Below are 56,010 nucleotides of genomic sequence, written 5' to 3'. Positions count from 1 at the left end.
CCGGCAGGCAGGCCGTCGTCGTCTTCGACCACGGCTACCACGGGCGCACGCTGCTGACGATGACGCTCACCGCCAAGAACCTGCCCTACAAGCAGGGCTTCGGGCCGTTCGCGCCCGAGGTCTACCGGGTGCCGCTGGCCTACCCGTACCGCTGGCCGACCGGGCCCGAGAACTGCGCCGAGGAAGCCGCCGCCCAGGCCATCGACGCGATCACCAAGCAGATCGGCGCCACCAACGTGGCCGCCGTCGTCATCGAGCCGATCGCCGGCGAGGGCGGCTTCATCGAGCCGGCCAAGGGCTTCCTGCCCCGCATCGCCGAGTTCTGCCGCGAGAACGGGATCGTCTTCATCGCCGACGAGGTGCAGACCGGCTTCGCCCGTACGGGCCACCTGTTCGCCTGCGAGGACGAGGGCGTCGTGCCCGACATCATCGCCACCGCCAAGGGCATCGCCGGCGGCCTGCCGCTGGCCGCGGTGACCGGCCGCGCCGAGCTGCTGGACAAGGTGCACGTGGGCGGCCTCGGCGGCACCTACGGCGGCAACCCGCTGGCCTGCGAGGCCGCGCTCGGCGTCCTGGAGACCATCGAGGCCGAGGACCTGGTCGGCAAGGCCCGCCGCATCGGCGAGATCATGCTGCCCAGGCTGCGCGCCATGCAGGAGCGCCACGACATCATCGGCGACGTCCGCGGCCGCGGCGCGATGATCGCGATCGAGCTGGTCAAGCCCGGCACCAAGGAGCCGAACCCCGAGGCGGTGGCCGAGGTCGTCCGCAGGTGCCACGCCGAGGGCCTGCTCGTGCTGACCGCGGGCACCTACGGCAACGTGCTGCGCTTCCTGCCGCCGCTCGTCATCCCCGAGCACCTGCTGGAAGAGGGCCTCGGCATCCTCGAAAAGGCGCTGTCCGCATAACGACGCGAAAAACGGGCATCCGGCTTGCGCTGGATGCCCGTTTTTGCGTATGGCCATCGCCGAGTTTTCACTCTCGCTTGGCAACGCGCTAAACGATCACCGAGCTATAACGGTTCCGGTGCACCCCCCAGCGGCGAAGCGCGAGGAGCGTGATGGACTGGCCCGGCTTGGTGACCTTCGACGCCGACGGCATGAGTGAGGCGCAACGCGACGGTGAAGCGTGCGTCGTCTGCCACAAGCGCTGGCCGCGCCCCAGGGTGCATGTCGGCCGGCTCCCCGACGACTCCCGCGTGATGGCGTGCGCCGACTGCGCGGAGGCGTTGTTCCCGATCGTTCCGGCCGAGGTGGTGGCCTTCCCGGGCGCCAGGTACAGCTAGGCGGCCCGGTCCTCCGACTGGTCCCTCATGCCCCACGGCGAGCCGTACTCGCTGAGCAGGTCGAGGAACGGCACGGCGTCGAACGCCTCGGGACCGAGCACCCCCTCGCCCTTCCACACGCCCCGCGCGACGAGTTCCAGGGCGACCACGGGGTGGATGGCGGTCTGCCACACCACGGCCTGCGCGCCGTACTCCCGCATCGACCAGGCGTTGTCGACCACGTGGTACAGGTAGACCTCGCGCGGGCGGCCGTCCTTGCCGACGCCCTTGACCCAGGTGCCCGCGCAGGTCTTGCCGCGCATCCTGTCGCCGAGCGTCGCGGGGTCGGGCAGCCTGGCGGCGACCACGTCGCGCGGCGCCACCTCCTTGTCGCCGACCCTGACCTTGTCCGTGCCGTCGAGGCCGAGCTTGTGGAGCGTCTTCAGCACGCCGATGAACTCCTCGCCCAGGCCGTACTTGAACGTCACCCTCCTGGCGTCGATCCACCTCGGGACCAGCAGGACCTCCTCGTGCTCGACGTTCACGCACTCCACCGGGCCGATGCCCTCGGGGAAGTCGAACACCTCCGGCTCGCTGAACGGCTCGGTCGTGCGCCAGTCGCCGTCCTCCCACACCACCGGCGGGTTGAGGCACTCCTCGATCGTCGTCCAGATGGAGAAGGTCGGCGCGAAGTCGTAGCCCTCGACGACGAGGTTGGAGCCGTCCCTGATGCCCACCTCGTCGATGCTGGAGAACAGGTGGTCGGCGGCGTACCTGGCGAACACGTCCGCCAGGCCGGGCTCCACGCCCATCCCGACCAGCGCGAGCCTGCCGTTCGCGCGCCACTCGGAGTCGCGCGCGAACTGCTCGTCGCCGAGCTTCACGCCCGTCAGCTCGTACGGCCTGCGGGGGTGCGGCCTGGACAGGGACATGGCCATGTCGAGGTAGTGGGCGCCGGCCTCGAGCGCGGCCTCGAACAGGGGCATGGTGAAGCGCGGGTCCACGGCGTTGAACAGCACGTCGCAGCGGTGCTCGCGCAGGGCCGCGGCGACCTGGGCACGGTCGGCGGCGTCGAGCTGGATGGCGCTGAACCGGGGGTCGTTCACCTGGGCGACGGCCTCGGCCGCCCGGTTCTGTTTGGAGTCGGCCACCACGATGTGTTCGAAGAATTGTCGGCGGGCGGCGATGGGCACCACGGCGGAGCCGACGCCGCCGGCTCCCACAAGCAGGATTCTCATGCCGCGAACCCTACCCACTGACTGGTCATTCAGCCAAGTATCGAACGAAACCCCTGGTGAACAGAGGTGTGGGGGTGTGGGGTCAGACGCTCTTCTCGAAGCAGACGCTCTCGGCGCACCCGGCGTAGGGGCCGAAGCGGGGGATGGGGCGGTAGCCGCAGGAGGTGTAGAGCCCGATCGCCTCGTCGAACAGGCGGCCGGTCTCCAGGCGGAGCGTGCGCATGCCGTACTCGACCGCGAGCTTCTCGATCTCGGTCAGCAGCAGGCGCGCGTGACCGCGCCCGCGGTGGTCCGGGCGGACGTACATGCGCTTCAGCTCGCCCACCCCCGGCTCCAGCGGCTGGAGCCCCGCGCAGCCCGCCACCTCCTCTCCCTCGTGCAGCAGCAGGAAGGAGATGCGGGGGTCGAGGTGCTTGGGCGTGTCGTCGACGACCTCACGCTGCCGCCAGGCCAGCTCGGCCTGCTGCTCGGCGCACAACTCGACGATCCGCGGCGACTCCGCGGGAACTCTGGTGACCTGCATGGACAGGAGGCTAACGGGAGCGGTGTTTCACCCGTGTGTCATCGCTCTCACCGCTCCGCCGCCCTCCTCCGGGCAGGAACCCGGGCGGCGCGCCGGTCAGGCCCGTTCCGCGCTCGCGTACAGGGCCTTGGCGGAGTCGCCGAAGTAGGGGCCGTACATGGTGCCGCGGTCGTCGCTGTACTTGAAGCTGCTCACCGAGGTCACCATGCCGCGCCCGGTGACCGCGTCGAACGAGGTCAGCCACGGGCCGCCGCTGGAACCCGCGGTCATGTCGCAACGCAGGCCCTGGTCGCGGGTCTGCCCGTGGGGGTCCTCGGCGACCCGGCCGGCGCAGTAGATGAGCCGCTCGCCGTCGAAGGGCGGGTCGGCGGGGAAGCCGAAGCCGTAGGTCTGCCCGCCGCGGGTGGGGTTGAAGGCGATCTCCTGCATGCCGACCGCGTCGGTGACGTGCCGCCCGCCCGCGGTGTTGAGCGCGACCATGCCGAGGTCGTAGCTGTCGTCGCCGGACCGCGACCACGGGCCGGCCACGAACATGCGGCGGGCGGTGAAGGTCCCGTACGGCCGGCCGCCACCGGCCTCGTAGCCCGGCACGAACGTCCAGTTGGCCGCCCAGCTGCCGGTGCCGTCCTTGACGCAGTGGCCGGCGGTGACGACGACGTCCTTGTTGGCGCTCCTGATCGTGCTGGCCGAGCAGACGAAGTCGACGCCGTCCATCGTCAGGAACACCCGCCCCGTCGTGCGGGTGACCGCGCCTCCCGTCATCCACCGGGAGCCGCTGGTGGTCGCGGACGGGCGGCTGTTCTGCCGGCGCGGCGCGGCCACCGAGCCCGTGGCGCCGGACAGGTCGGGGGCGGTGGCCAGGCCCGCCCTGTTGCTGAGCCCGCTGAGCAGCCCGCCGTCCTTGGGCAGCACTCCCTGGGGCAGCACGTCCTTGGGAAGCACGTCCTTGGGTAGTACGTCCTTGGGTAGTACGTCCTTGGGCAGTGCACCCTCCGCCGCCGCGCCCCTGGTGAGCGAGCCCTTGGTCAGCGCGTCCTTGTCGAGCGCGCCCTTGGCCACGCTGTCGAGCAGGCCGATGGGCAGCGCCCGCGACATCCGTTGCGGTGTCCAGTAGTCGAGCACGCGGCGCTGCTCGACGGTGCTGCGCGCGGCCACGTGCTCGACGACGTCCGCCGGCCGTCGCGCGCCGGCGGCGTCCTGCTTCGACGGGTGGTGGACGGGCGCGGCGCCGATCAGTGCCGCGCCCATCATGCCCGCGACGAGCGGCGCGGACGCAAGCAGGGGGAGGCTCGAAGTCATGAGCCCCGAGTCTGCACTACAAGATGTGTCCTTGTGGTTACTTTCGGTAAATCGGCTCAGAGGGCGTTGGTGTTCTGGGCGGCGTTGTAGACGGCCTGCGCCTCGGCGCCGAAATACGGGCCGAACATCCAGTTGGGCGCGAAATTGTACTTGAAGCTGTTCACCGAATTCTGGGTGCCGAGCCCGGTCTTCTCGTCGAAGCCGACGAACCACGGACCGCCGCTCGAGCCGCCGGTCATGTTGCAGGTCAGCCCGTGGTCCTTGGACATCAGGAAGTCGTCGAAGGTCCTGCCGCTGCAGTAGATCAGCCTCGACCCGTCGTACGGCGCGGCGGCCGGGTAGCCGAAGGAGTGCATCTGCTGGCGCCGTCCCTGGTTGAAGGCCACGCCCTGCCCGCCCACGACGTCCGTCAGCGCCCTGCCCTGCAGCGGCGCGACCACGACGGCGGCGACGTCGTGGTTGATGTCCTCGCGGGCGTCCCACTGCGGGGTGGTCAGCAGCTTGGTGGCCACCCACGTGCCGTACGGCCTGGCGCCCTTGTCGTAGCCCGGCACGAACACCCAGTTGGTGTGGAAGGCGCCGCCCATCTTCACGCAGTGCCCGGCGGTCAGCACCACGCTCTTGTTGGCGCTGGTCACCGCGTTGCCCGAGCAGGAGGCGTTGCGGCCCTGGTAGGTGAAGAACACCCGCCCGGCGGTCTTGGTGATCGCGCCGCCGCCGGTCCACGCGCTGCCCGAGCTCGCCTGCGCCGCCTGCGGGTCGGTGGGCGCCGCGCTCGTCGGCGGGGCCTCCCACGGGATGCCGGTGGTGGGCTCGCCGGGCACGCCGAACGCGGCGCGCGAGCGGGGGGCGGGCGGGTTGAGCGGCTGGGCGTCCTCCATCTTCTGCGGGGTCCAGTACCGCGCGACCGCCTTCTGCTCGGTCTTGGTCTCGGCGGCCTCCTCGGTAACCGGCTTCGGTCCCGCTCCCGCCTGTGCCGACGCCGCCGGCAGGGCGGTGGCGCCGGCGGCGAGGGTGAGGATGGAAAGCAGGGCGAGTCTGCGGTGCATGCGTACCTCCATTGACCGGAACTGAGGTTGGAAGTTAGCGGCACCAATATCCAGATTTCTCAAGATTTGCTCAGACGGATATAGCGTTATTCGGACATTTATTTACATGAATTCACCTGGTTAACGGGAGTTGCGGGCATGCGGAACAATGGGGCCGTGGACTCAGACCTCTCCCGCTCCGTGACCGTGCTCGGATCGACCGGATCCATCGGCACCCAGGCCCTCGACGTCATCGACCGCAACCCCGGGCGGTTCGGCGTCACCGCGCTGGCCGCGGGGGGAGGGCGGGTCGACCTGCTGATCGAGCAGGCCGTCCGGACCGGGGCCAAGACGGTCGCGGTGGCCGACGCGGCCGCCGTACCCGCTCTCAAGGAGGCGCTGCCGGGGGTCACGGTGCTCGGCGGGCCCGAAGGGGTCGCCGAGGTGGCGGCCATGGAGTCCGACGTCGTGCTGAACGGGATCACCGGCGCGCTCGGGCTGACCTCCACGCTGGCCGCGCTGGAGGCCGGCCGCACGCTCGCCCTGGCCAACAAGGAGTCACTGATCATCGGAGGGCCGCTGGTCAAGCGACTGGCCAAGCCGGGGCAGCTCCTGCCGGTCGACTCCGAGCACTCGGCGCTGCAGCAGAGCCTGTGGGCGGCGGCTCCGCCGGGAAGCGGCTACGACCCCGAGGTGGTCAGGCGGCTCGTCGTCACCGCCAGCGGCGGGCCGTTCCGCGGGCGCACGCGGTCGGAGCTGGCCGACGTGACGCCCGAGATGGCGATGGCGCACCCCACCTGGTCCATGGGGCCGGTGATCACGATCAACTCGGCCACCCTGGTCAACAAGGGCCTGGAGGTGATCGAGGCGCATCTGCTGTTCGACATCGGCTTCGACAGGATCGAGGTCGTCGTCCACCCGCAGTCGATCATCCACTCCATGGTGGAGTTCGTCGACGGCTCCACGATCGCCCAGGCCAGCCCGCCCGACATGCGGCTGCCCATCGCGCTGGCGCTCGGCCACCCCGGCCGTGTCGCGGGCGCCGCCCCGGCCGTCGACTGGACCAGGGCGCACACCTGGACCTTCGAGCCGCTCGACGACGAGGCCTTCCCCGCGGTCGCCCTCGCCAGGCACGTCGGCGCCGAGGGCGGCACCGCCCCGGCCGTCTACAACGCCGCCAACGAGGTGTGCGTCGAGGCTTTCCAGCAGGGCAGGCTCTCCTTCCTCGGGATCGTCGACACCGTCGCGAAGGTGGTCGAACGGCACGTCACGACGCCGGCCACATCCGTGGACGAAGTCCTCGCCGCTGACGCATGGGCGCGGAGTACCGCTAAAGGGATGTTCTGAACCACGGCACCGGCCGGTCCGTATCGCTGCCTAGACTGGGGGACGTGACTTCCGTAGCACTGGGCATTCCGTCGGTCCGTCCCAAGCCGCTGGCCGAGCGGCGCCACTCCCGCCAGATCATGGTCGGCAACGTGCCGGTGGGCGGCGACGCGCCGGTCTCGGTCCAGTCGATGACCACGACGGTGACGGCCGACATCAACGCCACCCTGCAGCAGATCGCCGAGCTGACCGCCTCAGGCTGCCAGATCGTGCGGGTCGCCGTGCCGTCCCAGGACGACGCCGACGCGCTGCCGATCATCGCGAAGAAGTCGCAGATCCCCGTCATCGCCGACATCCACTTCCAGCCGAAGTACGTCTTCGCCGCCATCGAGGCCGGCTGCGCGGCCGTCCGCGTCAACCCGGGCAACATCAAGAAGTTCGACGACAAGGTCGGCGAGATCGCCAGGGTGGCCAAGGACCACGGCGTGCCGATCCGCATCGGCGTCAACGCCGGCTCCCTCGACCCCCGCCTGCTGCAGAAGTACGGCAAGGCCACCCCCGAGGCGCTGGTGGAGTCCGCGCTGTGGGAGTGCTCGCTGTTCGAGGAGCACGACTTCCGCGACATCAAGATCTCGGTCAAGCACAACGACCCGGTCGTGATGATCAACGCCTACCGGCAGCTCGCCCGGCAGTGCGACTACCCGCTCCACCTCGGCGTCACCGAGGCGGGCCCCGCCTTCCAGGGCACCATCAAGTCCGCCGTGGCCTTCGGCGCGCTGCTGGCCGAAGGCATCGGCGACACCATCCGCGTCTCCCTGTCGGCCCCTCCCGTCGAGGAGGTCAAGGTCGGCACCCAGATCCTGGAGTCGCTCGGCCTGCGCGAGCGCGGCCTGGAGATCGTCTCCTGCCCGTCGTGCGGTCGCGCCCAGGTCGACGTCTACACCCTGGCCGAGCAGGTCCAGGCCGGGCTCGAGGGTCTGAAGGTGCCGCTGCGCGTCGCGGTCATGGGCTGCGTCGTCAACGGGCCCGGCGAGGCGCGCGAGGCCGACCTCGGCGTGGCCTCCGGCAACGGCAAGGGGCAGATCTTCGTGAAGGGAGAGGTCATCAAGACCGTTCCCGAGTCGCAGATCGTCGAGACGCTGATCGAGGAGGCGCTGCGCATCGCCGAGGACATGGGCGTGGAGGTCGACCTCGACGACGAAGACGCGGGCGTGCGGGTCACCGTCGGCTGACCTCCGGCGTTCCGCCCGCCGTACCGGTCGTACCCGCCATACCCGTCGTCCCGAGCTTGGCGTGCGGCGCGGCTGTGGTGCTTGAATCGCCGCGGGTGCGGCGCATGCCGCGACCGCGGGGCTTGGCGCGTGGCCAGGTACGGACGCCGCGACCGCAGAGCCTGAAGCGCGCCGCGACCGGTGTGGTCCATGCGCGGGGGAACGCCGTCGGGCCGCCCCGGCGGCTTGCTCCCGGCCACCTCGGGATGCCGGTCGGACGCCTGCCTCCGGCGCCCACGGGTCGGGCGGTTGGAGGTGCCGCCCGGCGGGGTTGTCGCGCGGTTGGAAGCGCCGTCCGCGGGGTTGTCGCGCGGATCGAGGTGCCGTCCGCGGGGCTGTCGCGCGGATGGAAGCGCCGCCCGCGGGGTTGTCGCGCGGATGGAGGTTGCCGCCCGCGGGGCCGTCGGGCGGATGGAGACGCCGCCCGATGGGAGGAGGCGCCGCTCGGTGTGACGAAGGCCGGTGGCCGCCGCTCGGTGGCCACTACCGCGCGCCGGGTGCTGCCCGTGAGACCGGGTGTGGTGGGCCGGGTGCTGCCCGTAAGGCTGGACGTCGCCTGCGAGGCGAGGCACGGCAGCCAGGCGAGGCACGGCAGCAAGGCAGGGCGGGGCAGCAAGGCAGGGCGGGGCGAGGCGGCAGGGCGAGGCGGGGCGCTGGGGCGCCGGGATGGTGTCGGGGGTGGCTTCGGTCCGCCGAAAAGGTTTTGACGCGCGACGCGATCATCGGTAGAGATGGACCGTGCCCATCTCGGACAGAGCCCGCCGCCTCTAGCGGCGGCGTCAACCCGTTTCTGAGCCGCCGCATCAGCCCGTCAGTTCGCCGGTGCGGCCGTCAATGCTGCCCCGGCTCCCTTCTTGATCTGCGGAGCGCGCGGTGCGCAAAACCCTTCTCATCGTTCTTGTCTCTTTCCTCACCATCCCCCTGACGATCACCGGGGCCTCGGTCGCGTTGCCCGGCATCAGGGCCGAGCTGGGCGCGGGCCTGGCCGCGACCCAGTGGGTGGTCAACGGCTACAACGCCTGCTTCGCCGCTTTCCTGGTGTTCGCGGGCTCGCTGACGGACGTGCTCGGCAGGCGGCGCGTCTTCGCCTGGGGCGTGGCGCTGTTCGGCGTCAGCAGCCTGGCCGGGGCTCTGGCGGGCGACATCGTCGTCCTCAACCTGGTACGCGCCCTGGGCGGCATCGGCGCCGCGGCGGCCACGACCGGCGGCTCGTCGATCCTGGCCGCGGCCTTCGACGGCCGGGCGCGGGCGCGGGCCTTCGGCCTGCTGGGCACGGTGCTCGGCGCCGGGCTGGCCTTCGGGCCCACGGTCGGCGGGCTGCTGGTGGAGTGGCTGGGCTGGCGGGCGGTTTTCGCCGTGCCCGCGGCGATCTCCGCCGTCGTCCTGTCGCTGGTGCGCGTGCTGCCCAGGTTCGGCGGCGGCGAGGGCCGTACCGTCGACTGGCCGGGCGCGGCGCTGTTCACCACCTCGCTCCTGTTGCTGATCTTCGCCCTCGACGAGGGGCCCGCGCTGGGGTTCGGCAGCCCGCTCGTCGTCGGCGCTCTGGCGGCCGCGGTGCTGCTCGCCTCGCTGTTCGTGGTCGTGGAACGGCGTTCGGCCGACCCCATGGTCCAGCTCGACCTGCTGGCGGACCGCCGCTTCCTGGCGTTCGCGCTGGCGGCGGGGGCGCTCATGGGGATCCTGGTGCCGCTCGTGGTCTACCTGCCCTCCTACCTGATCTCCGTCGTCGGCGTGGAGCCCGGGCAGGCCGGGCTGTGGCTGCTGATGCTCACCGTCCCCGCCGTGGTGCTGCCCCCCGCTGGCGCGGCGCTGGCGCGGGCGTGGCCCGTGACGACCGTGGCGGCCTCCGTGGCGACCAGCGGCCTCGGCGCGCTGTTGATGGTCACCGTGGGACCTGACAGCGCGCCGGTGGGGATGCTGGCGCCGTTCGCGCTCGTCGGGGTCGGGGTCGGGCTGTCGAACGGCGTGCTGGACGGCCTGGCGATCGCGGAGCTGCCGCGCGAGCGGGTCGGCGCGGCGGCCGGGCTGTTCAACACCGCGCGGCTGGCGATCGAGACCGTGATGCTGGCGGGTGCCGGGGCGATGCTGGCCGCGCTCAGCGGCGGGCGGCTGGAGGGGGAGGCCTTCACCGGCGCGCTCCACACGGTGTGCCTGGCGCTGGCCTGTCTCGCCGCCGTCGCGACCGTCTGCGTGATCGTCCTGGCCCGCCCCGCGCCCTCCCCGGAGGCCGCGAGCCCCATGCGTACGGAGAGCAAGAAGAACGTTACAGGTTGGTAATCAATCCTGGATACGCTGCGTGTTCGTCTGGTCGCTCACGGCATCATCGCTTCGTCCCATTGAGCAGAGGGAGTGCAGCCGGGTGAAGCGGGTTGTCGGGATCGGTGCGGTATTGGCGCTGCTGGCCACAGGAGTCAACGGTGCCGCGGACGCCCAGACGAGGGCGATCGCCGGCCAGGTGGTCTGGGGGCCGTGCGGGAAGCAGACCTCGGTCACCGACCGGGTGCTCGGCGGGGTGGGGATCACCCCGCCGGCGGCAGTCGAGCCGGAGCAGCCGGGGGTGGAGTGCGGGCAGGTCAGGGTGCCCCTCGACTACCGCGACCCGTACGGCCAGCACATCACGCTGGCGCTCAACCGGATCAAGGGCTCGGTCTCCCGCGACGCCAACCACCTCGGCGTCCTGCTGGTCAACCCCGGCGGGCCCGGCGCGTCGGGCCAGGACATGGCCAAGCACGTCGCCGCGAGCCTGCCGCCGCAGCTGGCCGGCCGCTTCGACGTCATCGGCTTCGACCCGCGCGGGGTGGGCAAGAGCGAGCCCGCGCTGCGCTGCGTGGACCCGGAGCGCTACTTCGCCGCGCCGCGCCCCGACCAGGTGCCGAGCGGGCCGGCCGCCGAGCAGGCGCTGCTCGGCAGGGCCAAGGACTACGCCGACCGCTGCGGCAACCTGTGGGCCTGGATGCTGCCGTACCTGACCACCGAGAACTCCGCGCGCGACCTCGACCGCATCAGGGCCGCGCTGGACGAGGACCGCATCAGCTACCTCGGCTACTCCTACGGCACCTACCTCGGCGCGGTCTACGCCACCCTGTTCCCCGGCAGGGTCAAGCGCCTGGTCCTCGACAGTTCGGTCGACCCCGGCGGCAACTGGTACCAGACCAACCTCGCCCAGAACACGGCGTTCGAGCGGCGCCACCGAGACTTCCTGGACTGGACGGCCAGGCACAACAACGTCTACGGCCTGGGCCGCACGACGAGGCAGACCTCCTTCGCCTACTACTCCATGCGCCGGCGGCTGGCCGCCAGGCCCGCGGGCGGCGTGGTCGGCCCGAGCGAGCTCGACGACCTGTTCACCGTGGGCGGCTACGCCAACGCGGTCTGGCCGCAGCTGGCCGGGGCGTGGTCGCGTTACGTCCGGCAGGGCGACGTGCAGGACCTGGTCGCCGCCTGGCGCCAGCACGCCGTCCAGGACGCCGAGGACGAGAACTCCTACGCGGTCTACCTGGGCGTGCAGTGCCGCGACGCGGCGTGGCCACGCGACTGGTCCAGGTGGCACGCCGACATGACCAGGATGCACCGCGTCGCGCCCTTCATGACCTGGCCGAACGCCTGGTACAACGCGCCGTGCGCGTTCTGGGCCGAGCCGGGGGGCACGCCCGTCACCGTCAAGGCGGACCCCGCGCTGCCGCCGATCCTGATGCTCCAGTCGCGCCGCGACGCGGCCACGCCGTACGAGGGGGCCATGCACCTGCGGCGGCGCTTCCCCAGCGCCCGCATGGTCGTCGAGCCGGGCGGCAACCACGGCGTCTCGCTGGCCGGCAACAGCTGTGTCGACGCGCATCTGGTCCGCTACCTGCAGGACGGCACCCTCCCGGCGGCCGACACCTCCTGCCGGGGCCGCCCCGCGCCGGTCGTCACCAACCGCATGGCGGCGGAGGAGACCGCGCCGGCGCCGCTGCCGGGGCTGCTCGGCGTCCGATAGGTGCGCTGGTTCCTGTCAAAAGGGGGCAGGTCGCGTAGGCTGGCCGGTGTGATGCTGCGGACATCGGCGTCGCGCGTGCTCGATGACAGCGACAGGGACGAAGTGCTCGCACTTCTCGACACCGATCCTGTCGCGAACGTCTTCGTCGCCTCCAGGGTGCGGAGCGTCGGGTTGCACCCGACGCGCCTGGGCGGGCAGATGTGGGGGTTCGGGCCGCGTGGCGCGCTCACCTCGCTCTGCTACGCCGGAGCCAACCTCGTGCCGGTCAACGCCGGCCCCGAGGCCGTGCACGCCTTCGCCGAGCGGGCCCGCAAGCAGGGGCGCAGGTGCTCGTCGATCGTGGGCCCGGCCACCGCGGTCGAGATGTTGTGGGAGCGGCTGGAGCCGTACTGGGGGCAGGCCAGGGCGATCCGCTGGTCGCAGCCGGTGATGGCGACCTCCCAGAAGCCGCCGGTGCCCGCCGACCCGCTGGTACGGCGGGTGCGGCCCGAGGAGTTCGACATCCTGCTGCCGGCCTGCGTGGCGATGTTCACCGAGGAGGTGGGTGTCTCGCCCAACGGCGGCGACGGCGGCGCGCTCTACCGCACGCGGGTGGCCGAGCTGATCCGCATCGGCCGCTCCTACGCCCGCATCGACGACGGCGCGGTGGTCTTCAAGGCCGAGATCGGGGCGGTCACCCCGCAGGCGTGCCAGATCCAGGGCGTGTGGGTCAACCCCGCGCTGCGCGGTCACGGCCACGCCGTGGCGGGGATGGCGGCGGTGGTGGAGGCGGCGCTGTCCTGCTTCGCGCCGGTGGTGTCGCTCTACGTCAACGACTACAACCACGCGGCCCGGGCCGTCTACCGCAAGGTCGGCTTCCGCGAGGTCGACACCTTCATGTCCGTCCTGTTCTAGACGGCTCGCCCGCGGCCGGCGGCATCGTGCGCCGGTGGCGTGGCGGCGCGCTCGGCGGTGACGACGGCGTCGAGCAGGCCGGGGAAGGCCGCGCCGAACTCCTCGCGCCTCAGCGCGTTCATCCGCGAGGTGCCGACGTAGTACTGCCGGATGAGGCCGGCCTCGCGCAGGACCCGGAAGTGGTGCGTGGCCGTGGAATTGCTCACGCGCAGGTCGAACCCGCCGCACCGGACGTCGGTGGTGGCGTCGTGGAGCTGCGTGACGATGCTCCGCCGTACCGGGTCGACGAGGGCCTCGAGGACCTGCTGAAGCGTGATCGTCCGGACGTCGGGGTGCGGTGGGATGCGATCGTCTTCCATGCCCGTCATTGTACGACAGCCATCGAAGTTTGACAGCCGTCGTACTTCCAGGGTTGAGTGGACCATCGTTCCCACGGCGAAAGGATGGCGTGATGGCCAGGACGGTGCTGTTCCACGAGCTCGGCGGCCCCGAGGTGATGCGGCTGGAGGACGTGGAGGCCGGTGAGCCGGGTCCGGGCGAGGTGCGCATCCGGGTGGACGCGATCGGGCTGAACAGGGCCGAGGTGCTGTTCCGCACCGGCCACTACATCGAGCCGGTGCGGCGCTTCCCCGCCAGGCTGGGTTCCGAGGCCGCCGGCGTGATCGAGGCGGTCGGGGAGGGCGTCACCGGGTTCGCGCCGGGGCAGCCCGTCAGCACCGTGCCCGCCTTCTCGCAGAACGACTACGGCGTCTACGCCGAGCGGGCGATCGTGCCCGCGTCGGCGGTGGTGTCCCGCCCCGAGGGGCTGGGCGCGGTCGAGGGCGCGGCGGTGTGGATGCCGTACGTGACGGCCTACGGCGCGCTGGTGGAGGTCGGCGGGATGCGGCCCGGCGACACGGTCGTGCTGAACGCCGCGTCCAGCAGCGTGGGGCTGGCCGCCATCCACGTCGCCGAGCGTGTCGGCGCGACGCCCATCGCCCTCACCCGTACCGCCGCCAAGAAGGAGGCCCTGCTGAAGGAGGGCGCGGCGGAGGTGATCGTCACCGAGTCGGAGGACGCGGTCGAGCGGGTGCTGGCAGCCACCGGCGGCCGGGGCGCCGAGTTCGTCTTCGACGCCGTCGCCGGTCCCGGCGTGCGTGACCTGGCCAGGGTGGTCGCCGCCGACGGCACGCTCCTCGTGTACGGGGCGCTGAGCGGCGAGCCGACCCCCTATCCGGCGATCGAGCTCGGCATGCCTGCCGTGAACATGCGTACGTACACCATGCTCGAGACGGCCCGGCAGCCTGAGCGGATGCGCAGGGCGGCGGCCTTCGTGGCCTCCGGGCTGCGTTCGGGCGCCTTCCGGCCCGTCGTGGACCGTACCTTCGAGCTGGGCCAGATCGTCGAGGCCCACCGGTACCTGGAGTCGAACGCGCAGATCGGCAAGATCGTGGTGACCGTCGAGCACTGACCCGCGGCCGGAGCGGGGTTTCCGAGGGCGCCGACGGGCACGTGGGCCAGGTGTACCCCCTCGCCGGTCCCGCGCCGCCGCTGTCCGCCGGCCGGCGGCGGCACCCGTATCGCGCCGGGCGCCGTCGGCGGGCGGTGACCTGGCGCCCGCTACGGGGTGACGACCTCGACGTCGCCCGAGTCACTGCGCATGTCGATCACCCGGGTGGCCGACGCGTCGGTCTCGGTGTTCACCTTCTTGTCCCCCGAGCCGGTCTTCGCCATGACCTTGTACGGCCCCTGCGGCACGCGCACCTCGGTCGTCCCTGAGTCCGTCGTCGTCTTGACCCGGTCGGGCTGCGCGGTGAACGCGAGGTTCAGGTCGCCCGAGTCGCTCTCGGCCGTCACGCGCTTGGCCGTCAGGTCGCTGGCCTCGATGGTGCCGGAGTCGCTGGTCGCCTCGACCTCGCCGGACAGCGCGCGCAGCGTCACGTCGCCGGAGTCGACCATGGCCTTGATCTTGAGGCCGCGCGGCACCTCGACCTCGTAGTCGACGTCGCAGCTGATGATCCCGACCGCGGGCGGGCAGGAGAACGTCAGCACCAGCGTGTCGCCCCGCACCGTGTGCGTGGCCGTCGGCTTGGTGTTACGCCACATGAGGGTCTCCGACACGTGGATGCCCTCGCGGTCGGACTCGGTCACCACCACGTTGCCCGCGTCGCCCTCGATCCTGACGCCCGACACCTTGTCGGTGACGTCGTAGGAGGAGTTCTCGCGCTGCTCGGCGCCCACGACGCCGCAGCCTGTCGTCAGCACGCCGAGGCCCAGCAGCCCCGCCATCACGATCATCTTTTTCGTCTTCACGGATCTTACGTTCCTACACCCGCGGGGACTCGCCTTCAGGGACGACCCTGAAACCACCCTGAGAGCCGGTGGGCCTCCCCCGAGGGGTGGCGGGCGCCCGGCCCGCCGGCTCGGCCCGCGGCCGCCGGGCGTGAGCCGGGTCACCCGGTCCCGGCCGCGCCCGGCCCTCAGGCGAGACCGGTGGCCTCCAGGTGCCGGCGCAGGTGCCGGGCGGTGTGGGTCGAGGAGGTGGCGACCATGTCCCGCGGCGTGCCCTCGAAGACGATCCGGCCGCCGTCGTGCCCGGCCTCAGGCCCGAGGTCGATGATCCAGTCGGCGGCGCGGATCACGTCGAGGTTGTGCTCGATCACGACGACGGTCGAGCCGGAGTCCACCATCCGGTCGAGGAGGCCGACGAGCCGTTCGATGTCGGCGATGTGCAGCCCCGTCGTCGGCTCGTCGAGGATGATGGTCCGGCCGGGGGTGGCCAGCTCGGTGGCGAGCTTGAGCCGCTGGCGTTCCCCGCCGGACAGGGAGGTGAGCGGCTGGCCGAGGGTGAGGTAGCCGAGACCGACGGCGTCGAGGCGGTCGAGGACCTCCCTGACGGGTTTCTGGGTGAAGAAGGCCTGGGCGTCGTTGACGCTCATCTCGAAGACGTCGGCGATCGTGCGCCCGTTGACCGCGTGCCGCTGCGCCTCGGCCGTGAAGCGCCTGCCCCGGCAGGACTCGCAGCGGGTGGTGACGCCCTCCATGAACGCCAGGTCGGTGTAGATCAGGCCGGTCCCCTCGCAGGCCGGGCACCCGCCGGTCGAGTTGGGGGTGAACAGGCCGACCGGCCGGCGGGTGGCCCTGGCGAAGATCTGGCGGACGGAGTCCAGCAGCCCGGTGAACGTCGCCGGGCTGGAGCGGCGGGAGCCGCGGATGGGCCGCTGGTCGATCACGACCGCGCCCGGCTCGGCGGCGGGCAGGTGGCCGAGGACGAGGCTGCTCTTGCCGGACCCGGCGACCCCCGTGACCACCGTCATCACGTCGCGCGGGACGCGCACGGTGACGTCGCGCAGGTTGTTCGAGCGGGCGTGCTCGATCACCGTCCAGCCGGTGGCCGGCCGCGGGTCGCCGCGCTTGGCCCGGTCGGCTCGCAGCCCCGCGCCGGTGGGGGTGTCGGCCCGGCGGAGCTCGGCGTAGGTGCCCTCGAAGACGACGCGGCCGCCCGCGGCCCCCGCTCCCGGCCCCATGTCGACGCAGTGGTCGGCGATCGCCATGACCTCGGGGGCGTGCTCGACGACGATCACCGTGTTGCCGCGGTCGCGCAGGGCGAGGAGCATCTCGCCGAGCGTGTCCACGTCGCGCGGGTGCAGGCCGACGGTGGGTTCGTCGAAGACGTACAGCATGTCGGTGAGGGCGCTGCCGAGATGGCGCACCATCTTGACGCGCTGCGACTCGCCGCCCGAGAGGGTCGAGGTGGCGCGGTCGAGACTGAGGTATCCCAGCCCCAGGGTGACCATGCGGCGCAGGTGCTCGCGCAGCACCGACAGCAGCGGCGCGACCTCGGGGCGGTCGACGGCGCCGATCGTCTCCAGCAGGTCGTCCACCTGCATCGCGTTGCAGTCGGCGATGGAGTGGCCGCCGATGAGGCTGGCCCGGGCGGGCGCGGCCAGGCGGGAGCCGTCGCACTCGGGGCAGCGGCGCCTGGCCACGATCCGCTCGAACGCCTCCCGCTGCGCCCCCTTGAACGACTCGGGTTCCCGTTGCAGGTAGATGCGCGAGAACCGGGACAGCACCCCTTCGTAGGCGGTGCCGACGGCGTCCATGCCCGCGGGCGGTTTCAGCGTGTCGGGGGGAGCGTGCAGGAGGATGTCGCGTTCCTCGGCGGTGTAGTCGCGGATCTTCTTGTCGACGTCGAAGAAGCCTGACCGGGCGTACGCCTTCCACATCCACTGGCCGGGCGCGAACGCAGGGAACGTGATCGCGCCCTCGGCCAGCGACCGGTCGTCGTCGACGAGCTCGGACTCGACGACCGTGGCGGCCACGCCCAGGCCCTGGCAGTTCGGGCACATGCCCGCCGGGTCGTTGAAGCTGTAGGCGTTGGAGTAGCCGGCCGGGGGCTCGCCGAGCCTGGAGAACAGCAGCCGCAGGCGGGCGCCGATGTCGGTCGCGGTGCCCACGGTGGAGCGGGGGCCGCCCGACAGCCGCTTCTGGTCCACGATGATCACCGCGGACAGGTTCTCCAGGTGGTCGACGTCGGGCTGGCCGTAGCTGGGCAGCCGCCCCTGCGCGAAGGCCGTGAAGGTCTCGTTGAGCTGCCGTCCGGACTCGGCCGCGAGCGTGTCGAAGACCAGCGACGACTTGCCCGATCCCGAGACGCCGGTGACGACGGTGAGCCGGCGCTTGGGGATGTCGACATCGACGTTCTTGAGGCTGTTCTCCCGCGCGCCGCGGACGCGGATCACCTCGTCGTAGGGGCTCATCGGCCCAGCCCCTTGAACGCGCGCACCGCCAGGGGCCCGAAGACCGCGGTGAGCAGGAGCGGCGCGGCCAGCGCGATGACGAGCGGGTGCCCGGCCGCCCACGTCAGCCCCGGCTGGTGGACACCGGTGAACAGCTCGCGGACGGCGGTCGCCGTGGCCGACAGCGGGTTCGCCTCGGCGATCGCGCCGAGCCAGACCGGCATCGTGACCGGCTGGACGAACACGGTCGACAGGAAGCCGATCGGCCAGGCCAGCAGCTGCGCGGCGCTCACCGCCTCCGGCGAGCCCACCGTCAGCCCGGCCCACACCCCCACCCACAGCAGGCCGAAGCGCAACCAGAGCAGCAGCCCGTAGGCGGCCAGGGCGGGCAGGACGCCGTTCTCCCACCGCCATCCGAGGGCCAGGCCGGCCAGCGTGATCACGACGACCTCCACGACCGAGGTCAGCATGTCGGCGAGCACGCGGCCGAGCAGGACCGAGCCCCGCGAGATGGGCATGGAGCGGAACCGGTCGGTCACCGTCTTGGCCGCGTCGGTCGTCACCGCGATCATCGTCGTCTCGACGCCGAACAGCATCGTGAACGCCAGGACACCCGGGATGACGAACAGGATGTAGCCCCCCGCGCTTCCCGCGATCGCGCCGCCGAGCAGGCCGCCCATCATGAGGATGACGAGCACGGGGAACAGCAGCTGGACCGCGAAGGCGGCCGGCCTGGCCCGCCAGTGCCTGATGGTACGGCCCGCCAGGATGGTCGCCTCGCGCCACAGGCGCGTCCGCACCGGCGCCGCCGTGGAGCCTGCCAGAGGGATGGTCGTCATGAGGGCGCTCCGGCGGGTGAGGTGGCGTACAGGTGGAGGTAGACGTCTTCGAGGGTCGGCGCGCGCAGCTCCATGCGGGGCTCGCCGACGAGCTTCTTGAGGTCTTCGGGCGTGCCCTGGGCGATGACCCTTCCCTCGCGCAGGATCACCACGTCGTCGGCCAGCGCGTCGGCCTCCTCGAGGTACTGGGTGGTCAGCAGGACGGTGGTGCCCGCCTGGGCGAGGGCGCGCACCGAGCTCCACAGGTCGCGCCGCGCCTGCGGGTCGAGGCCCGTGGTGGGCTCGTCGACGAAGAGCACGCTCGGCGTGGTGATGAGGGAGGTCACCAGGTCGAGGCGCCTGCGCATCCCGCCGGAGAAGGCGCCCACCGCTCGCCCGCCCGCCTCGGTCAGCCCCGCCTTGTCGAGCAGCTCGCCGGCCCGTGCGCGGGCGCGGCGCCGGTCCAGGCCCGCCAGCCTGCCGAACAGTTCGAGGTTCTCCCGGGCGCTCAGCAGCTCGTCCAGCGCCGCGTACTGGCCGACGAGCCCGATCGCGGCCCGCACCCGTGTCGCCGCCTTGTCCACGTCCCAGCCGGCGACGTGGACGGTGCCCGCGTCCGCCCTGGTCAGGGTGGCCAGGATCCTGACCATCGTGGTCTTGCCCGCGCCGTTGCCGCCGAGCAACGCGCAGATCCGGCCCGTCGCCACCGTGAGGTCGACGCCGTCGAGCGCGGGACGTTCGGTGCCGGGGAACCGCTTGCGCACCCCCTTCACCTGGATCGGGGTAGGAACGGTCATTTCGCTGTTCACGTGCCCTCCCATCGTTTCGGACAATGTATAGTACAGCGTAAACCGAAGGGAGTTGACGGTGGCGAAGAGAGCCGAGCGGCCGGGAGACCCGATCAAGCTGATCGGGCTGCTGTGGCGGCCCGCCGAGGCGGTGAGCCGATCAGGGCTCACCCCCAAACGCATCACGGACGCCGCGATCGCCGTGGCCGACCAGGAGGGGCTCGACGCGCTCACCATCCGCAGGGTGGCCGGCGACCTCGGCGTCAGCCCGATGGCCCTCTACCCCTACATCGCGGGCCGCTCGGAACTCATCGAGCTCATGCTCGACGCCGTCGCCGCGGAGGTCTACGCCGAGGGACCGCCGCCCGCGCAGGCCGGACCGTGGCGAGCCAGGGCCGAGCGCATCGCGCAGGCCAACTGGGACCACCACATGGCCCATCCGTGGACGGTGGAGGCCGCGCCCGGCCGTCCGGTGCCAGGCCCCGGGGTGTCCGGCAAGTACGAGGCCGAGCTTTCGGCCCTCGACGGGCTGGGGCTGAGCGACATCGAGATGGACCGGGCGCTCACGGCGATCCTCGGGCTGGTCTCCAGCGCGGCGCGCTGGGTGATCTCGCTGCGGCGCATCAGGGAGGAGAGCGCGCTCACCGACGTGCAGTGGTGGGAAGGCGTCGCCCCCGCCCTGGCCGCGGCGACGGCGGGCACCTCCTATCCGGTCGCGCGACGGGTCTCGACGAGCCTCGGCGAGGCCACCGGCATGGCCAGCGACCCCGAAGGCGCCTTCCGCTTCGGGCTGGACATGCTGCTGGACGGCCTGGCCCGGCAGATCGACGCCCGCCCCTAGCCGCGAGGCGCACGGCGGCCCTACTGGTGCGCGCGGTCGAGCTCCTCGTCCAGGGCCATGGCCGCGGCGACGAGCGCCAGATGGGTGAAGGCCTGCGGGAAGTTGCCGAGCTGCTCGCCCGACGGGCCGATCTCCTCGGCGAACAGGCCGACGTGGTTGGCGTAGGTGAGCATCTTGTCGAAGGCGTAGCGGGCCTGCCGCAGCCGCCCTGAGCGGGCCAGGGCCTCCACGTAGAGGAAGCTGCACAGGTTGAAGGTGCCCTCCGAGCCGCGCAGCCCGTCAGGGGAGGCGGCCGGGTCGTAGCGGTAGACGAGGCTGTCGCTGACCAGCTCCCTGTCCATGGCGTCGAGAGTGCTCAGCCAGTCGGGGTCACGGGGATCGAGGAACCCGACGCGCGGCATGAGCAGGAGCGAGGCGTCCAGGACGTCGGTGGCGTAGTGCTGGACGAACGCCCGCCGGTCCGCGTTCCAGCCGCGCGTGACGATCTGGTCGAAGACGGCGTCGCGGGCGTTCAGCCAGCGGGCCAGGCCGGCCGGGCGGGAGTGCGTGGTGGCCATGCGGATGCCGCGGTCGAAGGCGACCCACGTCATCAGGCGGCTGAAGGTGAACTCCTGCTGCCCGCCGCGGGTCTCCCAGATCCCCTCGTCGGGGCGGTCCCAGTTGTCGGACAGCCAGTCGAGCAGCCCCGCGAGGGCCTGCCAGCCGCGGATGCCCCCCACGTTACGGGTCTGCGCCAGGGCGTCGGCGGCCTCGCCGTAGATGTCGAGCTGGATCTGGCCGGCGGCGGCGTTGCCGGCCCGGACCGGCGCCGACTTCCGGTAGCCCTCCAGGTGGGGCAGGATCTCCTCGGTCAGGTGCGGGTCGCCGTCGATCCGATACATGATCTGCAGCGGCTCGCCCGAGGTGGTGCCGCCGTCGAGCAGACGGTCACGCAGCCACCGGCGGAAGGCGTGGGCCTCCTCGACGAAGCCGAGGTCGATCAGCGCCCTGACCGACAGAGAGGCGTCACGGACCCAGGTGTAGCGGTAGTCCCAGTTGCGCTCGCCGCCGATCTGCTCGGGCAGGCCCATGGTGGCCGCGGCGATCGGCGCGCCGGTGGGCGCGTAGGTGAGCAGCTTGAGAGTGATCGCCGCCCGGTTCACCATGTCCTGCCAGCGGCCGCGGTAGCGCGACGCGCGCAGCCAGCCGAGCCAGAAGCCCGTGCAGGCCTCGAAACTGCGAAGGACGTCGTCGCCGGTCAGCGGGGTCGTGGGCCGGCCGCTGCGGTCGCTCGTCAGCGTGATGGCGACCACGTCGCCGGCCTGGAGGGTGAAGCGGGCGGTGACGTCGTTGCCGTCCGGATGCAGGGTGAGAGGGAAGCTGGCCTGCAGGTGGAGGTCCGTGCCAGGACCGTGGAAGAGAGCCGACCCGTCGTCGAGGAAGGCGAGGGTGTGCTGCGCCCGGCCGTAGTCGAAGCGGGGACGGCAGACCAGCTCGAAGGGCAGACTGCCGCGAACCATCCGGATCGCCCGCACCAGGCGGTGCCGGTCGGACGGGGTGGCGGAGGTGTCCGGCTCCATGAAGTCGGCGACCTCCCCGACCCCGCCGGGCGCCATGAAGCGGGTGACCAGGACCGCGGTGTCCGGCAGATAGAGCTGCCGGACCGTCGCCTCGGAGACGCCGTCCAGGTCGGCGGCGAGCCGGCAGTGCCCCCCGCGATCGCTGTCCAGGATGGAGGCGAACAGGCTCGGGGAGTCGAAGCGGGGCGTGCACCACCAGTCGATGGTGCCCGTGCCGGAGACGAGGGCGGCGGTTTGCAGATCCCCGACTATGCCGTGGTCCGCGATCGGCGGGTAGTCGTTCATGGGCACCTCCGGCGCTGTCGAGCGCACCGATCGGCCACCGCTGGGGGACGGAGCAGTTTTTCTTCAACGGTAACGCTCCGGCGCCCGGGCGGACCAGCCCCCGCCCGCCCGGCTAGCGGTGGCCCAGGACGTTGATCACGCGGCCGCCGGGGTCGCGGACGAAGAACCGGCGCACGCCCCACTCTTCGTCGCTCAGCGGGTGCACGATCTCGGCGCCGCTCTTCACCATGGCCGCGTAGGCGGCGTCCACGTCGTCGACCTCGACGCTCAGGTCCGGGTTCACCGGACCCGTCAGGTCGGTGGTCATGACGCTGATCTGGGCGGTGGGCTGACCGGGGGAGGCGAGGGTCATGATCCAGCCGTGGTTCATCACCTCCTCGAAGCCGAGCAGCCGGTAGAAGTCCCTGCTGTCGTCGAAGGCGGCGGAGGTCAGGTTGGGCACGACGCGGCGAACGGTCATCGAGGGCTCCTCATGGTCGGTGTCGTGAGCCTGGCGTCCGGCCCGCCGCCCTCAGAGGCGGACGAGACGGTCGAACAGGCGGGTGAGCTCGCCCTCCGGGTCCGTGGTCAGCCCCGCGTGGACCGGGGAGGTCTGGACGACCGTGCTGCGGGGCGCGGTCAGCCAGCGGAACCTGCTGCCCAGCGACTCGCGCTCCAACGGCCCCGCCGCCTCACCGCAGGCCAGCTCGTAGCCCGCCAGCGCGAGCCGTACCTCGCCGGGGTCGGCGGAGGGGTCGAGGGCGCGCAGGCGGTCCTCGTCGAGCTCCACGCGGGCGCACAGGTAGTCGCGCGGCTGGCAGTACAGCAGGATCCCGACGTTGATCTGCTCGCCGCGCTCCATCTGCGGGATGACACGGATGACGGCGTACTCGTAGACGTCGCGTCCCATCACTTGTCTCCCTGCTTCCAGAAAGCGCCGACCGAGCCCGGCCCGCTCTTCGGCGCGGCCTTCGCCGCGACCGTCAGCCACTCGCGCGGGCCGTGGGCGCGGGCCAGCAGGTGGTCGACATACGCGTCGCGTACGGCCTGCGCCGACTCGAAGCCCTGCTCGCCCTCCAGCCACTCGTCGGGCACGAGCGCGGTCACCTCGGCCAGCAGCTCCCTGGTGATCTTCGCGGCGAGCCGGTCGCCCGCCAGGGACACGTCGGCCGCGAACGGCGCCAGGACATGGTCCGCGGCGTCGAAGGGCCGCTGCGGGTCGGCGCTCTTCCAGCTGTAGTGGAACCACAACGCCGCGCCGTGGTCGATGAGCCAGGTGTCGTGGTGCCAGACCAGCAGGTTGGGGTTGCGCCACGTCCTGTCGACGTTGTGGATCAGGCCGTCGAACCACAGCACCTCGGCGGCGAAGCCCGCGTCGGGACGCCAGGACAGGGGGTCGAAGCCGAGGGCGCCGGGCAGGAAGTCGATCGCGACGTTACGCCCGGCGCTGGCCTGCAGCAGCGCCTGGATCTCGAAGTCAGGCTCGCGCAGGCCGATCTGCGGGTCGAGGTCGACGAGCTTGAGCTCGGGGGTGCGCAGGCCGAGCCGCCTGGCCAGCTCGGCGCAGATGATCTCGGCGACGAGCACCTTGGGCCCCTGCCCGGCGCCACGGAACTTCACGACGTAGGTGCCGAGGTCGTCGGCCTCGACCACCCCCGGCAGCGACCCACCCTCCCGCAACGGGGTCACATAGCGGGTCGCCATGATCTCTTCCAGCATGCGTCGAGGCTATCGGCCCCGCGCCGCCCGCCCGACCACGCCCCCGGGACGCCCGCCGCCGACCGGGCCCCCGGCACGTCTCACATCCTGGCGATGACCTCCTCGGCGAAGCGCTCCATCGTGTCGACCTTGGGCTCTTCGGGCGACAGCCACCACGGCGCGGCCATCGTGCCGGTGATGCCCTTGTCGGCGAAGCGCCGGTAGGTGGCCGCCTCCGGGAGCACCGCCAGCGGGGCGATGATCTCGAGCGCGTCCTCCTGCCTGCCGTACTCCTTCAGGTAGCGGCGCAGGTCGGCGAGGACGGCGTCGATCTGCTCCTCGGTGTAGATCCGGTTGCCGATCCAGCCGTCACCGACCCTGGCCGCCCTGCGCAGCGCCGCCTCGCTGTCGCCGCCGACGTAGATCGGGACGGGCGCGGCGGGCACGGGCGACATCGACAGCGGCGGCAACCCCGGCAGGTCCACCTGCTCGCCCGACCACAGCTCCCGCAGGCGGGGGATCATCTCGTCCAGCCTGCGCCCGCGCGTGTGGAAGTCCTGTCCGGTGGCGACGAACTCCTCCTTGCACCAGCCGACGCCCACCCCGAAGCTCACCCGGTCGCCGGACAGGACGGCGGCCGTCGACACCTGCTTGGCCACGGTGATCAGGTCGCGCGCCGGCGCGATGTAGACGTTGGGCGAGAAGCGCAGCCGCGTGGTCACCGCCGCCATCGCGCCGATCGTCACCCACACGTCCGGCCAGTGCGTCTCTGCCGTCCAGCGCATCCTGCCGTAGGGGTACGGCGTGCTGAAGTCGGCGAAGAACAGGTGGTCCGACAGCGTGAAGGTGTCGAACCCGCAGCGTTCGGCGGCCACCGCCAGGTCGAGGAACTCGGAGGTGTCGCAGAAGGAGGCGCCGAGCCAGAACTTCACTGAAACTCCGGAATGACCTTGGTGGCGAACAGTTCGAGGTTGCGCTTGACCGTGTCGAGTGGGAGCACGCCCTGCTGGCCCTGCATGTACAGGCCGAACCACTCCAGGTCGGGCATGCGGTCGAGCATGCGCTGGATGCCGCGCTTGACGTCGTCGGGTGAGCCGAACAGCGCCATCTCGACGTCGTTCATCCGCCGCACGTCGCCCTTCTCCGGCGAGATCGGCCGGTGCTTGTCGTCCTCCTTCTTGCGCAGCACCTCGAGGTAGCCGAACGGTCCGAAGAAGGCGGCGAAGTCCTTGGGGATGTTCCTGCCGTAGGTGTTGATCGCCTCCTCGGTGGTGTCCGCGATCCCGACGATCTTGAGGATGCCGGTGTGCTCGCCCAGCTTGTAGTGACGGCCCTGCTTGGCCGACTCCTCCTGGTAGAGCTTGGCCTTCGCGGCGTGGTCGTCGGGGTTGGGGGTGAACATCCACGGCAGGATGTCCTCCTGCGCCGCCCTGATGACCGAGCGGTCGGAGATAGTGAACGGCTGCCACAGCTCGGGGTGCGGGTTCTGGTACGGCCGGGGGCAGACGCTGACCGCCTGGACCCGGTCGTCGTCGTCGAGCTCGCCGGGCGCGCCGAAGGTCCGCGTCCACTCGGTGGCGGGCCACCCCTCGATCCCCTCGAAGGGATACGGCACCTGGTAGTCGAGGACGTCGGACTTGTAGCGGAGGGTCTCCTGCGTCCAGGCCATCTTCATGATCTTGAGGATCTCGCCGAAGACGTCGAAGTTGCGGTTGTCGCTCGACGAGCCGTCCGACCTGGCCGCCGCCGCGTGCCAGCGCTGGCCCAGGACGTTCATCCACCGGTTCTGGTAGCCGCGCGCCACGCCCAGCCGCAGCCGTCCCTTGGAGAACTGGTCGAGCAGTGCCACGTCCTCCGCCGCCCTGATCGGATCCCAGGCGGGCAGCACGAGTCCGAGCGGCGCCAGCAGGATGCGCTCGGTTCGCGCGGCCAGGTCGGTCAGGAACATCAGCGGGTTGACCGAGAACTCCATCCCTTCCGAGTGGAAGTGGTGCTCGGTCATCATGAGCGCGTCGAAGCCGATCCGGTCGGCGTGCACCGCGATCTCCCGCACCTCGTGCAGCAGCCTCTGGTACGACTCGGTGTCCCGTCCGATCGGCCGCTTGGCCCGCGCGTTCTCCTCGGCCGCGTACCCCGAGCCGGGGATCTGGGGGTTCAGAAAGATGGCGAACTTCACCGGGAGATCTCCTTCAGCCATTGGTTGACCACGAGCAAGAACTCGGCGGGCCGCTCCTCGTGCAGCCGGTGTCCGCTGCCCTGCCAGCAGACCGTGCGCGAGGCGGGGTGGGTGAACAGGCCCGTCTCCCACGCCGCCTGCGCGGGGTCGGTCCAGAACGTGAGCACGGGGCAGGTCCGGCGAGACAGGTACGGCTCGGCCGCGCCGCGCGAGCCGATCGCCTCCTCTCCCGACCACAGCCCGTCGTACGCCTCGGCCAGCACGTGCGGCGGTGTCGCCAGCAGCCGCCGCCGGTGCCACTCGCGCAGCCAGCCGGGGGAGGCGGGGGTGTAGCACCACTGGTCGATCTGGACGGCCGGGGCCTCCCGCATCGCGACCGCCATGGCCACGACCTCGTCGGGACGTCCGTAGCCGGGGTCCACGCCGATGACGGCGGTGACGCGCGCGGGGTGCTCGACGGCCAGGCGGGAGGCGATCACCGCGCCCATGGAGTGGCCGACGATCACGCACCGCTCGACGTCGAGCAGGTCGAGCAGGTCGACGAGGTCCTCGCTCATGCGGACGGGGTTGTTGCCCTTGTCCTCCGCCGAGGAGTAGCCGTGCCCGCGCAGGTCAACCGCGATGACCCGGTGCCTGCCGGCGAGGGTGGGGATGTGTCGCGCCCACTGATGGGAGTCGGCGCCCCAGCCGTGGACGAGCAGCAGCGTCGTGTCGCCTGAGCCGTCGTCGGTGTAGAACAGCCGCACGCCCGCGACCGCAGCGAATCCCATGAGCGGCAAGCTACTCTAAGAACCGGTCCCGAGCAATCGCTTGGTTAAGGAGCGGTCATGCGGCTTGGCGTCACGATGTTCAGCACCGACCTGGCGATGCCCGTCGCCGACCTGGCCAGGGCGGCTGAGGAACGCGGCTTCTCCTCCCTCTACCTGCCCGAGCACACCCACATCCCGGTGTCCCGCCGCACCCCGCCGCCCACGGGTACGCCGCAGCTCGCCGAGGAGTACCGACGCACGCTCGACCCCCTGGTCGCCCTGGCGTCGGCGGCGGCCGTGACCTCGACGATCACGCTCGGCACCGGCATCCTGCTGGCCGCCCAGCGCGAGCCCATCGTCACCGCCAAGGCGATCGCCACGCTGGACCACCTGTCGGGCGGGCGCGTGGTGATCGGCGTCGGCTTCGGCTGGAACGTGGAGGAGATCGAGAACCACGGCGTGCCGTACCGGGAGCGGCGGCAGGTGGCCAGGCGCCACGTGCTGGCGATGAAGGCCCTGTGGAGCCGGGAGGTGGCGGCCTTCGACGGTGTCGAGCCGTCGTGGTCGTGGCCCAAGCCGGTCTCGGGGCCGCCGGTCTACGTGGGCGGAGCCGCGGGACCCACCCTGTTCGCGCACGTCGCCGAGTACGCCGACGGCTGGATGCCGATCGGCGGCAAGGGCATCAAGGCGGCGCTGCCCGCGTTGCGGGAGGCGTCGGCGACGGCGAAGGTGATCCCGTTCGGCACCCTGCCCACCCGCGGCAAGCTCGACTACTACGCCGCGCTCGGCATCGAGGAGACCGTGCTGTCGCTGCCCAGCGGGACGGCCGACGAGGTGCTGCCGGTTCTCGACCGGTACGCCGCCTTCCTATAGTTGTCGGCATGCCGTCGAGCCCCCTCCAACCGGGCGATCCGCAGGACCTTCAGGGATACCGCGTCCTCGCCCGGCTCGGCCAGGGCGGCCAGGGCGTGGTCTACGAGGCGCTGTCGCCCGGCGGGAAGCGCGTGGCGGTCAAGTGGCTGCACGCCCGCTCCGACGACGCGCAGGGCCTGCGCACCGAGCGGCGGCTGCGGGCGGAGCTCGAGAGCATCCGCAGGGTGGCCCCGTTCTGCACGGCGCAGGTGCTCGACGCGGGGGTGACGGACGGCAGGCCGTACGTCGTCAGCGAGCTGGTCGAAGGCGAGTCGCTGCACGTGCTCGTCACACGGGAGGGGCCGCGCACGGGCGGCGCCCTCGACCGGCTCGCGGTGGGCACGATGACCGCGCTGGCGGCGATCCACCGTGCGGGCGTGGTCCACCGCGACTTCAAGCCGCAGAACGTGCTGCTCGGCCCGGAGGGGCCACGGGTGATCGACTTCGGGATCGCGCGGCTGATCGACTCCACCAGCACCGTCGGTGCCCAACCGGTCGGCACGCCCGCCTACCTGGCCCCCGAGCAGATCAGCGGGGAGCCCGCGGGCACGCCGGTGGACCTGTTCGCGTGGGGGCTGACCATGTCGTTCGCCTCCAGCGGGCGGGCCGCGTTCGCCGCCGACTCCTATCCCGCGGTGCTCGGCAGGATCCTGTACGGCACGCCGGACCTCGGGCAGTTGTCGGGAACGCTGCGGGAGCTGGTGGTGGCGTGCCTGGCCAGGGCGCCGCAGGAGCGGCCCACAGCGGAGGAGGCGTTGGCCGTCCTGCTCGGCGGGCTCGCCGCCCCGCCCGCCGCCACCCTGTCCGCCGGCGCCTCGTCCACCGCCACTCTGCCCGGCGCCGTTCCGCCCGTGGCCTCTCCGCCCGCGCCCCGCTCGGTCCATGGGGCGGCGGCGCCGGGGCGCCCACCGGTCTCGGTGGCCGAGCGCGCAGCCGCGAGCCGCACCGACGAGGGCACGCTCGTGGCCGCGGAGCACCCGACACGGCTGAGCCGTGCCGGGCGGTGGCCGTGGCGGTGGTGGTGGATCGCGGCGGCGGTGGCCGGCGCGCTGGCGCTGGCGGCGGGCGCGCTCGCGCTGGCGAGCCCGTGGCGCGGCGATCCGCCGCCGCTCGCCGGCGAGTGGTCCGGCGCGGCCCATCACCCTAGCTCGAAGGTCACCTTCCCGATACGGCTGAGCCTGCGGGGCGACGCGGCCGGGGGCACCATGCGGTGGGGCCAGAGCCTCCACTGTGACGGCGTCCTGACCAGAGTCGACCCGGCCACCTACGACCTGTCGCAGGTCAGGGGTGAGGGATGCCATCCCGGCCGGGTGGTGTTCGCCGCGGAGGACACGCGCGGGTACACGTTTCAGGTGATCAGAGCGGGCGAGGACACCCCTCGCTACACGGGAAGTATCCAGAAATAGGACATCACAACGGCGTCACGGTCCGTTGACGCGCCGCGATCCCTCGACTTCAGTAGAGAGGTAACCGGTGGGCGGCGAGGGGAGGCGCCCGTGCCGAAACCGCTCCGGGCGGGGGACCCTCAGCGACTGGGCGACTACGAACTGTCCGGGCGGCTGGGGGAGGGCGGTCAGGGGATCGTCTACCTCGGCGAGTTAGGCGCGAACTCTTTCGCGATCAAGTTGCTGCACGGACCCGTGGGCGAGGAGCCGGCGGCTTTCCTGCGCGAGGTCGAACTGGCCAAGCAGGTCGCGCGGTTCTGCACGGCGCAGGTGGTGGACGCCGGGCTGGACGACGGCAGGCCGTACATCGTCAGCGAGTACGTCGAAGGACCCTCGCTGGCCAGGGACGTGGCACTCGAGGGCCCGCGCGGCGGCGGCGCCCTCGAACGGCTCGCGGTCGGCACCGCCACCGCGCTGGCCGCCATCCACCGCGCCGGCATCGTGCACCGTGACTTCAAACCGCAGAACGTGCTGCTCGGTTCCGACGGCCCCCGCGTGATCGACTTCGGCCTGGCCAAGGTGCTGGACGCGGCGGCGACCGTGAGCGGCAGGGGCGTGGGCACGCCCGCCTACATGGCGCCCGAGCAGATCACCGCCTCGGCGATCACCGGGGCGGTGGACGTCTTCGCGTGGGGCGCGACGATGTGCTTCGCGGCCAACGCCGCCGCGCCGTTCGGACAGGACTCGGTGGCGCCGGTGCTGCACCGCATCCTGACCGCGCAGCCCGAGCTGGGGCGGCTCGACGGGCGGCTGCGCGGCCTGGTCGCCTGCTGCCTGGACAAGGACCCGCGCAACCGGCCGGCCAGCGGGGAACTGCTGCTGGCGCTGCTGGGCGCGGGTGGGGGCGTGCCGGCGGAGGTGCTGCGCTCGCCCGCGCCGCACATCCTGCGCGTGGATCCGGACCCGCTGGCCGAGCCGGAGGCGACCGGGGCCTCGGGCGGCTACCTGCTGCCGGAGATCCCGGCGCAGCGCGGCGCCGAGCCGGTCGCGGGCGCCAGGCTGAGGGAAGCGGTCCGGGCCTCCGGCTCGGGCGCGGCGCCCGCCAGGCGTCCGGCGGGCCCCCGGCCGACGGCGGATCCCTCGAACCCCTGGCCGGCGGGGGATCCCGCGGGCCCCCGGACAGCGGGGGATTCGGCGGATCCGGCGGGCCGTTGGACGTCGGGGGATCCGGCGGATCCGGCGGGCCCCCGGCGGGCGCATTCGGTGGGCGATGTGGGGGAAGGCCATCCCTCGTGGCCGGGTCCCGCGGGCTGGACACCGGAGGCCACCCATCCGGGCCGCTGGGCGGGGCCTGCCGTCAACCGCGTCTCGCTGGCGGTCTCCTCCGCGCTGCTGATCAGCGCCGCGGTGCTGGTCGCCGTCCTGGTGCCGGCCCTGCAGAGCGCCAGGACACCGGCCGCCGCCGCGCCCAGGTCCGCGGTCGTGACCGGGACGCCCACCCCGGCGACGGTCCAGCAGGGCTCGGGCGGGATCAGCGACAGCCCCGCGACGGTCGAGCGTCCGCCGCTCACGGTGCCCGCTCAGCCGGTCCTGTACGCGGTGCCGGGCGTCGTGGGACTGGACCGTTCCGCGGCGATCAGGGCGATCGAGGGCGCGGGGCTCGTCGTGGGGTCGGTGCGTTCGAGCGAATCCTCACGGCCGTCGGGCGAGGTGCTGGGGAGCACGCCTGGACCGGGAGCGAGGGTGGCCAGGGGCACCAGGGTCGACCTGAAGGTGTCGGCGGGCGGCGTCGAGGTGCCCGCGCTGACGGGGATGTCGCGCGAGGCCGCCGAGGCGGCGCTGAAGACGGCGGGACTGAAGGTGGGCAGGATCGGCACGAGCTGCTCCGACCTGCCCGACGACCAGGTGATCAGCAGCAGGCCGGCGGCGGGCGCGCGCGTGACGGCGGGCCGTGCGGTCGCGCTGACGGTGGCCCGGCACGGCGTGCGGGTGCCGCAGGTGGTGGGGCTGTCCAGGCGTGAGGCCCGGGCCGTGCTGGGAGACGCGGGCCTCACGGTACGGCAGCGGCCCCAGATCGTCGGCGAGATCGGCCAGGTGGACTCGGTGCTCGGGCAGAGCGTGTCGCCCGGCACGTGCGCCGCGCCGGGACAGCCGATCGTGATCACGGTCGGCGTGGCGGGTCAGTCGTTCCCCGACCCTGGCGAGCCGAGCACGCCACCCGACGTCGATCCGCCCGCGGGCACCGACCCCGAGCCGACTCCCGCGCCGACCTCCGGCGCTGGATCGCCCGCGGACTGACGACCGTCCGGCCGCCCCCTCCTCAGATGGCGAGGGCGGCCGCGGTGAGCACGGGCAGCACGCTCTCCTCGGGCAGGTCCATCGTCTGCACGACGCCCCACTGGAGCGCGCCGAGCACCGCCCACCCGCGTACCCGCGTCTCCCGCGTCGGTTCGGGGCCGACGAGCTTGGTGAAGATCTCGTCGCGGAAGGTCCTGATGGCCTCGCCCGGCGATCCGGCGGGCGCGTCGTCGGCGCCGCCCAGGTCCTCCATGACCAGCCTGATCACCGCGCGGTGCCGTACGGTGAAGGCCGCCAGCGCCGTCACGAGCGCGCGCCGGTCGGCGAAGTCGGTGCCCAGCAGGTCGAGCATGTCGTCGGCGCAGGGCGCGATCAGCTCGGCGGCCAGCGTGTCCTTGGGGTGGAAGTGGTAGGCGACGGCCGTCTTGGTCAGCCCGACCGCGGCGGCGATGTCGGCCAGCGACGTGGCGGCGTAGCCGCGCTCGGCGAACAGTGTGCGGGCGGCGGCCAGGATCCTGGTGCGGGTGTCGCGTCCCTGCTCGAGTGTGGTCATCGTCCCGCTTCCGCCCGGGGCCGTCGCCAATGATCACACCATCGTAGGGCCGGGCGGCGCCGTGGCGGACGGCGGGCTAGAAGACGATCACGGAGCGGGCGACGCTGCCCTGGCGGACGTGCGTGACCGCCTGGTCGATGTCGGCCAGGGGGAGGCGTTCGGTGATCAGGCCGTCGAGATCGAGACGGCCGCGCTGGTACTGCGCGGCCAGCATGGGCAGGTCGCGGTGGGGGGCCGCGTCGCCGCCCTGGGTGCCCATGAGGCGGCGGGAGGCGAACAGCAGGCCGGGCTCGATGGTCAGGGGGGTGTCGGCGGCGGGGCTGCCGACCATGACCGTGGTGCCGCCCGGCTGGGTGGCGGCGAAGGCCTGGCCGAGGACGCCGGCGACGCCCGTGGCGTCGAAGGCGTGGTCGACGCCGCCGCGCACGATCTCGCCGACCTGCTGGGGGAGGTCGCCGGCGAGCAGGGTGTGGGTGGCGCCGAAGCGGGCGGCGAGCTTGAGCTTCTGCTCGACGACGTCGGCGGCGATGATCGTGGTGGCGCCCGCCAGCACCGCCCCCTGGACGACGTTGAGCCCGACGCCGCCGCAGCCGACGACCAGCACGCTGGAGCCCTGGCCGGCCCGGGCGACGTTCAGGACGGCGCCGACCCCGGTGATGACGCCGCACGCCAGCAGGCACATGGCGTCGAACGGCGCGTCGGGGGCGATCTTCACGCACATCGCCTCTCTGACGACGGCGTACTCGGCGAAGGCGCCGATGCCGATGAACCGGCGCGTCTCCTGCCCGTCCATGGTGACCCTGGGCTCGCCGCCCATGATCGCGGTCATCCTGGCGGGGCCCGAGCACAGGTGGAAGCGGCCGGCCCCGCACTGCCGGCACTTCCCGCATGGGCCGCTCATGGAGATGATCACGTGGTCGCCCGGCGCGACCGCGGTCACGCCCTCGCCGACGCTCTCGACGATGCCCGCGCTCTCGTGGCCGAGGATGAACGGCGGCTGCCGGACCACGGGGCTCTTGCCGTCGATGGCCTTGAGGTCGGACCCGCACACGCCGGAGGCCTTGATCTGGACGCGCACCTCGCCAGGGCCGGGATCGGCGATCTCCACCTCGCGGATCTCCATCGGCCGGTGGAATCCGGTCAGGACGGCGGCGCGCATCAGCATGCCCGAACCGTAGCAAGCACATGCTTGGTTGAGAAGCGTTGACACCTATTCGGCCCGAACCTACTCTGACGCAAAACCAAGCGAGCGCTAGGCCAAAAAGCGGAGGCTGGGTTGCGGCGAGAACTCGTGGTGCTGGCAACGGTGATGGCGATCGCGGGATGCGCGGCGCAACAGAAGGCGGCGGCTCCGGGCGGGCAGACCCCGGGGGTGACCGACACGACGGTGCGGGTCGGCGGTGTGCTCACCAAGACCAGCGCCAGCGGCTACTCCACCAAGGACGCCGAGATCGGCGCCAGGGCCAGATTCGAGCGGGCGAACGCGGCCGGCGGCGTCCACGGCCGGAAGATCGAGTTCGTCGGCGCCGAGGACGACACCCAGGATGCCGCCAAGGGCGACGCGGCGGCCAAGAAGCTCGTCCAGAAGGACAAGGTGTTCGCCCTCGTCCCCGTCCACGCCCCCAACTTCGGCGGCGCGGTCTTCCTCGAGCAGCAGGGCGTGCCGTGGTTCGGCTGGGCGACCGGCCCGCAGTGGTGCGGCACCAGGACCGGCTTCGGATACAACGGCTGCCTGGCGCCCAAGCCGGGCGCGGGCTCCCAGACCTGGTGGGGCAACCAGATGGCCGACCTGCTCGGCGGCGCCGCGGGCAAGACCGTCTACGTGCAGACCTCCGACTCCAGCGGCAGCAAGTACGGCGGCAAGACCATCTCCCAGTCCTTCCAGGCCGCGGGCTTCGAGCTCGTCGGGCTCAACTCGGCGTTGCCGGCCGCCGCGCCGCCCGCCGACTGGCTGCCCTACGTCGACAAGATCATGACCTCGGACGGCGGCGGGCCACCCGACATCGTGGTGTCGATCATCGCCGGCACCAAGTTCAACGTCGGCCTCTACTCCGCGCTGAAGAAGGCCGGCTACAAGGGCGTGCTCAGCGACGCCACCAGCTACGACGCGGCCATCCTCAAGGACGCCGCCACGGCCCAGGCCCTCGAGGGCGTGATCGCCGCCCCCATGTTCGAGCCCTTCGAATCGAGCGCCCCCGAGATCGCCCAGCTCAGGCAGGACGTGGAGAAGATCGCCCCCGGCACCGCGCTCACCCAGCACCTGGCCATCGGGTACTGGTCGGCCGACATCTTCCTGAAGATGCTCGAACAGACCGGCAAGGACCTCACCCGCGAGAAGTTCCTGGCCACGGGCAACGGCTCGTTCAGCTACGAGAACGCCGGATTCGGCAGGATCCGCTACCCCAAGGACCACGACGAGCCCAACGGCTGCGGCGCCCTGGTCAGGCTCCAGGCCGGGGCCTACCAGGTGGCCAAGAACATGAAGTGCTTCGACAACGTCCCGCTCAAGTAGATGCTCGCCTACGTCCTGAGCGGGCTGGTCACCGGCGCCGTCTTCGCCGTGATGGCGTCGGGCCTGACCCTCTCGTACGCCGCCACCGGCGTGTTCAACTTCGCCCACGGGGCGGTCGGCTTCCTGACCGCGCTGGTCTTCTTCGAGCTCAACGTCGGTCTGGGCTGGCCTGGATGGGCCGCGGCCCTGCTCGCCGTCGCCGGGTTCGCCCCGCTGCTCGGCTACGGCCTGCACAAGGCGATGTTCAGGGGCCTGGCCCACGCGGGAGAGACCGCGCAGATCGTGGCGACGATCGGGCTGACCATCGCGCTGCCCGCGCTCGGGCTGCTCGTCGCCGACCTGCTGGACGAGCCGCTCGGCCTGCCGCCCGCCGACGCCACCGCCCTGCCGCACGGCGTCGGCCCCTATCCGGCGGCGCAGGTCTCGCTCGGCGGGATGAGCTTCGACTCCGACCAGGTCATCACCTTCTGCGTGGCGGCGCTGGTGGCGGCGGGGCTGTGGCTGTTCATGCGGCACACGCCGTACGGGCTGCGGATGCGGGCCGCGGTCGACCGGCGCGGCCTGGCCACGCTGCGCGGGATCGACGCCGACGCGACCTCCGCGCTGGCGTGGACGCTCAGCTCCGGGCTGGCGGGCCTGGCAGGCGTGCTGGCCCTGCCGGTGGTGGGGCTGGACTCGGGGGCGTTCACCGTGCTGCTGTTCGCCTCGGCCACGGCGTCGGTGTTCGGCCGGTTGCGCTCGATCCCGTGGACGTTCGCCGCGGGCCTCGGGCTGGGCGTGGTGCAGAACCTGGTCGCCGGCTACGCGGACTTCGCGGCCGAGATCACCGGGCTGCGCACGGCCGTCCCGGTGATCCTGCTGTTCGTGGGGCTCGTGCTGCTGAACAGGTCGCGGGAACGGGTGGCCGGCAGCGCCGCCCAGGACGCGCCGCCGCCCGACCACCTGGCCGACCTGCCCGTCTGGCGGCGCCGGCTGCCGTGGCTGGCCGGCCTGGTGGCGCTGCTGGTATGGACGTTCACCAGGCCCGCGGACGACTTCTACGTCGGCGTGGTGGCGCAGGGGCTGGTGCTGGCGCTGATCTTCTGCTCGTTCGTGGTCGTGACGGGCATCGGCGGCATGGTGAACCTCGCGCAGGCGGCCTTCGCCGCGATGGCCGCGCTCACCTGCGGGTGGGCCTTCGCCTCCGGCTGGCCGTTGCCCGTGGCCATCCTGGTCGGGGTGCTGGCGGCCACGGCCGTCGGGGTGCTGGTGGCCCTGCCCGCGCTCCGGCTCGGCGGCAGGATCCTCACACTCGCCACGCTCGCCCTGGCGCTGCTCGCCGACCAGGTGCTCTTCCAGGTCGACGCCTTCAGCAACGGGACCATCGGCTGGCCGCTGCCCGCCCTGTCCTTCGGCGTGGCCGACACCACCGATCCGCGCGTGCGGGTCGTGCTGCTGCTGGCGCTCATCGGGCTGGCCGGGCTGGTGGTCCGCAACCTGGAACGGTCGGTGTCCGGCCGGGCGATCCTGGCCGTCAGGTCGGCGCCCGCCGCGGCGGCGACGGTCGGGGTGTCGGGGCCGCGGACGAAGGTCATGCTGTTCGCGCTGGCGTCGGCGATCGCCGGCCTCGGCGGGGTGCTGTACGCGACGTCGAAGGGGTCGATCACGGCGACGGACCTGCCGGCGTTCGCCGGGTTCGTGTGGCTGGCCGTCGTGGTGCTGCAGGGCGTGCGCAGGATCGGCGGCGCGGTGCTCGGCGGGCTGATCGCGGCGATCTTCCCCGAGCTGCTGGCCGGCTGGGAGATCTCCGCGCACGTCGGGGCGATCCTGTTCGGGACGGGCGGGATGATCCTCGCCCGGCATCCCGACGGTGTCCTCGCCCAGCTCGCCGAGGCCCGCCACCGCCGCCGCACCGCCCGCTCCGCCGGCACTAGCACCGCCGGCACGGTCAGCACTGCCGGCACCGCCAGCACTACGGGCACCGCGAGCACTGCCGGCACCGCCGCGTTGGCGGCATCGCCCGGCGGGCCGCCCGAGGAACCCTCCGAGCCACCGCCCAACGGGTCGTCCGGGGGTGCCTCCGCGGCGCGGTCCTGGCTCGCCTCCGGGGCGGCGCGGCTGGCTCCCTCCGGGCGTCCCCGCGAGGAGGTCAGGCGGGAAGGGGTGCCCGATCCCGTCCCGGTGCTCGCGCTCGACGGCGTCGTCGCGGGCTACGGCGACGTGACCGTCCTGCGGGGCGTCGACCTGGAGATCAGGCCGGGGGAGGTCGTCGCCCTGCTCGGCGCGAACGGCGCGGGCAAGTCCACCACCTGCGCCGTCGCCGCCGGGGACGTGCCGGTCACCACGGGACGGGTGCTGCTCGACGGTCACGACGTCACCGGCCGGCCCGCGCACCGGCGTGCCCGCGCGGGGGTGTTCCTGGCGCCCGAGGGACGCGGCGTCTTCCCCGGGCTGACCGTCGAGGAGAACCTGCGGACCTGGCTGGAGGCGCCCGACCAGGTCTACGAGCGGATGCCGCAGCTGGCCGCCCGCCGTACCGTGCCGGCCGGAGCGCTGTCGGGCGGCGAGCAGCAGCTGCTCGCGCTCGCGCCCGCCCTGGTCAGGCCGCCCCGCGTGCTGATCGCCGACGAGCCCTCGCTCGGCCTGGCCCCGCTGGTCGTCGAGCAGGTCTTCGCCGTGTTCGCCGAGCTGCGCGAGCGCGGCGTGGCGCTGCTGCTGGTGGAGGAGAAGGCCACCGAGGCGCTGGCGCTCGCCGACCGGGTCGCCTTCATGCGCCTGGGCCACGTCACCTGGACGGGCCCTCGCGCCGACGTGGACGCCGACCGCCTGACCGCCGCCTACCTGGGGGTGTCACCATGACCGAGCCCGCGCTGGCCGTCGAGGGTGTCTGCGTGGCCTTCGGCGGGGTCCGCGCCCTGTCCGAGGTCTCCTTCACCGTGCCCGAGGGGCAGGTCTGCGGCGTGATCGGCCCGAACGGCGCGGGCAAGACCACCCTGTTCGACGTCGTCTCCGGCCTGCGCCGTCCCCAGTCGGGGCGGGTGCTGGTCGCGGGCGCCGACATGACCGGCGTCCCGGCGGTACGGCGGGCACGGGCGGGGCTGCGCCGTACCTTCCAGCGCACGCAGGTCTTCGGCCGGCTCACCGTGGCCGACAACGTCCTGGCCGCCATGGAGTGGCGCGGCGGAGGGGGCGGCGTGCTCGCCGACCTGGCGGGCCTGCCCGGCAGGCGCGGACTGGAGGCGGCCCGGCGCGAGCGGGCCGCCGAGGTGCTGGAGCTGTGCGGCCTGCTGCCGCTGCGCGACGCTTACGCCGCCGCGCTCCCCGTGGGACAGCGGCGGCTGGTCGAGCTGGCCCGCGCGCTGGCCGACCGGCCCTCGGTGCTCCTGCTGGACGAGCCGACCTCGGGCCTGGACGCCTACCAGACCGCCCGGCTGCGCGCGGTCATCGCCGCGCTCGACACCACCGTGCTGTTGGTCGAGCACGACATGGGCTTCGTCATGGACACCTGCGACCGTCTGGTCGTCCTCGACCTCGGCAAGGTCATCGCGACGGGTTCGCCGTCGTCGGTCCGGGCCGATCCCGTGGTCCGCGCCGCCTACCTCGGCTGAGCGCCGTCCGGCGCGCGGAGTCACTCGATGACGAGCTCGACGGGGATGTTGCCGCGGGTGGCGTTGGAGTAGGGGCAGACCTGGTGGGTGGCCTCGACGAGCCGCTGCCCGCTCTCGCCGTGGAGCTCGTCGGGCAGTTCCACCCTGAGCGTCACCTCCAGACCGAACCGGCCCTCCCCGATGCCGCCGAGGCCGACCTCGGCGGTGACGGAGGCGTCGGAGACGTCCAACTGCTGGGCGAGGACCCCGAGTTCGCGGCGTTCAGGGCGCGGGTGGTCGAGGGCTACATCGGCCAGGCGGCGGACCGGATCGAGCGGGAGCGCGGCGCCGGTCGGGCCGCCGCGGGGCCGCCCGCGGACGGGCTGGCCAGGGCGCTGGTGCGGATGAAGTTCGCGGTGCTGGCCGAGGATCAGTCGGCGCAGGCCATCGAGACCTGCGCCGTGGTGATCACACGGGCGATCCACGGCTGACCCGCCGGAGCGGGCGCTGGTGGAGACCGGGGTCGGCGCCACCTGGGTCGGCTGGGGCTTCGTCCCGGCTCGCCGGCCTCATGAGGACTTCAGGTTCAGGGCCGGGCGGGGGTGCGGACGGCGGCGAGCTGCGTGGCCTGGGCGACGAGGCGGCCCTTGGCGTCCCAGGCGTGCGCGGTCTCGTCCATCCGCTCGCCGGTCACGTCGGAGGCGGTCAGCCGTACCCTCAGCGGGCCGGGGGCGGGCAGCCGCCTGATGTAGGCCGACAGCTGGATGGTGGGCACCCACCCGGTCGCGCCGAGGTCGAAGGAGACCGGCGGCACCGGGTCCATGGCGACCAGCAGCGACAGCGGGTCCCAGTCGGAGCCGTCGGCCAGACGCTGCCAGCCCGCGATCACTCCCCTGCGGGACGGCTCGCCGAAGGCGAAGGCGAGGTGGGCGGGGTTGAGCCGCTGCTCGATGACCTCCATCAGCGGCACCCGCATCCCCGCTCCGGGCGGCTCGGTCGGCGACAGCCAGCACTCCTGCTCGTCGGGCAGGTCCACCGGCTCCAGGTCCGACCACCACGGGTCCTCCTCCGTGAGGCGGCCGAGCGTGATCAGCGCCTCGACCAGCGGGGCGCCGTCCTGCGACAGGCGGGCGCGCACCTGGGTGACGGCCTTGCCCTGCCGCAGCGTCTCCACCTCGACCCGCGCGGGTCCGAAGGCAGGGGGCGAGACGAACGCGCCGCTCACCGCGGTCACGTGCGGATGGTCATGGCCCGCGCTCTCCACGGCGGCCCTTCCCATGACGGCCAGCAGGTAGCCGCCGTGCGCCTTGCCGCCGACGCTCCACGTCTCGTCCAGCGTGGCGTCGAAACCACCGTCCGCGCGCGGCACCACAGCGGTCGCTTCCCCAAATGTCGTCATATGGTCACATTGACGGCGTCAACCTGACGGTGTCAACCTGATGGGATGAAACGGGTGCGGGCCAATCCGGGTCACGGCGAACGGCTGCGCGAGGAGATCCTCGCGGCGGCCGAGGCGCTCCTGGTCGAGACGGGCAGCGAGGCGGCGCTGACGCTGCGCGCGGTCGCGGGCCGTACCGGGGTGTCGACCCCGTCGGTCTACCTGCACTTCGCCGACAAGGACGCGCTCATCGAGGCGGTCTGCCTGCGCGCCTGGAACGAGCTCGAACGGCGGATGCGCGAGGCCACGCGCGACGTCGGCCACCCGTTCATGGCGCTCGGCAGGTGCGGGCGGGTCTACGTGCGCTTCGCGCTCGACCACCCCGTGCAGTACCGGGTGCTGATGATGCGGCAGGGCTCGGGCTCGGCCGCCGAGGCGTGCTTCGGCTACATGGTGACGGCGGTCTCGGCGTGCGTGGCGGCCGGGGTGCTCCGCGGCGACCCGCAGGCGCTCGCCCTGGGGGTGTGGTCGGCCGCGCACGGGTGCGCGTCGCTGCTGATCAGCCAGCCGTCCTTCCCGTGGCCCGAGGACCTCGACGGGTTCATCGACGACACCGTCAGGATGGTCGGCTTCGGTACGGCGCTCGCCTCCCGCCTGCCCCGCCGCGCCGTCTCCACCGAGGTGGTCGCCGAGCTCGACGCCCTCGCCGCCCGCTTCACCGGCTAGGACTCCGGCAGCAGCCTGCCGCGGAACTCCCCGAGCAGGTGCCGGTACACCCGCGCCACCGCGGGCCTGGCCAGCCCGCCCGCGCGCACCGCGAGGTAGCCGGTGTTGAGCGGCGGGATCTCCGGCGCGGCGAGCGCGACCAGGCGTCCTGCCGCCAGGTCGGCGGCGCACAGGTAGGCGGGCAGCACCGAGACGCCGGCTCCGGCGCGCACCGCGGCCAGCACGCCGCGCAGGTCGGGGATGATGGCCCCCGCCGTCATGCCGGCCCGCCGGCCGAAGACCGTCCGCCAGTAGCGCCTGATGATCGGCAGGTCCTCCGCGTAGGCGATGATCGGCGCGTCCCTCGTCACGCCCGGCGCCGCCACCAGCACGAACTCCTCGTCGTAGAGCGCCTCGGCCTGCACGCCCCGCACGCGCGGCCGTACCGTGGAGACCACCAGGTCGAGCCGGCCCGCCGCCAGCTCGGCCAGCAGGTCGTCGGTCAGCCCAAACGTGGTGCGCAGCACCAGCCCCTCGGCGACCAGCGGCGCGAGCACGGGCACGACCTCCACGCACACGAACTCGGCCGGCCCGCCGAGATGCACGCTCTGCTGCGCGGGCAGCTCCGCCCCCACGACCGCGGCGAGCTCGTCGAGGGCGCCCGCCACCCGCCTGGCCAGTTCGTCGGCGGCGGCGGTCGGGGTGACGCCCCGCGGCAGCCTGTCGAACAGCGGCCGGTCCAGCGCCGCCTCCAGCGCCCGCACCTGCGCGGTGACCGCGGGCTGCGACAGCCCGAGCGTCTGCGCGGCGGCCGTGATGGAGCCCGTCCGGTGCACGGCGAGAAAGGCCCTGAGGAGGTCCAGCGAGAGCGACATATCAGCATTCTGATGCCTGATAGCAGGTTCGGCGATTTGTGGCCGATGGCGGGCGCCGCGCATCATCGAGGCATGAGCAAGCGCATTCTGATCGCCCTGACCAGTCATGACGACCTGGGCGGGGTGCGAAAGACCGGATACTACGTCTCCGAGGCCGCCCATCCGTGGCACGTCTTCCGCGAGGCCGGGTTCGAGGTGCGGGTGGCCAGCGTCCTCGGCGGGCAGCCGCCGCAGGACGGCTACGACCCCGAGGACGCCGCGCAGTCCGCCTTCCTCGCCTCCGGCGAGCTGCGCGACGCGGGCAGGCTGGCCGACCTCGACGGCCGTGACTTCGACGCGGTCCTGTTCGCCGGCGGCCACGGCACCATGTGGGACTTCCCGAACGACCCCGACGTCGCCCGCGTCGGCCGCGAGGTCTACGAGAACGGCGGCGTGGTGGCGGCGGTCTGCCACGGTCCCGCCGCCCTGGTGAACCTGACGCTGTCCGACGGCACCCCCCTGGTGTCGGGCAAGCGGGTGGCGGGGTTCACCAACTCCGAGGAGAAGGCCGCGGGGGTGGACCACGTCGTGCCGTTCCTGCTGGCCGACGCCCTGGTCGCCCAGGGTGCGACGCACGTGCCCGCGCCCGACTGGCAGCCGCAGGTCGTGGTCGACGGCCGCCTGGCCACGGGGCAGAACCCGGCCAGCGCCACCCCGCTCGCCGAACGCGTGGCCGACCTTCTCAAGTAACCAAGCGTGCGCTAGGTTGGGTGAGTGGATCTCGACTTCACCCCCGCCGAGGAGGACTTCCGCGCCGAGGTACGCGACTGGCTGGCCGCTCACGTGCCCGCGCGGTTGCCCTCCATGGACACGCGCGAAGGGTTCGAGGCGCACCGCGCGTGGGAGGCGACCCTGGCCGGCGCACGCCTGTCAGTGGTCTCCTGGCCCGAGGAGTACGGCGGGCGGGCCGCCTCCCCGATCGAGTGGCTGATCTTCGAAGAGGAGTACTGGGCCTGCGGCGCCCCCGGCAGGGTCAGCCAGAACGGCATCTTCCTGCTCGCGCCCACCCTGTTCGCCTTCGGCACGCCCGAGCAGCGGGCCACGCTGCTGCCCAGGATGGCGCGGGCCGAGGACGTCTGGGCCCAGGCCTGGTCCGAGCCCGGAGCCGGCAGCGACCTGGCCGCGCTCGCCTCGCGAGCGGTCCAGGTCGACGGCGGCTGGCTCCTGTACGGGCACAAGACGTGGAGCTCCCGCGCCGCGTTCGCCTCCCACGGCTTCGGCCTGTTCAGGACCTCCGGATCGCGCCACCAGGGACTGACCTACTTCCTCTTCCCGCTGGACGACGTGCTCGTCCGGCCCATCGCCCAGCTCGACGGCACGCACGGCTTCGCCGAACTCTTCTTCGACGGCGTCTTCGTGCCCGACGACATGGTGCTGGGCGAGGTCGGACAGGGCTGGAAGATCGCGATGGCCACCACCTCGTCCGAGCGCGGTCTCACCCTGCGCAGCCCCGGACGCTTCCTCGCCACCGCGAACCGGCTCGTCTCCCTCGCCAGGGACGCCGGACCCGTGCCGCGCGAGCGGGCGGCCCGATGCCTGATCGACGCCGAGGCCTACCGGCTGCACACCTTCGCGGCCGTCATGGGCGAGCTCGGCGCGACCACCAGCCTCGGCAAGGTCTTCTGGTCCGAGCTGGACGTGCGCATGCACACCCTCGCCATGGAACTCCTCGGGCCGCGCGCGGCATCCACGCCGTGGTTCGACGCGTACCTGTTCTCCCTCGCGGGCCCGATCTACGCGGGCACCAACGAGATCCAGCGCAACATCATCGCCGAACGCGTCCTGGGGCTGCCCCGATGAACTTCACCTTCACCGAGGAGCAGCTCTCCCTCGGCGCCGCCGTACGGCAGGCGCTGCGCGACCACTGCCACCCCTCCGACCGCGGATCGGGCTGGAAACAGCTGGCCGAGCTGGGCTTCTTCACCGCGCTGGTGGACGAGGAGGCGGGCGGGCTCGGCCTCGCGCTCATCGACGTCATCCCCGCCGTGGAGGAGACGGGGCGGGCGGCCATGCCGGGGCCGGTCGTCGAGACGCTGGCCGCCGCGCCGTACGCGCCGGGGGCGGGGCGGATCGCCCTCCTGGTGGACGGGGTGGCGCTGGACGCCGACCTGGCCGACGTGGTGCTGGACGCCACGGGCGGCGCGCCGGCGGACTGCGTCCTGGAGCCGCTGGCCGCCGTGGACCCGGGGCGGGTGCCGTTCGCCGTCGACCGGGAGCGCACGGTGGACCCCGTCCAGGAACGGCCGGCCACGGTCGGCCCGGGGCGGGTGCCGCCCATGGCGGACCCCGTCGGGGAACGGTCGGCCGCTGTCGGCCCGGGGCAGGCGCCGCTCACCGCGGACCCCGTCCGGGAAGCCCCGCTCGCCGTGGCCGCCGGGCCCGGCGCGACGGGGCCGCTCCTGCGGCGGGTCACGGTCGGCGTGTCCGCGCAGCTCGTCGGGGTGGCCAGGGAACTGCTGGCCAGGTCGGTCGAGTACGCGAAGACCCGCACCCAGTTCGGACAGCCGATCGGGGCGTTCCAGGCGGTCAAGCACCAGCTCGCGGACGTGGCGATCGCGGTGGAGTTCGCCGCGCCCCTGGTCCACCGGGCCGCCCTGTCGGTGGACCGCGCCGGTTCCCGGCAGAACGTCGATCGGGACGTGAGCGCCGCCAAGGTCGCCGCCGGAGAGGCCGCCGCGCTCGCCGCCCGCGCCGCGCTCCAGGTGCACGGCGCCATCGGCTACACCGACGAGCTCGACCTGCGCTTCTGGCTGGCCAGGACCTGGTCGCTCACCGCCGCCTACGGCACCACCGCCGCCCACCGGGCCAGGGTCACCGAGGCGGTGTTCGGCGCGTGAGGTTCGGCGTCCCGCTCGGGCTCCTCCACCCCGCCGCGTGGAAGGACGTCGCCGTCGCCGCCGACGAGCTCGGCTTCGAGTCGCTGTGGATACCCGAACACCTGGTGTTCGCCACCGACCTGTCACTGGCCCGCTACCCGGGCACGTCCTCGCCCGGCATCACCCCGCACACGCCGCTGTTCGACGCGCCCGCCTACCTGTGCTGGCTGGCGGGCCTCACCTCCAGGATCAGGCTCGGTACGGCGGTGCACCTCTTCGCCCTGCGCCACCCCTTCGTCTCCGCCCGCGCCTTCGCCACCCTCGACATCGTCTCCGGCGGGCGGGCCGTCTGCGGGGTCGGCGCGGGCTGGTACCAGGGCGAGTGGGTGGCCGCCGGAATCGACTTCGCCACCCGCGGCCCGCGCCTCGACGAGGCCATCACCGTCACCCGCCGCCTGTGGTCGGAGCGGTCGGTGGCCCACCACGGCCGGTTCTTCACCTTCCCTGAGGTGGCCTTCGAGCCGAAACCCGTCCAGCAACCGCTGCCCATCCTCGCCGGCGGCGACTCGGCGGCGGCGCTGCGCAGGGCCGCCACGCTGTGCGACGGCTGGATCAGCATGCCCCACACGCTGGAGTCGGCGGCGCCCCAGCTGGAACGGCTGGCCCGGTTGCGCGACGGACGGCCCTTCTCGGTCACCGTCCACGCCTCCTCGCTGGAGTCGCCCAGGGAGGTGAACGCGTGGGCGGCGATGGGCGTGGACCGCCTGATCGTCCGCCCGTGGACCCGGACACGGGACGCCGTCGCCCGCCTGACCGCCTTCGCCGCGGACCACGGCATCTGATCGCCCACGCCGGTTGGCCTTGCGACCCCAGCGCGGTCAGCCGCGCCGACCTCCGCCGCCCTGGCATGGTGGCGGGCCCAGGCGCAGCGGCCCCTGCGGCCTTGGGCGCGAGAGGCTCGGGCGGGAGGCGCAGGCCGGGTCGCGGGGTGCCCGGGCGGGAGGCCCGGGCGGGGTGGTGGGGGGCGCGGGCCGGGCCGTGGGAGGGCGCGGGCGCGGCGGCGGGGTCAGGCGCGGTGGCGGCCCCTGCGGTTCCGGGCGGAGGTACGGCCTGCGGCGTCGGAACCGGTGTTGGCGGAGGTGTCGCGGGAGGGGGCCGCGCCGGTGAGCACGGGTTCCTTCGCGACGGCCTCCCACAGGGTGTCCCATGGCTCGGGGGTCGGGACGACCGGGCTCTGGAAGAGGGGGCGGTGCGCCGGGAGCGGCTCGATGAGCGTGCGGAACGAACCCGGAAGGACCGGACCCGCGTGCTCCTGACCCGGGTTTGAGCTGGCCGGGCTCAGGTCGGCGGTGGCGGTGTGAGTGGGGCCGGCGTGCGCTGTGCTGGGGTGGGTGGCGCCCGTGTGGGTGAGGGCCGCATGCGCCGTGCTCGGGTGGACGGCGGCGGTGCGGGTGGGGCCGTTTGACGAGGCCGGGCTCGGGTGGGCCGGTACGGGCGTGGGGCGGTGACGGCGGCCCCGGAGCGGGGCGTCGAGGGAGAACGCGGTGGCGGGGGCGCCCGTGGAGGTGGCGCGGTGGGGGCGGACGTTCTCGGTGGTGCGGTGCCGGCGGCCACGGGCCGGGAGGTCGGGACGGAACGTGGTGCTCTCCTCCACCGGGTGCTCCCGGCGGCGGCGCCTGCCCCGGTAGCCGCCCAGCGACCTGGACTCCTGGGCGGCGGCGAAGGCGGAGCCCTCCCAGGAGGCGGGCGCCGCTTGCCCGTGCGAGGCGCCGAAGAGGTCGTCCCTCAGCGGGCTCGGGCCGCCGAACAGGTCGAGGTCGGTGCTGAGGGTGGCGTCTTCGTCCCTGAAGGGGCTGGGGCCGCCGAACAGGTTGAGGTCGGTGCTGAGGGTGGCGTCTTCGTCTCTGAAGGGGCTGGGGCCGCCGAACAGGTTGAGGTCGGTGCTGAGGGTGGCGTCTTCGTCCCTGAAGGGGCTGGGGCCGCCGAACAGGTTGAGGTCCGTGCCCAGGATGGCGTCGTCGTCCCTGAACGGGTTGCCGCCGGCGCCGAAGAGGTTGAGGTCGGTGCTCAGGACGTCGCCCTGGCGGGCCGCGCTGAAGGCGTCGAACGGCGCCGTGGTCGAGGACTCCAGCTCGGCCAGGACCGCGTTCGACGCCTCGAGGCCAGCGGCGAGTGCGGCGGCCGCGTCGAGGTCGGACTGCCGGGTATGCGAGAGCGTGTCGAGCGCGGCCGAGCCGGTGGCGGCGACCGTCGACGACGCCGCCGCACCGGCCGAGGCGCTGAGGGCGAGGGACGCGTCCGCGACCGAGGGCAGGCCGGTGAGCAGGGGCGCGGCCGAGGGAAGGCCGGCGACGGAGAACGGGGTCGCCGTGGGGGGCGCCAGTTCGGGGGTGGTCGTCGTGGCGGCGAGCAGCGGCTCGGGACGCGCCTGCCCCGGAGCGCGGCGGCGCGTTCCGGCGGAACGGCGGCCTGGCCGGCGCGTCGTGCGGGACGGGGCCGGGGCGGCGGGCCGTACCCGCAGCTGGCGGGTGCGGGCCACGGCCAGCAACCCGAGGGCGGCCAGCAGCACGGGCCCGATGATCGCGGGGGAGCCGATGCCGGGCGCCGGCGTCGTGGACGAGGCGTCCTTGAAGGCCGTGACGGGTTCGCGGGTGGTGGCCTCGGTGTCGGCGGTGGCGGGCTTGGCGTGCTTGCCCTTCTTGGTGCTCGGCTGCTGTGCGTTGGTGCCGGGCTGCCGCGCGGCGGTCGCCACGGGCGCCTCGGCGGGCCGCGAGGTGCCGATCGAAGTGCCGGGCGAGGTGCCGGTCGAGGTGCCGGGCGACGGGCTGGGGGAGCTGGGGGAGCTGGGGGAAGGGGAGGCGGAGACCGCAGAGGTGGAGAGCGGGGAGGGGGAGAGTGGGGCGGCGGGCGAGACGGCGTGCTCGCGGCCGGCCACGGACACGGAGGGGGCCGTCGAGGGGGCCTCGTGCCTGGGGATGAGCGCGGTGACGCTCGTCGTCTCGGTCTGCGCCGGCAGCTGGAGCCGGTCGACCTGGCTGGGCTCGGTGTCGGGCGCCAGTGACCCGTCGACCTCGGCCTCCTTCAGCTTGGCCGCGTCGAGCCGCTTCTTGATCTTCTCCGGATAGCCGTAGCCCGCGACCTTGCTCTGGTCGCGCTCCTTGCGCTTGGCGATGCCGCCGTCGATGTTGCCCTCGATCGTGAAGATCGTGTCCCCTTCGACCCTGGTGACGATGCCCACGTGGTCGATGTTGTCGATCTTGTTGGAGCCGCTCCAGTCGTAGAAGACCAGGGCGCCCGGCTTCGGCTGGTGACCCCAGGCGTCGTTCTCCTTGAACCACTTGGCGTGCGCGACGGTATAGGCGAACTGCCCGACCCACTCCTCGTAGCCGAGCTTGTGGGCCGCCCAGGACAGGAACATGTCACACCAGGGAGCGCCGCTGTAGTCGGCGTCGAACTCGACCGTCTTGCCGTACCAGTCGCCGAACTTGGTGTACGCGCCTTTGCCCTCGGAGTAGCCGAGTTCGCTCTCGAGGAGCTTGATGAGCTTGTCTGTCTCTGGGGTCATGGAAGTATGGGGAAACCTTCCGTGCACGATGGGGCTCGTGAGGTTGGAGGCTACCTTGGGAAAGAGCAGGTCAAGCACGTCCCGACCGCGGCCCGGGCGATCCCGGAAGGTGAAACCCCAGGTCAAGAGCGATTCAGGATTTTCTCCAGAAAACCGACATATCCCAAAAAGATCTACCGAATGGGGTTCGGTAAGGTGTGCCGCATGTCGGTCGAACTAGGAACCGAGGAAACCCGCCTCGCCGCCCTCTGTGCCCTTACCCAGCAGACCCGTGAGCTGATGGACGCGGTCGCGCTGACCGACGTCGCCGAGGCCGATCTGGTCGCCGCCACCGCCGCCCTGGCCGCGGTCACCGAGCGCCTGCGCGCCACCGTCCGCCAGACGCCCCAGCCGTTCGAGATCGCCCCCGACGGCACGCTGCGGCACCTCGGCAACGCCGTCACCGGCGCCGCGAACCCGCACGCGCTGCCCCTGGTCATCGAGGTCTTCGACGGCGGCGTGCGGGCTGACGTGATCTTCAAGCCGATGCACGAGGGCCCGCCGAACGGCGTCCACGGCGGTATCAGCGCCATGATCCTCGACCACATGCTCGGCCAGGCCGTCGCCACCGCGGGCTCGGCGGGGATGACGGGCACGCTGACCGTCCGCTACCGCAGCCCGGTGCCGTACGGCACGGCGCTGGTCGCCACCGCCGAGTACACCCGCACCGAGGGCCGCAAGACATGGGCGGAGGGCCGCATCGCGCTGCCGGGCGGCGAGACGCTGGTGGAGGCCACGGGCCTGTTCATCACCCCCGCGGCGTGGCTGGGCCTCTGACCCCGAAGCGGTCCGCGACGGCCCTGACCTGGCCGGAAGATCGTCACGCACAGTGAGCGTTATCGATTCGTTGTCAACCGGGGGTGAGTCTTCCGGGTCCAACCCGATGTGAAGATCTTGTACGGCACGTTCGCGTTCGTCCTGCTGGCCCAGGTGCTCAGCGGCGGTTTCGCGTCGGGCCCGACACCTCTTCGAGCCGCGTGGCTGCAGGCGAGGCCGACCAACGACGGCGAGGTGCCGACCGGCACGTGGCAGCTCGAGTTCGCCGACGGCAAGCGGAAGAACCTCTCGGTGGCGCGGGCCGCGACCACCCCGGGGGACGCCGCCCCGGTCGCCATCAGCGGCGACGGCCTGCACCTGGCCTACGTCCGCACGAGCGACCGGCGCGTGGTCGTCGCCTCGATGGCGGGCGGCGAGAGCTTCGTCGGGCCGTCCGGCGCGCATGTCAGGGCCATGTGGCTGAGCGAGGACGGCAGCCGCCTGCTCATCGACCACTACGACGAGCGGCTCGGCGACGGGCGGCGCGCCACGGACACCGCCGACCTGCTCGTCGAGGTCGGCTCGGGCCGTACCGTGTCGCTGCCCGTGGGCGGCGAGCCCGCGGGTTTCAGCGCGGACGGGGACGAGGTGCTGTCCAGGCGGCAGCTGAAGGACGACACCGTCCAGGTGTCGGCGCACCGGACGGACGGCACGTCGGCCGCCTGGATTCCGTCGCGGGACGTCGTGCCGGCCGACCTCGCGCTGTCGGCCGACGGCGGCACACTGGTCACGCTGGAGCAGGGCAGGCTGCGCCGCTACGACCTCGCGGCCGGGCAGTGGCTGGCAGGGGAGGTGTCGCTGGGCCCCTCGGCGTACGGCCTGGCGTGGCGGGCGGGTGAGCTGACGGTGAAGGTCGGCGCGCACGGCGCGGAGAACTGGTGGAACGTCCAGGTGCTGGCCGTCGACCCGGCGACGGGTGCGACACGCACGGTGGACAGCTACCGGCTGCCGGGGTGGACCGACGACGGCGCGCTGTTCATGGCGGTGCAGCGATGACCGGCCGGATGCTCGCGGCGGGTGTCGCGCTCGCCGCCCTGATCGCGCCGGGCGCCCTCACCACGGCCGCGCTCGCCTCGCTCTCCACGGGCGGGGGTCCCGGTCAGTAGCCGGCGCCCGTCAGCAGGCCGCCGTCCACGGTGAACTCGCTGCCGGTGCAGTAACTGGACCGGTCCGAGGCCAGGAACGCCACCACGTGCGAGACCTCGACCGGTTTGGCGAAGCGCTTGATGACCATCGACTTCACGAACGCCTCGCCGTCGACCTCGGCCATCAGGTCCGGGTCGGTGGCCATCGGGGTGTTGATCGCGCCGGGGTGGACGGAGTTGACGCGGATCTTGAACGGGGCGAGCTCGCGCGCCGCCGCCTTGGTCACGCCGCGCACGCCGAACTTGGAGGCGGCATAGGCCGACAGCCCCGCCGCGCCGATGAACCCCTCGATGGAGGAGATGTTCACGATCGAGCCGCGTCCGGCCGCCTTCATGGCGTCGATGACCGACTTGATCCCCAGCCAGGTCCCCGTGAGGTTGACGCCGACGACCCGCTGGAAATCCTCCAGCGACATATCACTGATACGGCCATATTTCAGGATCCCAGCGTTGTTGACGAGGATGTCGAGCCTGCCATGGGTGTCGACCGCGGTGCCGACGGCGCGCTCCCACTCGGCGGGGTTCGTCACGTCGTGATGGACGAACGTGGCGCCGGTCGCCTCGGCCAGCTGCTTCCCCTCGTCGTCGAGCACGTCACCGAAGACGACCCGGGCGCCCTCCTCCACGAACAGGCGCACGTGCGCCTCGCCCATGCCGCGCGCGCCGCCGGTGATCAGCGCGATCTTGCCGTCAAGCAGTCCCATCGGTGCCTCCACAGAAACGTTGACCGGCGGCGACGGCGATCGCGGCCGCCTCCATGGATCGGTAGACGGGTATACCCGCCTCGGCGGCGATCGCCCTGATCTCGTCCTCGACACCCGGCGGGGCGAATTCGCCGTTCCTGGTGACGAGCGTGACCCTGACGCCTTCGACCTCGCCCAGGTGGCGGGCGTAGGCGCGCAGGGGGTCGGCGCTGGTGCCGTAGGTGAAGAAGCTCTGCACGTTCACGTGGGCGACGACGTCCTGGTACGGCAGGCGGCGGACGATCGTGGTGATCACCTGCTTGACCAGGTCGGGCCTGCCGCGGGGGCCGACCGGGACCTCGAGGGGGTTGGCCAGCGAGCTTCCCACGCCCAGGCCGAGCGCCCTGAGGTCGTCGAGCACGTCGGCGGGGAGGGGGGCGAGGGTGAGGCCCGCGCCGTCGAAGGCGTCGGCGGCGAGCACACCGGCGCCGCCGCTGGGGCCCACCACCAGCACCCCGGGGAGGGACCCCGAGCCGGTCGCGGGGCCGAAGTCGGCGGGCGTGCGGCGGGTGGTCGCGGGGCCGGGGTCTTGCGGGGTGGGAGGGGCCGGGATCGCGGGGCCTGGGTCGGTGGGGGTGCGGCGGGAGGGGAGGCGGGGGGCGTGGGACTGGAAGTAGGCCAGGGCGCCGATCAGGGCGTCCTGGGTGGTGACGAGCGTGGCGCCGGTCTGGTCGGCCAGGGCCTGCCAGATCCGGGAGTCGGTCACCATCCCCCCGGTGTGCGAGGCGGCCGCCCTGCGCCCCTGGCCGCTGCGCCCGCCCACCAGCATCACGACCGGCAGCGGACAGCCCGCCAGCGCCGAGAACAGCGCGCGCCCGTCGCGCGGATCCTCCAGGTAGAGCCCGACGACGGCGGTCGACGGGTCGTCGGACAGCCAGCGCAGCAGCTCGGCGGGCGTCACGTCGGCCGCGTTCCCGACCGTGGCGACCCGGCTGAAGGCCAGCCCCCGCCGCTCGCCCACCTTGATCACCTCACCGGCCAGCCCGCCGCTCTGCGAGATCAGCGCGACCGTGCCCGCCGGTCCGAGCCCGCCGCCGACGAAGGTCTGCCGCCCCCGCGGGCAGTAGACGCCCATGCAGTTGGGCCCGAGCAGCCGCGTCCCCGCCTCGCGGGCGGCCGCGACCAGCGCCGCCTCCAGGTCCGCGCGGCCCGCCTCGCCGAACCCGCCGCTCATGACCTGCGTGTACGGCACGCCGCGCGCCTGCCGTACCACCTCGGCGCAGCGCGGCGCGGGCACCGCCACCAGCGCGTAGTCGGCGCCGGCCGCCGCCAGCGAGGGCACCGCGGGCACCCCGCCGACCGCGGCGGCCGTGGGGTGGACGGCCACCACGTCCGCGCCCGCCGCCAGGTAGAACTCCAGGAACATGTTGCCGAAGGTGGGCTTGCTCGACGACGCCCCCACCACGGCGACCCTGCGTGGCTCGAACAGGGCGGTGAAGTCCCGCGCGACGGGCGGGACGAAGGGCGGAGCGGCGGAGGGCAGGTAGCGGGCGTCCACGGCGATCACGCCGGAGGGGCCGGCGATCACCGGGTTGAGCTCGAACTCGCCCAGCTCCAGCCGTTCCCAGAGCCCCCCGTGCCCGCCGATCGCCAGCAGGAGCTTCACGACCGCGTCCACGTCGGCGGGCGGCGCGCCGCGGTAGCCGTCCAGGAGGGCGGAGCCGCGCAGCGACGCCAGCATGCGCCGCGCGTCGGCCTCGGAGACGGGGCACAGGCGCAGCGCGGTGTCGTGCAGTACCTCGGTCCACACCCCGCCGAGCCCCGCCAGCAGGACGGGGCCGAACCCGGGGTCGCGCACCAGCCCGACGATCAGCTCGACCCCCGGCGGGGCCTGCTCCTCGATCAGGAAGCCGGCGCCGAGCCGCTCGCGCATCTCGGTGACGGCGGGGCCGAGCGTGTCGTGGGTCAGGCCGAGCCGTACCCCTCCCGCGTCGGACTTGTGCAGCAGGCCCGCGGCCTTGAGGACCAGCGGCGGGGTCAGCGTCCCGGCGAGCGCGGGGTCGGTGACCCCGCGCGGCACCGGGATGCCGGCCTGCCTGAGCAGCTCCTTGACCTGGTGTTCAGTCCACAAGGTGCCGGTACGTCTCTCGGATCTCGCGCCGCAGCAGCTTGCCGGGGCCGCCCGAGGCGTCCGCGGCGTGCGGGAGCGACTCGGTGACCACGATCGCGTCGGGCCGCTGGTGCGGCGGCAGGATGTCCGCCAGCGCGAGCGCGATCTTGGACGAGTCGAGCGTCTCCCCGGTGACCGGCACCACCGCGAGCAGGATCCGGCCGTCGCCGACCCCGACCGCGCCCGCCTCGGCCACCGCGTCGAGCGCCGTGGCCGCCTCCTCGACGGTGGAGGGCTGGGTCCAGACGCCGCCCTTGAGGATCGCGTCCTCGCGCCGCCCGAGCACCTGCAGCACGCCGTCGGCCGACAGGGTGCCGAGGTCGCCGCCGACGTACCACTCGCCGCGCAGCACCTCGGCGGTCGTGTCGGGCAGCCGGTCGTAGCCCGCCATCCGGTGCGGCCCGGCCAGGTTGATCTCGCCGACGGTGTCGACGACGCGCGCGCCCGACGGGTCGGTGATCGCGACGGCGCAGCCGGTGCGGGCCCTGCCCGAGGTGCCGAGCGGGGTCGAGCCGTCGTCGACCCGGCCCACGCAGGTGTAGGGGGCCTCGGTCTGGCCGTAGTAGGAGTAGACGCCCGCGCCGGGTAACCGCTGCTTGATCCTCGACAGCAGCGAGGCGGTCAGCGGCTCGCCGCCGAGCATGATGACGCTGATCGACGACAGGTCGACCTGCTCGTGCTCGGGCGAGCCGAGCAGCGCCGCGTAGAAGGAGGGGATCTGCGAGACGTGGGTGACCTTCTCCCTCGGGACGACCTTCAGGAAGTTGGCCGGCCCCCAGTCCTGCTCGAGGACCAGGCGCATCCCGGCGTGGAGGGCGGGCCCGACGATCGCGGGGAAGCCGATGCCCCAGATGATCGCGCCGGTGCCGAAGACCGAGTCGGGCGCGCGCGGGACGTCGAGCCAGATCTGGGCGGTGGCCAGGCTGGAGGCGTGCGTGTGGACGACCGGCTTGGGCAGGCCGGTCGTGCCGGAGGTGTAGTACAGCGCCAGCGGGTCGTCGAAGCCGGCGCCGAGCGGCGGCTCGCCCTCCTCCGGCGAGGTCAGCTCGGCCGCGTCGATCCACGTGGTGATCTGTGGCAGCGCGGGCCTGATCTCCTCGACGACCCGCGCGACGGTGGCGTCGTGGACGAACGCCGTGCACCCCGAGGCGGCGACCACCTCCCGCAGCGTCTCCACCGGCCAGTAGGGGTTGAGCGCCGCCGTGACGGCTCCCACCTTGGCCTGCGCGAGGTAGACCTCCGCCACCGTCAGCGTCTCGTTGAGCAGCGCCGCGACCCGCTGTCCCGGCAGCACGCCCGCCGCGATCAGCGCGTGCGCGCGCCGGTTGACCGCCCTGTTCAGCTCGTCGTAGGTGAGGCTCCGCTCGCCGCAGTAGGTGAGCGCGACCCGGTCGGGGGTACGCAGCGCGTTGGCCGTCAGGATCGCGTAGGCGTAGTTGCCGTAGGGCGTCATCGGGAACCTCCGGGGGAGTAGAGCACGAAGAGGTTTCCTGAGGGGTCGCGCATGACCGCGCGCGTCTCGTGCGGCCCCGCCTCGGGCTCCCTCGCCACCGCGCCGCCCCTGTCGAGGAAGTCCCGTACGGCCTGCTCCAGGTCGTCCACCTTGAGGCAGAACGCCGTCGCGCCGGTGAGCTGCTCGGCCGGGCCGGCGAGCCCGATCCCGCCTTCCAGCAGCGCGAACCTGTCGCCGTCCTGGAACCTCACCGGAAGCCCGTAGAAGGCGATCGCCTTGCCGACGTCCTCCACGGGGATGAAAACGTTCACCTGGGCCTCCATTGCGGCAGTTCGTCGCTGAACGTCACCCGCACCGGCATCCCGATGCGCACCTGGTCGGGTGGGCACTCCACCACTCGGCCGAATGCGCGCGCCCCCTCCGGCAGGTCCACCCAGGCCAGCACGTACGGCTCCCGCCCGTGGAACTCGGGGACGAACGAGCGGTGCACCACGGTGAAGGTGTGCACCACGCCGTCGCCGGAGACCGGCTCGAAGGCGAGCTCGCCTCCGCCGCACCACGGGCACGCGGGGGCGGGCAGGTGGACCCGCCGCTCGCAGTCCGCGCATCGCTGAATGACCAACTCGCCGCGCGCGCAGGCGGCCCAGTAGGTGTCCATCGACTGCCAAGCTAGCGCACGCTTGGTTCACTCACAAGGGCGTCGCCGGCGGGCGGACCAGGCGCTCGCTCACGACTCCTCCGACGGCGCCAGGGCGGCCTCGTCGTCCGGCCACGGGCCGTCGTCGCCGGGCTCGGCCTCCTGCGCCGGCGGCTCCGCGGTGCCCTGCGGCTCCGGCGCGTCCGGGTCAGGAGCGCCGGCGGGCACGCTGGTGGACGAGGACGTCGCCCCCGCCGTCGTCGAGGAGGCGGTGGGCGAGGTGGCCGTGGAGGAGACGCCCGCGGACGGCGTGCCGGTCGGGGAGGCCCGCGTGGGCGACGACGCGCACGGCGGCCCGTCCACCGGGATCTCGCTGATCTGCGGGCCGTTCGCCGCCGCCCGCTCGGTCTGCACGATCACCCCCAGGTAGGCCCGCCTCCCGCAGGCCACCGCACCGAGGTCGCGCGCCACCGGCACGGTGTAGGCGGTGCTGCCCTTCAGCTCCTTCACGTCCTCGTGGACCGTGCGGGCCGGCCCGTCGCCCTCCCTGCGGGTGTAGCTGACGCGCAGCCGTACGGGGCCGGGGCCCTCGGTCGCGACCTTCACCGTCCCCGCCGACCCGCTCCAGGTGAGGATCCCGGCGGACTTGACGGCGGGCGGCAGCACGCCCGCCCTCGGCGGCGCGCTCGTGGGCGGCGCGGGCGAGCCGGACGGGCGGCCCGGCGGCTGTGTCGCCGGCTGTGTCGCCGGCGGTGTCGGCGGTTTCGGGGGTGCCGGCGGTCTCGTCGTCGGCGGGGACGTCACCCCCGTGCCCGGCGGCCGGCTCACCGGCGCGGTGCTCGTGGAGGCACTCGTCCTGGACGCGGCGGGCCGGTGCGTCGTCCTCCCGGTCGTCGGTTTCGAGTCGACCGGCGTGGCGCCCAGCTCGAAGGGCGACTTGGGCGGGGGCGCGAGGAAGGTGCCGGGCCCCGGCGGCAGTCGTCCCCCGCTGACCAGCAGCGCGACCAGCGTCGCGACCAGCGCCCCGCCCGCGATCCACAGGTGCGGCGGCAGCCTCGGCGCCCGCCGCTCCCGCACCAGCGATCCCCTCGCCTGCGTCTCCTGGGGCGAGCCCGGGTTGGCCAGCGGATAGCGCAGCGCGAGCAGCGTGGCCAGCTCGCCCAGATGCCTGCGGCCCCGCTTCTCCCACTCCCCGCCGAACCCGGCGACCGCCGCCACCTCCAGCTCGGCCGCGAACTCCCTGGCCGAGCGCGGCCGGCCCGCGGGATCCTTCGCCAGCCCGCGCCGTAACAGCTCGCGGACCGCGTCGGGCACCACCTCCACCGGTACCGGCTCCACCAGGTGCTTGTCGCGCAGCGCCGCCACGTCGGGCGCCCGGTAGGGCTGCCGCCCCGTGACGCACTCGAACAGCACGCAGGTCGCCGCGTACAGGTCGGTCAGCACGCTGGCCGTGCCCGCGGTCCACAGCTCGGGCGCCATGTACGGCGGGCTGCCCGCCGGCACCCCCGGCTCCTCCACGTGGACGGCCAGGCCGAAGTCGGCCAGCTTGCTCGTCCCGTCCGCCTGGACCAGCACGTTGTCCGGCTTCACGTCGCGATGCGCGATGCCCCGCTCGTGCGCCGCCGCCAGCCCGAGCAGCGTCCCCTTCAGCACGGCCAGCGCCGCCTCCGGACTGGTCCTGCGGTGCTCGGCCAGGATGGCCCGCAACGACACCCCGTCGACCAGCTCCATCACCACGGCGGTCCTGGTGGGCGTCTCGACGTACTCGTAGAAGCGCACGACGTTCGGGTCGTCGATCTCCACCAGGCCCGGCGTCTCCGCCCTGAACCGCTCCATGAACTCGGCGTCCCTGCGCAGGGTGGCGTTCAGGTACTTGATCGCCACGTAGGCGCCGGTGGACTGGTAGGTGGCGAGGAAGACCCGGCCCGTACGGCCGGCGCCCAGCTGACGTACTTCGCGGTAACCCGGAACCAAACCAGCCCCCATGCGCAGCGCGTGTCACTGTTTCGACGGTCTCACCCGGGGTTCCGGTT

At 72.9% G+C, this 56,010-nt stretch carries 51 protein-coding genes (1 of these 51 running past the window's edge); 23 read left to right on the top strand and 28 right to left on the bottom strand.

The window, feature by feature from the left end; translation table 11 throughout:
* Window positions 1-908, top strand: partial view of a 4-aminobutyrate--2-oxoglutarate transaminase gene (gene gabT, locus ACWEVS_RS27680; protein ID WP_354917880.1) — the 3' portion only. Its footprint begins 439 nt before the window's first position; only the last 908 of its 1,347 coding nucleotides appear in the window; the start codon falls outside the window, past its left edge; its stop codon occupies window positions 906-908.
* 152 nt (window positions 909-1,060) lie between these two features.
* On the top strand, window positions 1,061-1,285 hold the full coding sequence (locus ACWEVS_RS27675) for a hypothetical protein (RefSeq protein WP_354917882.1): 225 nt from the start codon (window positions 1,061-1,063) through the stop codon (window positions 1,283-1,285).
* Here ACWEVS_RS27675 and ACWEVS_RS27670 read toward each other — a convergent pair.
* The 4 genes from ACWEVS_RS27670 to ACWEVS_RS27655 form a co-directional block, all read right to left on the bottom strand.
* A complete protein-coding gene (locus ACWEVS_RS27670; protein WP_452553979.1) occupies window positions 1,282-2,502 on the bottom strand; it encodes a saccharopine dehydrogenase family protein in 1,221 nt (406 codons plus the stop codon). The two genes, ACWEVS_RS27675 and ACWEVS_RS27670, sit on opposite strands and share 4 nt — an antisense overlap.
* A gap of 82 nt (window positions 2,503-2,584) precedes the next feature.
* Window positions 2,585-3,025 carry a GNAT family N-acetyltransferase gene (locus ACWEVS_RS27665; RefSeq protein ID WP_452553978.1) on the bottom strand — a complete coding sequence of 147 codons (441 nt, stop codon included), beginning with the start codon at window positions 3,023-3,025 and terminating at the stop codon, window positions 2,585-2,587.
* 96 nt (window positions 3,026-3,121) lie between these two features.
* Window positions 3,122-4,324 (bottom strand): trypsin-like serine peptidase, encoded by a 1,203-nt coding sequence (locus ACWEVS_RS27660; RefSeq protein WP_452553977.1) that lies wholly within the window; start codon window positions 4,322-4,324, stop codon window positions 3,122-3,124.
* 56 nt (window positions 4,325-4,380) lie between these two features.
* Complete coding sequence (locus ACWEVS_RS27655) at window positions 4,381-5,373, bottom strand: trypsin-like serine peptidase (protein ID WP_354917893.1); 993 nt, start codon at window positions 5,371-5,373, stop codon at window positions 4,381-4,383.
* A gap of 156 nt (window positions 5,374-5,529) precedes the next feature.
* Between ACWEVS_RS27655 and dxr the strand changes: the two genes are divergently transcribed.
* From dxr to ACWEVS_RS27630, 5 genes are all read left to right on the top strand, one after another.
* A complete protein-coding gene (dxr, locus tag ACWEVS_RS27650; protein WP_449929142.1) occupies window positions 5,530-6,699 on the top strand; it encodes a 1-deoxy-D-xylulose-5-phosphate reductoisomerase in 1,170 nt (389 codons plus the stop codon).
* A 44-nt stretch (window positions 6,700-6,743) separates the two neighbouring features.
* Window positions 6,744-7,910, top strand: a complete 1,167-nt coding sequence (gene ispG / locus ACWEVS_RS27645) for a flavodoxin-dependent (E)-4-hydroxy-3-methylbut-2-enyl-diphosphate synthase (RefSeq protein ID WP_452553976.1) — start codon at window positions 6,744-6,746, stop codon at window positions 7,908-7,910.
* Between the two features lie 912 nt (window positions 7,911-8,822).
* Window positions 8,823-10,226, top strand: a complete 1,404-nt coding sequence (locus ACWEVS_RS27640; protein ID WP_452553975.1) for an MFS transporter — start codon at window positions 8,823-8,825, stop codon at window positions 10,224-10,226.
* Window positions 10,227-10,308: 82 nt separating this feature from the next.
* Window positions 10,309-11,925 (top strand): alpha/beta hydrolase, encoded by a 1,617-nt coding sequence (locus ACWEVS_RS27635; RefSeq protein WP_449929147.1) that lies wholly within the window; start codon window positions 10,309-10,311, stop codon window positions 11,923-11,925.
* A 51-nt stretch (window positions 11,926-11,976) separates the two neighbouring features.
* Window positions 11,977-12,819: a GNAT family N-acetyltransferase gene (locus ACWEVS_RS27630; RefSeq protein ID WP_449929272.1), complete on the top strand. Its 843-nt coding sequence runs from the start codon at window positions 11,977-11,979 to the stop codon at window positions 12,817-12,819.
* Here the strand turns inward: ACWEVS_RS27630 and ACWEVS_RS27625 are convergent.
* Window positions 12,816-13,178 (bottom strand): ArsR/SmtB family transcription factor, encoded by a 363-nt coding sequence (locus tag ACWEVS_RS27625; RefSeq protein WP_354917907.1) that lies wholly within the window; start codon window positions 13,176-13,178, stop codon window positions 12,816-12,818. The two genes, ACWEVS_RS27630 and ACWEVS_RS27625, sit on opposite strands and share 4 nt — an antisense overlap.
* 92 nt (window positions 13,179-13,270) lie before the next feature.
* Between ACWEVS_RS27625 and ACWEVS_RS27620 the strand changes: the two genes are divergently transcribed.
* Complete coding sequence (locus tag ACWEVS_RS27620) at window positions 13,271-14,269, top strand: zinc-dependent alcohol dehydrogenase family protein (RefSeq protein WP_449929149.1); 999 nt, start codon at window positions 13,271-13,273, stop codon at window positions 14,267-14,269.
* Window positions 14,270-14,418: 149 nt separating this feature from the next.
* On the opposite strand, the gene ACWEVS_RS27615 is transcribed toward ACWEVS_RS27620, so the two are convergent.
* From ACWEVS_RS27615 to ACWEVS_RS27600, 4 genes are all read right to left on the bottom strand, one after another.
* A complete protein-coding gene (locus ACWEVS_RS27615; RefSeq protein WP_449929151.1) occupies window positions 14,419-15,111 on the bottom strand; it encodes a DUF4097 family beta strand repeat-containing protein in 693 nt (230 codons plus the stop codon).
* A 167-nt stretch (window positions 15,112-15,278) separates the two neighbouring features.
* Complete coding sequence (locus ACWEVS_RS27610; RefSeq protein ID WP_452553974.1) at window positions 15,279-17,558, bottom strand: ATP-binding cassette domain-containing protein; 2,280 nt, start codon at window positions 17,556-17,558, stop codon at window positions 15,279-15,281.
* Window positions 17,555-18,376 (bottom strand): ABC transporter permease, encoded by an 822-nt coding sequence (locus ACWEVS_RS27605; RefSeq protein WP_449929155.1) that lies wholly within the window; start codon window positions 18,374-18,376, stop codon window positions 17,555-17,557. Before ACWEVS_RS27605 ends, ACWEVS_RS27610 begins: the two co-directional genes overlap by 4 nt.
* A complete protein-coding gene (locus tag ACWEVS_RS27600; RefSeq protein WP_449929157.1) occupies window positions 18,373-19,164 on the bottom strand; it encodes an ABC transporter ATP-binding protein in 792 nt (263 codons plus the stop codon). The genes ACWEVS_RS27605 and ACWEVS_RS27600 overlap by 4 nt, the downstream gene beginning before the upstream one ends.
* A 58-nt stretch (window positions 19,165-19,222) precedes the next feature.
* Between ACWEVS_RS27600 and ACWEVS_RS27595 the strand changes: the two genes are divergently transcribed.
* Window positions 19,223-19,984 carry a TetR/AcrR family transcriptional regulator gene (locus tag ACWEVS_RS27595; protein WP_452553973.1) on the top strand — a complete coding sequence of 254 codons (762 nt, stop codon included), beginning with the start codon at window positions 19,223-19,225 and terminating at the stop codon, window positions 19,982-19,984.
* A 20-nt stretch (window positions 19,985-20,004) separates the two neighbouring features.
* Here the strand turns inward: ACWEVS_RS27595 and ACWEVS_RS27590 are convergent, their stop codons facing one another.
* The 7 genes from ACWEVS_RS27590 to ACWEVS_RS27560 all read right to left on the bottom strand — a co-directional run bounded on the left by ACWEVS_RS27590 (window position 20,005) and on the right by ACWEVS_RS27560 (window position 26,451).
* Window positions 20,005-21,828: a glycoside hydrolase family 15 protein gene (locus ACWEVS_RS27590; protein ID WP_449929161.1), complete on the bottom strand. Its 1,824-nt coding sequence runs from the start codon at window positions 21,826-21,828 to the stop codon at window positions 20,005-20,007.
* 112 nt (window positions 21,829-21,940) lie between these two features.
* Window positions 21,941-22,288 (bottom strand): VOC family protein, encoded by a 348-nt coding sequence (locus tag ACWEVS_RS27585; protein ID WP_452553972.1) that lies wholly within the window; start codon window positions 22,286-22,288, stop codon window positions 21,941-21,943.
* 51 nt (window positions 22,289-22,339) lie between these two features.
* Window positions 22,340-22,717: a DUF3037 domain-containing protein gene (locus ACWEVS_RS27580; protein WP_449929165.1), complete on the bottom strand. Its 378-nt coding sequence runs from the start codon at window positions 22,715-22,717 to the stop codon at window positions 22,340-22,342.
* The gene (locus ACWEVS_RS27575; protein ID WP_449929167.1) at window positions 22,717-23,526 is read right to left on the bottom strand and encodes a HipA family kinase; all 810 of its coding nucleotides are present in this window, start codon (window positions 23,524-23,526) and stop codon (window positions 22,717-22,719) included. The genes ACWEVS_RS27580 and ACWEVS_RS27575 overlap by 1 nt, the downstream gene beginning before the upstream one ends.
* A gap of 80 nt (window positions 23,527-23,606) precedes the next feature.
* Entirely contained in the window at window positions 23,607-24,437 is an 831-nt protein-coding gene (locus tag ACWEVS_RS27570) for a TIGR03619 family F420-dependent LLM class oxidoreductase (protein ID WP_354917937.1), read from the bottom strand.
* Window positions 24,434-25,681, bottom strand: a complete 1,248-nt coding sequence (locus ACWEVS_RS27565; RefSeq protein WP_449929169.1) for an LLM class flavin-dependent oxidoreductase — start codon at window positions 25,679-25,681, stop codon at window positions 24,434-24,436. Before ACWEVS_RS27565 ends, ACWEVS_RS27570 begins: the two co-directional genes overlap by 4 nt.
* Window positions 25,678-26,451, bottom strand: coding sequence for an alpha/beta fold hydrolase (locus ACWEVS_RS27560; RefSeq protein ID WP_449929170.1), 774 nt, complete (start codon window positions 26,449-26,451; stop codon window positions 25,678-25,680). The genes ACWEVS_RS27565 and ACWEVS_RS27560 overlap by 4 nt, the downstream gene beginning before the upstream one ends.
* Before the next feature lie 57 nt (window positions 26,452-26,508).
* Here ACWEVS_RS27560 and ACWEVS_RS27555 point away from each other — a divergent pair, with 57 nt between their 5' ends.
* The 3 genes from ACWEVS_RS27555 (at window position 26,509) to ACWEVS_RS27545 (ending at window position 31,025) form a co-directional block, all read left to right on the top strand.
* A complete protein-coding gene (locus ACWEVS_RS27555; protein ID WP_354917946.1) occupies window positions 26,509-27,303 on the top strand; it encodes a TIGR03619 family F420-dependent LLM class oxidoreductase in 795 nt (264 codons plus the stop codon).
* 8 nt (window positions 27,304-27,311) lie between these two features.
* Entirely contained in the window at window positions 27,312-28,748 is a 1,437-nt protein-coding gene (locus tag ACWEVS_RS27550) for a serine/threonine-protein kinase (protein WP_452553971.1), read from the top strand.
* A 90-nt stretch (window positions 28,749-28,838) separates the two neighbouring features.
* Window positions 28,839-31,025, top strand: coding sequence for a PASTA domain-containing protein (locus ACWEVS_RS27545; protein WP_452553970.1), 2,187 nt, complete (start codon window positions 28,839-28,841; stop codon window positions 31,023-31,025).
* Window positions 31,026-31,047: 22 nt separating this feature from the next.
* On the opposite strand, the gene ACWEVS_RS27540 is transcribed toward ACWEVS_RS27545, so the two are convergent.
* On the bottom strand, window positions 31,048-31,578 hold the full coding sequence (locus ACWEVS_RS27540; RefSeq protein WP_354917955.1) for a TetR/AcrR family transcriptional regulator: 531 nt from the start codon (window positions 31,576-31,578) through the stop codon (window positions 31,048-31,050).
* 76 nt (window positions 31,579-31,654) lie between these two features.
* Window positions 31,655-32,743 carry an alcohol dehydrogenase catalytic domain-containing protein gene (locus ACWEVS_RS27535; protein ID WP_452553969.1) on the bottom strand — a complete coding sequence of 363 codons (1,089 nt, stop codon included), beginning with the start codon at window positions 32,741-32,743 and terminating at the stop codon, window positions 31,655-31,657.
* A 111-nt stretch (window positions 32,744-32,854) separates the two neighbouring features.
* Here ACWEVS_RS27535 and ACWEVS_RS27530 point away from each other — a divergent pair, with 111 nt between their 5' ends.
* From ACWEVS_RS27530 to ACWEVS_RS27520, 3 genes are read left to right on the top strand one after another with little or no spacing between them, the layout of a single operon-like run.
* A complete protein-coding gene (locus tag ACWEVS_RS27530; protein ID WP_354917960.1) occupies window positions 32,855-34,090 on the top strand; it encodes an ABC transporter substrate-binding protein in 1,236 nt (411 codons plus the stop codon).
* Window positions 34,091-36,928, top strand: a complete 2,838-nt coding sequence (locus tag ACWEVS_RS27525; protein WP_452553968.1) for an ABC transporter permease subunit — start codon at window positions 34,091-34,093, stop codon at window positions 36,926-36,928.
* Window positions 36,925-37,677, top strand: a complete 753-nt coding sequence (locus ACWEVS_RS27520; RefSeq protein WP_452553967.1) for an ABC transporter ATP-binding protein — start codon at window positions 36,925-36,927, stop codon at window positions 37,675-37,677. Before ACWEVS_RS27525 ends, ACWEVS_RS27520 begins: the two co-directional genes overlap by 4 nt.
* A gap of 20 nt (window positions 37,678-37,697) precedes the next feature.
* Here the strand turns inward: ACWEVS_RS27520 and ACWEVS_RS27515 are convergent, their stop codons facing one another.
* Entirely contained in the window at window positions 37,698-37,820 is a 123-nt protein-coding gene (locus ACWEVS_RS27515) for a hypothetical protein (protein ID WP_449929180.1), read from the bottom strand.
* Here ACWEVS_RS27515 and ACWEVS_RS27510 point away from each other — a divergent pair.
* Complete coding sequence (locus ACWEVS_RS27510; protein WP_449929182.1) at window positions 37,797-38,147, top strand: hypothetical protein; 351 nt, start codon at window positions 37,797-37,799, stop codon at window positions 38,145-38,147. The genes ACWEVS_RS27515 and ACWEVS_RS27510 overlap by 24 nt on opposite strands.
* A 95-nt stretch (window positions 38,148-38,242) precedes the next feature.
* Here ACWEVS_RS27510 and ACWEVS_RS27505 read toward each other — a convergent pair whose 3' ends face one another.
* Window positions 38,243-39,055 carry a thioesterase family protein gene (locus ACWEVS_RS27505; protein ID WP_354917969.1) on the bottom strand — a complete coding sequence of 271 codons (813 nt, stop codon included), beginning with the start codon at window positions 39,053-39,055 and terminating at the stop codon, window positions 38,243-38,245.
* Between the two features lie 45 nt (window positions 39,056-39,100).
* Between ACWEVS_RS27505 and ACWEVS_RS27500 the strand changes: the two genes are divergently transcribed.
* A complete protein-coding gene (locus ACWEVS_RS27500; protein WP_452553966.1) occupies window positions 39,101-39,760 on the top strand; it encodes a TetR/AcrR family transcriptional regulator in 660 nt (219 codons plus the stop codon).
* Here the strand turns inward: ACWEVS_RS27500 and ACWEVS_RS27495 are convergent.
* Window positions 39,757-40,614, bottom strand: a complete 858-nt coding sequence (locus ACWEVS_RS27495; RefSeq protein ID WP_452553965.1) for a LysR family transcriptional regulator — start codon at window positions 40,612-40,614, stop codon at window positions 39,757-39,759. The genes ACWEVS_RS27500 and ACWEVS_RS27495 overlap by 4 nt on opposite strands.
* A 72-nt stretch (window positions 40,615-40,686) precedes the next feature.
* Here ACWEVS_RS27495 and ACWEVS_RS27490 point away from each other — a divergent pair, with 72 nt between their 5' ends.
* Genes ACWEVS_RS27490 through ACWEVS_RS27475 form a run of 4 tightly spaced genes read left to right on the top strand, consistent with a single transcriptional unit; the run spans window position 40,687 to window position 44,311 of the window.
* Complete coding sequence (locus tag ACWEVS_RS27490) at window positions 40,687-41,343, top strand: type 1 glutamine amidotransferase domain-containing protein (RefSeq protein WP_354917977.1); 657 nt, start codon at window positions 40,687-40,689, stop codon at window positions 41,341-41,343.
* A gap of 24 nt (window positions 41,344-41,367) precedes the next feature.
* The gene (locus ACWEVS_RS27485) at window positions 41,368-42,453 is read left to right on the top strand and encodes an acyl-CoA dehydrogenase family protein (protein ID WP_354917980.1); all 1,086 of its coding nucleotides are present in this window, start codon (window positions 41,368-41,370) and stop codon (window positions 42,451-42,453) included.
* The gene (locus ACWEVS_RS27480) at window positions 42,450-43,490 is read left to right on the top strand and encodes an acyl-CoA dehydrogenase family protein (RefSeq protein WP_452553964.1); all 1,041 of its coding nucleotides are present in this window, start codon (window positions 42,450-42,452) and stop codon (window positions 43,488-43,490) included. The genes ACWEVS_RS27485 and ACWEVS_RS27480 overlap by 4 nt, the downstream gene beginning before the upstream one ends.
* On the top strand, window positions 43,487-44,311 hold the full coding sequence (locus ACWEVS_RS27475) for a TIGR03619 family F420-dependent LLM class oxidoreductase (RefSeq protein WP_452553963.1): 825 nt from the start codon (window positions 43,487-43,489) through the stop codon (window positions 44,309-44,311). The genes ACWEVS_RS27480 and ACWEVS_RS27475 overlap by 4 nt, the downstream gene beginning before the upstream one ends.
* A 224-nt stretch (window positions 44,312-44,535) precedes the next feature.
* Here the strand turns inward: ACWEVS_RS27475 and ACWEVS_RS27470 are convergent, their stop codons facing one another.
* On the bottom strand, window positions 44,536-47,034 hold the full coding sequence (locus tag ACWEVS_RS27470) for a CHAP domain-containing protein (protein WP_452553962.1): 2,499 nt from the start codon (window positions 47,032-47,034) through the stop codon (window positions 44,536-44,538).
* Between the two features lie 204 nt (window positions 47,035-47,238).
* On the opposite strand from ACWEVS_RS27470, the gene ACWEVS_RS27465 reads away from it, so the two are divergent.
* Both ACWEVS_RS27465 and ACWEVS_RS27460 read left to right on the top strand, forming a co-directional pair.
* Complete coding sequence (locus ACWEVS_RS27465; protein WP_354917992.1) at window positions 47,239-47,850, top strand: PaaI family thioesterase; 612 nt, start codon at window positions 47,239-47,241, stop codon at window positions 47,848-47,850.
* A gap of 108 nt (window positions 47,851-47,958) precedes the next feature.
* Window positions 47,959-48,885: a hypothetical protein gene (locus tag ACWEVS_RS27460; RefSeq protein ID WP_452553961.1), complete on the top strand. Its 927-nt coding sequence runs from the start codon at window positions 47,959-47,961 to the stop codon at window positions 48,883-48,885.
* A gap of 103 nt (window positions 48,886-48,988) precedes the next feature.
* On the opposite strand, the gene ACWEVS_RS27455 is transcribed toward ACWEVS_RS27460, so the two are convergent.
* The 6 genes from ACWEVS_RS27455 to ACWEVS_RS27430 form a co-directional block, all read right to left on the bottom strand.
* Window positions 48,989-49,738 carry a glucose 1-dehydrogenase gene (locus tag ACWEVS_RS27455; RefSeq protein ID WP_354917997.1) on the bottom strand — a complete coding sequence of 250 codons (750 nt, stop codon included), beginning with the start codon at window positions 49,736-49,738 and terminating at the stop codon, window positions 48,989-48,991.
* Window positions 49,725-51,848, bottom strand: coding sequence for an acetate--CoA ligase family protein (locus tag ACWEVS_RS27450; protein ID WP_452553960.1), 2,124 nt, complete (start codon window positions 51,846-51,848; stop codon window positions 49,725-49,727). Before ACWEVS_RS27450 ends, ACWEVS_RS27455 begins: the two co-directional genes overlap by 14 nt.
* Entirely contained in the window at window positions 51,838-53,340 is a 1,503-nt protein-coding gene (locus ACWEVS_RS27445) for a class I adenylate-forming enzyme family protein (RefSeq protein ID WP_452553959.1), read from the bottom strand. The genes ACWEVS_RS27450 and ACWEVS_RS27445 overlap by 11 nt, the downstream gene beginning before the upstream one ends.
* Window positions 53,337-53,651 carry a VOC family protein gene (locus ACWEVS_RS27440; RefSeq protein ID WP_449929205.1) on the bottom strand — a complete coding sequence of 105 codons (315 nt, stop codon included), beginning with the start codon at window positions 53,649-53,651 and terminating at the stop codon, window positions 53,337-53,339. Before ACWEVS_RS27440 ends, ACWEVS_RS27445 begins: the two co-directional genes overlap by 4 nt.
* Window positions 53,648-53,998, bottom strand: a complete 351-nt coding sequence (locus ACWEVS_RS27435; RefSeq protein ID WP_449929207.1) for a Zn-ribbon domain-containing OB-fold protein — start codon at window positions 53,996-53,998, stop codon at window positions 53,648-53,650. The genes ACWEVS_RS27440 and ACWEVS_RS27435 overlap by 4 nt, the downstream gene beginning before the upstream one ends.
* A 69-nt stretch (window positions 53,999-54,067) precedes the next feature.
* Window positions 54,068-55,951 (bottom strand): protein kinase domain-containing protein, encoded by a 1,884-nt coding sequence (locus ACWEVS_RS27430; protein WP_452553958.1) that lies wholly within the window; start codon window positions 55,949-55,951, stop codon window positions 54,068-54,070.
* Window positions 55,952-56,010: the final 59 nt, after the last annotated feature.

This window comes from Nonomuraea sp. NPDC003754 (genome assembly GCF_053605785.1).
This window is presented reverse-complemented; position numbering and strand designations above follow the sequence as displayed.

Bases quoted from the DNA above. Each gene is read 5' to 3' on its own strand.
- ACWEVS_RS27675 (WP_354917882.1), top strand. From the start codon at position 1,061: ATGGACTGGCCCGGCTTGGTGACCTTCGACGCCGACGGCATGAGTGAG.
- ACWEVS_RS27670 (WP_452553979.1), bottom strand. From the start codon at position 2,502: ATGAGAATCCTGCTTGTGGGAGCCGGCGGCGTCGGCTCCGCCGTGGTG.
- ACWEVS_RS27665 (WP_452553978.1), bottom strand. From the start codon at position 3,025: ATGCAGGTCACCAGAGTTCCCGCGGAGTCGCCGCGGATCGTCGAGTTG.
- ACWEVS_RS27660 (WP_452553977.1), bottom strand. From the start codon at position 4,324: ATGACTTCGAGCCTCCCCCTGCTTGCGTCCGCGCCGCTCGTCGCGGGC.
- ACWEVS_RS27655 (WP_354917893.1), bottom strand. From the start codon at position 5,373: ATGCACCGCAGACTCGCCCTGCTTTCCATCCTCACCCTCGCCGCCGGC.
- ACWEVS_RS27630 (WP_449929272.1), top strand. From the start codon at position 11,977: ATGCTGCGGACATCGGCGTCGCGCGTGCTCGATGACAGCGACAGGGAC.
- ACWEVS_RS27625 (WP_354917907.1), bottom strand. From the start codon at position 13,178: ATGGAAGACGATCGCATCCCACCGCACCCCGACGTCCGGACGATCACG.
- ACWEVS_RS27620 (WP_449929149.1), top strand. From the start codon at position 13,271: ATGGCCAGGACGGTGCTGTTCCACGAGCTCGGCGGCCCCGAGGTGATG.
- ACWEVS_RS27610 (WP_452553974.1), bottom strand. From the start codon at position 17,558: ATGAGCCCCTACGACGAGGTGATCCGCGTCCGCGGCGCGCGGGAGAAC.
- ACWEVS_RS27605 (WP_449929155.1), bottom strand. From the start codon at position 18,376: ATGACGACCATCCCTCTGGCAGGCTCCACGGCGGCGCCGGTGCGGACG.
- ACWEVS_RS27590 (WP_449929161.1), bottom strand. From the start codon at position 21,828: ATGAACGACTACCCGCCGATCGCGGACCACGGCATAGTCGGGGATCTG.
- ACWEVS_RS27585 (WP_452553972.1), bottom strand. From the start codon at position 22,288: ATGACCGTTCGCCGCGTCGTGCCCAACCTGACCTCCGCCGCCTTCGAC.
- ACWEVS_RS27580 (WP_449929165.1), bottom strand. From the start codon at position 22,717: ATGGGACGCGACGTCTACGAGTACGCCGTCATCCGTGTCATCCCGCAG.
- ACWEVS_RS27575 (WP_449929167.1), bottom strand. From the start codon at position 23,526: ATGCTGGAAGAGATCATGGCGACCCGCTATGTGACCCCGTTGCGGGAG.
- ACWEVS_RS27560 (WP_449929170.1), bottom strand. From the start codon at position 26,451: ATGGGATTCGCTGCGGTCGCGGGCGTGCGGCTGTTCTACACCGACGAC.
- ACWEVS_RS27555 (WP_354917946.1), top strand. From the start codon at position 26,509: ATGCGGCTTGGCGTCACGATGTTCAGCACCGACCTGGCGATGCCCGTC.
- ACWEVS_RS27550 (WP_452553971.1), top strand. From the start codon at position 27,312: ATGCCGTCGAGCCCCCTCCAACCGGGCGATCCGCAGGACCTTCAGGGA.
- ACWEVS_RS27540 (WP_354917955.1), bottom strand. From the start codon at position 31,578: ATGACCACACTCGAGCAGGGACGCGACACCCGCACCAGGATCCTGGCC.
- ACWEVS_RS27535 (WP_452553969.1), bottom strand. From the start codon at position 32,743: ATGCTGATGCGCGCCGCCGTCCTGACCGGATTCCACCGGCCGATGGAG.
- ACWEVS_RS27525 (WP_452553968.1), top strand. From the start codon at position 34,091: ATGCTCGCCTACGTCCTGAGCGGGCTGGTCACCGGCGCCGTCTTCGCC.
- ACWEVS_RS27520 (WP_452553967.1), top strand. From the start codon at position 36,925: ATGACCGAGCCCGCGCTGGCCGTCGAGGGTGTCTGCGTGGCCTTCGGC.
- ACWEVS_RS27505 (WP_354917969.1), bottom strand. From the start codon at position 39,055: ATGACGACATTTGGGGAAGCGACCGCTGTGGTGCCGCGCGCGGACGGT.
- ACWEVS_RS27500 (WP_452553966.1), top strand. From the start codon at position 39,101: ATGAAACGGGTGCGGGCCAATCCGGGTCACGGCGAACGGCTGCGCGAG.
- ACWEVS_RS27495 (WP_452553965.1), bottom strand. From the start codon at position 40,614: ATGTCGCTCTCGCTGGACCTCCTCAGGGCCTTTCTCGCCGTGCACCGG.
- ACWEVS_RS27490 (WP_354917977.1), top strand. From the start codon at position 40,687: ATGAGCAAGCGCATTCTGATCGCCCTGACCAGTCATGACGACCTGGGC.
- ACWEVS_RS27480 (WP_452553964.1), top strand. From the start codon at position 42,450: ATGAACTTCACCTTCACCGAGGAGCAGCTCTCCCTCGGCGCCGCCGTA.
- ACWEVS_RS27470 (WP_452553962.1), bottom strand. From the start codon at position 47,034: ATGACCCCAGAGACAGACAAGCTCATCAAGCTCCTCGAGAGCGAACTC.
- ACWEVS_RS27465 (WP_354917992.1), top strand. From the start codon at position 47,239: ATGTCGGTCGAACTAGGAACCGAGGAAACCCGCCTCGCCGCCCTCTGT.
- ACWEVS_RS27455 (WP_354917997.1), bottom strand. From the start codon at position 49,738: ATGGGACTGCTTGACGGCAAGATCGCGCTGATCACCGGCGGCGCGCGC.
- ACWEVS_RS27445 (WP_452553959.1), bottom strand. From the start codon at position 53,340: ATGACGCCCTACGGCAACTACGCCTACGCGATCCTGACGGCCAACGCG.
- ACWEVS_RS27435 (WP_449929207.1), bottom strand. From the start codon at position 53,998: ATGGACACCTACTGGGCCGCCTGCGCGCGCGGCGAGTTGGTCATTCAG.